This is a genomic window from Pseudomonas palleroniana (genome assembly GCF_003031675.1).
Classification (GTDB): Bacteria; Pseudomonadota; Gammaproteobacteria; order Pseudomonadales; family Pseudomonadaceae; genus Aquipseudomonas; species Aquipseudomonas palleroniana.
In genome coordinates this window covers 1-56,948 of record NZ_PYWX01000087.1, presented here as the reverse complement: position 1 = coordinate 56,948, position 56,948 = coordinate 1, and the positions used below count along the sequence as shown (strand labels likewise).

Sequence of the window (56,948 nt, the reverse complement as noted above, 5' to 3'; positions counted from 1 at the left end):
AGCGCCTGTGGCCGATGCTGCTACTGATTTTCCTCGGCACCGGGCTCGGTACGCAGTGGCTGGGAATGGACGGTGGCCATGGGGCGGTGCGTGCGTTGGGCGCTGCGTTGCTGGTGTATGCGTTGAGCGGGTTGTGCTTGCCCACGTTCAAGGTCAAGCCTGAGACCGAACGCTGGTTGGGCCCGGTGTGTGGGCTGATCACCGGCGTCATCACTTCGGCCACTGGCGTCTTCGTGATCCCGGCGGTGCCGTATCTGCAGGCCATGGGCTTGAATCGCGATCAACTGGTGCAGGCGCTGGGGCTGTCGTTCAGCGTTTCTACACTGGCACTGGCGGCCGGGCTGCTTTGGCGTGGCACGTTGGGCGCTGGGGAAATCAATGCGTCACTGTTGGCCATGGTGCCTGCGTTGCTGGGGATGTGGCTCGGCCAGGTCGTGCGCCAACGCATCAGTGCGGCGGTGTTCAAGCGCGTGTTTTTTGTCGGCATGGCGCTATTGGGCGGTCATTTGCTGGTTGGCGGTTGAAAAGGCTTATTCGTGCGTTCCCGTTAAGGGTATTTTTGCAGGCACCCGAAAAGAGGACAGTCTGTGAAAGCCCGATCCGATGAGCTACAAACCTTCGTCAGCGTGATTGAATGCGGCTCGATTTCCGCTGCGGCGGAGCAGGTCGGTCAGACGCCGTCGGCGGTCAGCCGCACCCTGTCGCGCCTGGAAGCCAAGCTCGAGACGACGCTGATCAATCGCACCACGCGGCGCATGGACCTGACCGAAGAGGGCAAGTACTTCTTTGAGCAGGCCAAGGTGATCCTGGCGCAGATGGATGAGCTGGAAGAACGCCTGTCGTCACGCCAGAAAAAACCTGCCGGGCGCTTGCGCATCAATGCTGCCGTACCGTTCATGCTGCATGGGATATTGCCGTACATCGCCGAATTTCGCAGCCTCTACCCCGATATCCAGCTGGAACTGAACAGCGATGATCTGATCATCGACCTGCTGGAACAGAGCACCGACATTGCCATCCGCATCGGTACGCTGGCCGATTCGACCCTGCATGCGCGCTCCCTGGGCTGGTCGCCGTTGCACATCCTGGCCAGCCCCACCTACCTCAAGCAGTACGGCACACCGAGCACGGTGGCCGAATTGGCGGATCACACCCTGCTGGGGTTCACCCAGACCGAAACCCTCAACCATTGGCCGCTGCGCCACGTGGAAGGCGACCGCTGGCTGATCCGACCCGGCATCGCCGCCTCCAGCGGCGAGACCCTGCGGCATCTGGCGTTGGAAGGGCAGGGCATTTGCTGCCTGTCCAACTTCATGACCTTCGAAGACATCCACGCCGGGCGCCTGGTGCCGGTGCTGGAAACATTCAACAGTGGTTACCGCCAGCCGATCAACGCGGTGTTTTACCGCAACTCGCAACTGGCGCTGCGCATCCAGTGCTTCCTGGACTTTATCCAGGCCAAGCTGGCGCGGTATGCCCGCTGATTCGTGACTTGAGCGCAAGAGTGAATTGGGCGCGGAGGGCTTATTTGACGGGGATGGGGGGCAGATACTGGCTCCCACATTGATCTCGTCAGGAGCACACTCCATGAACGTATTCGTAACCGGTGCAGCCGGTTTTATCGGCGGCTCCATCGCCACCGGCCTGGTCAAGGCCGGCCACACCGTGACCGGTCTGGTACGCAGCGCCGAACAGGCCGCTGAAATGACCGCCCTGGGCATCACCCCAGTGATCGGCACGCTCGAGGATGCCGCGCTGTTGACCACGCAGGCTCAACAAGCCGATGCAGTGATCAACGCCGCCAGCAGCGACCATCGTGGCGCTGTAGAAACGTTGCTCGCCGCGTTGAAAGGTTCGAACAAGCCGTTCCTGCACACCAGCGGTTCGAGCATCGTGGGTGATGCGTCGGGCGGCAAGGCCAGCGATGTGATCTATTTTGAAGACAACCTGCCGGAGCCGACGGTCGACAAGGCCGCGCGGGTGGCCATCGATAATCTGATCCTCGCTGCCGCCCAAGAGGGCGTCAACTCGGCGGTGATCTGCAACACCCTGATCTACGGCCACAGCCTGGGCGTGAAGCGTGACAGCGTGCAATTGCCGCGTTTGCTCAAGCAGGCGCGCAAGAGTGGGGTGGTGCGCCATGTCGGCCCGGGGCAGAACATTTGGTCCAACGTGCATATTGAAGACGTGGTGGCTCTGTACCTGCTGGCCCTGACCCGGAACGTACCGGGCACTTTCTACTTTGTAGAAAGCGGCGAAGCGGCGTTTGCCGACATGACCCGCGCCATGGCCGAAGCCCTGAAGCTGGGTCAACCCCAGGATTGGCCATTGGCCGAAGCTGAAGCCGAGTGGGGCTATGAAATGGCCAACTATGGCCTGGGCTCCAACAGCCGGGTGCGGGGCAAACAGGCCCGTGAGTTGTTGGGATGGGAGCCCAGGCGTCAGTCGGTGATCGAGTGGATTCGCCACGAGATGGTTTGATGTTCGTTTGATACCGTGGCGCTGCCTATCGGGAGCAAGCCCCCTCCCACAGTTGCCTGCATTCCAAAGCTGGAACGCGGTCAATTGTGGGAGGGGGCTTGCTCCCGATAGGCACGACTCGGTCCATAAGGCTATCCCCACCCGCCTCATTTCCGTACCATTCCCCGCCTTATCCCCGCAATGCCCTGGTACCTCATGAAGCTCTCCCGTCTGCGCGCCGATGCCCTGGCCGGCCTCACCACGTCTTTTGCGCTGCTGCCCGAATGCATCGCCTTTGCCCTGGTGGCCCACCTCAACCCGCTGATGGGGCTCTACGGCGCCTTTATCATCTGCACCCTCACCGCGTTGTTCGGCGGCCGGCCGGGTATGGTCTCGGGCGCCGCCGGCTCGATGGCGGTGGTGATCGTCGCACTGGTGGTGCAGCACGGCGTGGAGTACCTGCTGGCGACGGTGTTGCTGGGCGGGCTGATCATGATTGCCTTTGGCGTCCTGCGCCTGGGCAAGCTGGTGCGCATGGTGCCGCACCCGGTGATGCTCGGCTTCGTCAACGGCTTGGCGATCATCATCGCGCTGGCGCAGTTGGAGCACTTCAAGAGCGGTGACACCTGGCTCAGCGGCACACCGTTGTATGTGATGGCGGGCCTGGTACTGGTCACCATGGCCATCGTCTACCTGCTGCCACGCCTGACCCGCGCCGTGCCGCCTGCCTTGGTGGCGATTCTGGGTGTGGGCCTGGCGGTGTACCTGCTTGGCCTGCCGACGCGCACGTTGGGCGACATGGCCCACATTGCCGGCGGCTTGCCGACCTTTGCGCTGCCGCAAATCCCCTGGACCCTGGAAACCCTCGGCATCATCGCACCCTATGCGTTCCTGATGGCCATGGTCGGGCTGCTGGAAACCCTGCTGACCCTGAACCTCACCGACGAAATCACCGAAACCCGTGGCTACCCCGACCGTGAAAGCGTCGCCCTGGGCGCGGCGAATATGGTCTCGGGACTGTTCGGCGGCATGGGCGGTTGCGCGATGATCGGGCAAACCGTGATCAACCTCAGCTCGGGCGGGCGCGGGCGGTTTTCCGGCGTGTTTGCCGGGGTGATGATCCTGTTGTTCATTCTGTTTCTGTCGCCGTTGATCGAGCGGATTCCGCTGGCGGCGCTGGTCGGGGTGATGTTCGTGGTGTCCCAGCAGACCTTCGCCTGGGCGTCGCTGCGGGTGATCAACAAGGTGCCGTTCAACGACGTGCTGGTAATTCTCGCGGTGACGGTGATCACGGTGTTCACTGACCTGGCGACCGCTGTGTTATGCGGCATTGTGATTGCGGCGCTCAACTTCGCCTGGCAACAGGCGCGTGAGCTGTACGCCGATGAGTCGCTGGAGGCCGATGGCAGCAAACTCTACCGCCTGCACGGCACATTGTTTTTCGCCTCGACCACGCCGTTTCTGAACCAGTTCGACCCGGCCAATGACCCGGCCCAGGTGACGCTGGATTGCCGTCACCTGAGCTTTGTCGACTATTCGGCGATTGCCGCGTTGATGACCTTGCGCGAGCGTTACGCCAAGGCGGGCAAGCACCTGCGGGTGCTGCATTTGTCGGAGCGCTGCAAGAAGCTGCTCAAGCGTGCCCGCGTTCAACCGGATTGATCAAGGCCCGACCAGGTCTTCCAATTCCTGGGCGCGGGTCTGGGTCATGTCCACCACGCAGCCCGAGCCATTGACCTGATCGATGCTGCCGCCGGTTGCGCTGCCGGCGAAGGCGCAATTGGCGTCACGGTACTTTATCCACAGGCGCTGCACGTCTTGCAGTTGCTGTTTACGTGGGCCGTCCTGAGCGGCAAGCGCAGTCTTGTAAGCTCTGTTCAGGCGTTCATCCTGCACTTTGGCGGCCTGGGTATTGCAACCGACCATGTCGGCGGTGGTGTTGGCGCTGTCCATGCACTTGTTCAACACGGCGTTATCGGCAGCTGAAGCTGTGCCGCACAGGGCGAGCAGCAGGGCGCCGGCGGCGAGGGATGAGCGAATCATGGTCGGTTTTCCTGGGCGTGAGTGAATGCGCATTCTATGACTTGGGGCGGGCGCCTGAGTTTCCGTTGTTCTCTGATCTTCATGTAAGAACACCCCCCGGATTTTCATGCACAGGTGTTGGGCATATCCCAACGCGACGGCGCTTATCCGTGGGCGAAAATTAATTTCATAAAAATTGAAAATACCACCGAGGAATGATTTATGAGTTTCACAACCTATTCGACGTGACCCTTTCCGAGGAGTACCGCATGGCCGCATCACCGGGCTTCGGGCTATTGGCATACGCTGCCATCGCCATCATTGCTTTGATCGTGCTGATTGCACGTTACCGACTCAACCCGTTTATCGTCATCACCCTGGTGTCCATCGGCCTGGCGCTGATGGCCGGGATGCCGGCGGACACGATCATGGGCTCGTATGAAGCGGGCGTTGGTAAAACCCTGGGGCATATTGCGCTGGTGGTCGCGTTGGGCACCATGCTCGGCAAGATGATGGCCGAGTCCGGTGGCGCCGAGCAGGTGGCGCGTACGTTGATCAACCGCTTCGGCGAGCGTAACGCGCATTGGGCGATGGTGTGTATTGCGTTCCTGGTGGGGTTGCCGCTGTTTTTCGAGGTCGGGTTTGTGTTGCTGGTGCCCATCGCGTTTACCGTGGCGCGGCGGGTGGGCGTGTCGATCCTGATGGTCGGCCTGCCGATGGTGGCCGGCCTGTCGGTGGTGCATGCGCTGGTGCCCCCGCACCCGGCGGCGATGATGGCGGTGCTGGCGTATAACGCGTTGGTGGGGCAGACCGTGCTGTATGCGATCCTGATCGGTATTCCGACGGCGATCATTGCAGGCCCTGTCTACGCCAAATTCATCGTGCCGCGTATTCAGTTGCCGGCGCAAAACCCGCTGGAGCGTCAGTTCATCGAGCGCGAACCGCGTACGCGCTTGCCGAGTTTCACACTGACCATGGGCACCATCCTGTTGCCGGTGGTGCTGATGATGATCGGCGGCTGGGCCAACGTGCTTTCCACGCCGGGCACCGGGTTCAATCAGTTCCTGTTGTTTATCGGCAACTCGGTGATCGCGCTGCTGGTGGCGACCCTTGTCAGCTTCTGGACCTTGGGGATCGCCCAAGGCTTCAACCGCGAATCGATCCTCAAGTTCACCAACGAATGCCTGGCGCCGACCGCGAGCATCACCTTGCTGGTGGGGGCGGGCGGCGGTTTGAATCGGATTCTGGTGGATGCAGGCGTCACCCATGAAATTCTCGGCCTGGCCCATGCTTTCCAGCTGTCGCCGCTGGTGATGGGCTGGCTGTTTGCTGCGTTGATGCGTATTGCCACGGGCTCGGCCACCGTTGCCATGACCACCGCGTCCGGCGTGGTGGCACCGGTTGCCATGGGCCTGGGTTATCCACATCCCGAGTTGCTGGTGCTGGCTACCGGCGCAGGTTCGGTGATCTTTTCCCACGTTAATGACGGCGGCTTCTGGCTGATCAAGGAATACTTCAATATGACGGTCATCCAGACCTTCAAGACCTGGACCGTGCTGGAGACGCTGATTTCGGTGATTGCGTTCGGCCTGACCTACGGCTTGTCTCTGGTCCTATGAGCCTGATTGTGTAACCCGGAGCCACCATGGACATCCTCTACCAGATTCGCGCCCGCCAGGATTCATTCAGTGCCGGTGAAGGCCGTATCGCCAAGCTGATGCTCGATGATGTGGGCTTTGCGGCGTCGGCCAGCCTGGAGGCGTTGTCGTTGCGGGCCGAGGTCAGCACGGCCACGTTATCGCGGTTTGCACGCAGTGTGGGGTGCCGCGACTTGCGTGACCTGCGCCTGCAACTGGCGCAGGCCAGCGGCGTCGGCAGCCGCTTCCTGGACCCGGCGGGGTTGCCGGAGCAATCGGCCTTTCATCGACAGATCCTGGGCGATATCGAGGCCACGCTGCGTCAGCACCTGTCAGGGTTCAGCCAGGCGAGTTTTGCCGATGCGGTCAGTGTGTTGAGCAAGGCGCGGATGATCCATGCCTTCGGTATGGGCGGCCCATCAAGCCTGTGCAGCGATGAGTTGCAGGTGCGTCTGGTGCGCCTGGGTTATTCGATTGCCGCCAGCCATGACCCGGTGATGATGCGCGTCACGGCGGCGACACTGGGGCCGGAACAGGCGCTGATCGTCTGCTCGCTCACGGGGTTGACCCCTGAATTGCTCGACGTGGTCGCACTGGCGCGCAACTACGAGGCACGCATCATCGCGATCACCCTGGCCAACTCGCCGTTGGCGCAGTTGGCGGACGTCGTGCTGGCGCTGCAACCGGCCGAAACCAGTTTTATCTACAAGCCCACCGCAGCGCGCTACGGCATGCTGCTGGCCATAGATCTGCTTGCCACCGAGCTGGCGTTGGCCCAGCCGGACGACAACCAGGAGCGGCTGCGCCGGATCAAGCTGGCCCTGGACGATTATCGCGGCGGCCCCGACAGCCTGCCCCTTGGAGATTGAGATGAAGTACGACACGTTGATACGTCAGGCGCTGATCATTGATGGCAGCAACACGCCGGGCTATCTCGCCGATGTGGGGGTTTTGGCTGGGCGTATCGAGGCGATCGGTGATCTGGCAACGGTCACCGCCGCACATGAAGTCGATGCCCGCGGCCTGGTACTGGCGCCGGGGTTTGTCGATGTGCACACCCACGATGACACGGTGGTGATCCGCCATCCGCAGATGCTGCCCAAGCTCAGTCAGGGCGTGACGACGGTGATTGTCGGCAACTGTGGCATCAGCGCCGCGCCGGTGAGTTTGCGCGGCGATCCGCCGGACCCGATGAATCTGCTGGGCACGCGCGCTGCGTTCACTTACCCGCGCTTTGCCGATTATCGCGCTGCGGTCGAAGGCGCCCAGCCGGCCGTCAACGTGGCTGCATTGATTGGCCATACGGCGCTGCGCAGCAACCACATGGACGATTTGCAGCGTACCGCCACACCGGATGAAATTGCTGCTATGCGTGGGCAGTTGCAGGAGAGCCTTGAGGCGGGTGCCCTGGGCTTATCCACAGGCCTGGCCTACGCCAGCGCGTTCCATGCAAAGACCGATGAGGTGCTGCAACTGAGTGAAGAGCTGACGGCCTTCGGTGCGGTGTACACCACCCATTTGCGCAGCGAATTCGAACCGGTGCTGGAGGCCATGGATGAGGCGTTTCTGATTGGTCGGCACGCCAAGGCGCCGGTGATCATTTCTCACCTCAAATGCGCCGGTGCGGGGAACTGGGGGCGCAGTCCGCAATTGCTGGCGTCGCTGGAGCAGGCGGCGAAAACCCATCCGGTGGGGTGTGATTGTTATCCCTATGCGGCCAGCTCATCGACCCTGGACTTGAAGCAAGTCACCGATGCGTTTCGCATTACCATCACATGGTCGACGCCGCACCCGGAAGTGGGCGGGCGCGATCTGCAGGACATTGCCGCCCAATGGGGGCTTTCGCTGATGGACGCTGCCCGTCGCCTGCAACCGGCTGGCGCGGTGTACTACGGGATGGATGAGGCAGATGTGCGACGCATCCTCGCGCATCCGCTGTCGATGGTGGGGTCCGATGGGTTGCCTGAAGACCCGTTCCCTCATCCGCGTTTGTGGGGCGCGTTTCCCCGTGTGCTGGGGCATTTCAGTCGGGACGTAGGGCTGTTCCCGCTGCACACGGCGGTGCACAAGATGACCGGCCTGTCGGCGGCGCGGTTTGGCCTGACCGAACGTGGTGAGATTCGTGAGGGGTATTGGGCTGACCTGGTGTTGTTCGACCCATTGCGCGTACGGGATGTGGCGGATTTCAAGGAGCCGCAGCGGGCGGCGCAGGGGATTGAGCGGGTGTGGGTCAATGGCGTGTTGAGCTACAGCGAGGGGCAGGCCAATGGTCAGCGCTCGGGGCGTTTCCTGGCGCGTAGCGGGGCGCTGGGCGGTGGGTTTTCGTCTCTGTAGTGGAGTTGCTTCCACGGGGGGCGTTGTCGTGCGTTTTATCGCAGGCAATAAAAAACCGCCTTAGTAGGGCGGTTTTTTTTGCAAACCCAGTGAGTAGCCGGGGTTGCTATCTCAAAGGACGCATTCGACCTGCGTCCCAAGGCTCACGTGTTCCGGTAAGTGCGCTGGAGGTAAGGCCCAACTCACGGAGGGCCGAGTATGTCTAAGTTTGCCTGTGGCGAGGGAGCTTGCTCCCGCTGGGCTGCGTAGCAGCCCCCAAAGCATTCACTGGGCTTTCAAGTCCGAATCGGCATCAACTTGATCAGGGCCGCTTCGCGGCCCAGCGGGAGCAAGCTCCCTCGCCACAGTGATAGCGCTATTTACACCCGGAAATGACTGACCATCTGCTGCAACTGGCTCCCCAATCGCGCCAGTTCCACGCTCGACTTGGCGGTCTCGTTGCTGGCGGTCGCCGTCTGCTCCGACACATCGCGCACATTCACGATGCTGCGGCTGATCTCCTCAGCCACGGCACTTTGCTGTTCGGCGGCCGCCGCGATCTGCTGATTCATCGACTGGATGTTCGACACCGTACGGGTGATGTTTTCCAGGGAGGCGCCGGCCTTGCGGGTCAGCTCGACACTGCTGTCGGTGAGGCTGCGGCTGTTGTTCATCACGTTGGCCACCTGCTGGGTGCCGTTCTGCAAACCGGCGACCAGGCCTTCGATTTCCTCGGTGGATTTCTGCGTGCGCTGGGCAAGGCCGCGTACCTCATCGGCGACCACGGCAAAGCCACGCCCGGCTTCACCGGCACGAGCGGCTTCAATGGCGGCGTTGAGGGCCAACAGGTTGGTCTGCTCGGCCACGGCCTTGATCACGTCCATCACGCTGCCGATCTTGTTGCTCTCTTGTTGCAGATGCGACATGGCGTCGGTGGAGCGCGCCACTTCGTCAGCCAGGCGCTCGATCTGGGCGATAGCTTCGGCGACCACCTTGTCACCCTCGCGGGCTTGGCCGTCAGCGTCGGAGGCCGCCAGGGAGGCTTGCTCTGCGTTACGCGCGACTTCCTGCACCGTCGCGGTCATTTCGTGCATGGCGGTGGCGACCTGATCGGTCTCGACCTTTTGGCTGTTGACGCCCGCGCTGGTCTGTTCGGTAACGGCCGACAACTCTTCGGCGGCACTGGCGATTTGCGTCACACCGTCACGGATGCCGCTGATCAATTCACGCAAGGTGGTGCCCATGCGCTGGATACCTTGTTGCAGCACGCCCAGTTCATCGCGGCGGGTGACCTGGATGTTGTGGCTCAGATCGCCGGAGGCGATGCGCTCGACCACCGCCAGGGTGTCTTGCAGTGGGCGTGTGATCTGGCGGGTGATCACCCAGGCAGCGATGATGCCAACCAGCAACGCCAGCAGGGTGCTGATCAGTTGCAGGCTGCGCGCCTGGGTACTTTCGGCATCGCGACGAGTGAGCTGGATGTCATACAGCTTGTCACTGAGCGTGACGATGTCGGCACCCTGGGTGGTCATTTCGGCGCGGGCAGCGACGATATTCGCGTTAGCGGCCTTGTAGTTCTGCAGGGCGCTGCGGTAGGCGCCGAGCGCGGTTTCCAGCGCGCTCAGTGCGCTTTGCTGGCTGGCGCCGAAGACGCTGTTGAGGTCTTTCAGGCCGGTAATGGCTTTTTCAATCTGTGCGGCGGCGCGGGCTTCGGTGTCCGGGTTGGTATCGCCGGTGTAGCCGCGCACTTCAAAGCGTGCCAGTTGGAACTGCATCTTGGCTTCGGCCACGGCCTGGAACTGCGCCAGGTGCTCCGAACTGTCAGGCATTTGCTTCACGGTGGCTTCCAACGCGTTGATCTGGGCGTTGGCGATATCGGCCTTGTCGCCCATCACCTGGCGTGAGGCGTTGCCGTTACGGTAGGCCTCTCGCATTTTGTTCAGGGATTGTTGATAGGCAGTGATGACACCTTTCTGCTCGTTGAGCAGCTTGAGGTTTTCCGGGCTCTTGAAACTGTCCAGCAGCTTCTGTTGCTGGGCGGCGAACGTATCCAGGTTGGCTTGTACGTTCTGGGCCACGGTTTCGTCGCCGTTGGCGAGCATGTACTGCAGGCGCGCAATGCGCAGTTTGGTCAGCGAGGCGTTGAGCTGGGTAATGTCGCTCATCCAGTTGCTGCGGTCGATCAGGCCGCCCAGGCTGGTCCAGCCGGTCAATGCCAGGATCGAGGTGAGGACAAGCACCAGGCCGAAGCCCAGGCCCAGTTTGAGGTTGACGCTGATGTTACCGAACCAGCTGTTCATTGAAAGCTCCGCAAAGTGTGATCTGAATGCTGGGCGGTGTTGTTGTTTGAGCCAGCTGAGGTATGTAGGCCATATCGGCAGCACGGCCAGAATCTGAAATGTCTTTTGTCCGGTAGATCGAAAGGGGGCCCCCGGCCGACGTGCGGGCAGGAGCCCCCGAGGCATCACGGTGCCGGTGTCAGATGGATCTCGTACTTGAGCGCTTCGATCAGCTGGCTTTGATAGACAAAACGCTTGTCGCGAATCCCCTCCCACCGGTTGATGAAGAATTGGCCCATGTCATCGATCTGAATCGGCGTGACCACGATGTCGCCACTGTTGGAATGGTGCACCAGGTTCGTCTCGTAGGCCGATGGCCGCTCGATGATGAAGTGTCCCTTGAGGCGCAACCGCTCGCGGCTTGGCGGCGCGGGTGGACGCATGGCGCGCCTGCCGGCGACACCGACCTGCAGTGTGAAGTCGCTGCGCAAGGCCAATGAGCTGGTCTCATCCACGACCCAGCCGCCCTGTTGCAGGATGCGTGCAGTGCCGGCGGCGGCATCGCGCACATGCAGGCTGACGGCATCCTGCAACTGGGCAATACCGGGCACCAACAGGTTCATATCGGTGTGCCCGCTGCCCATGAACGCCACCCACTTATGGGGCCCGAACGCCGCCTGGTCGGCCTTGATCACTTCGTTGGCGAAATAATTGAACAGCGTGTTGCGCGGGCTGCTGCCCCTGGCCCCTTTGGTGTGGTAGCTGGCAGTGCAATCCAGGGCGCGCACGCGCAGCCCGTATTTGTTGGCGGCCTTGATCACGTTGGTATAAGTGTTCGGCCCGGTGTACATGAGCATATGGCCCTGGTCCTGGGCATTCAGGTAGGCCTGCAAGCCGCTGGGCATTTTCAGCGTGTCATGCAGGATATCCAGTTCGTGCTGGTGCAGGTCGGTCAGCAGGTGTTCGACATAGAGCGTTTTTACCCCCTGTTTCTTCAACAGCTTCATGTGCTTGATCAGGAACTCCTTACTCGACTGCGCCGAGTGCGCTTCTCCGATGACAAGCCCGAGTTTTTGTTGAAAGAGGCGCTTGATCAGGTCCTCTTCGTTCGTGAGGTTGGCCAGGTAAGCCAGGGCACTGCGTCGTGGCGCTGTGTACCCGGCAAAAAAGGCTTCGGCGCGTTCGATCAAGCGTTCGCGAATACGCACGAACTCAGCGAACGTGGCCTGGCGAGGGTCGCCCTGATGCAAGGCGTAGCGTGTATCCAGGCCACGATGAGACGCTGCCAATTGCCCGGCCTGCTTCTTCATGGCGTGGGGCATGTCGAACTCGTTGAAGTGCGTGGTGCCGGCCCTGGCCGCAGGCGCCTGCGCCACTGCCGGTTGGGCGCGCACGTGCAGGTTCGTCGACAGCGACAACGTGAGATGCCCCCTGGACTGCGCCGCAGGCAAGGTGTCGACCCAGACGCCCACGGGCTGGTCAGGTGCCACGTCTTGAACGCGCAGCGCCAAGGTGTTTTGCAGATCGGCCAGGCCGGTGGTCATCGCGTGGCTTCCCATGCGGTCCTGCTCGACCAGGGCGATCCAGCCTTCCCCGGGGCGATTTTTCACGTTGCGCGCAATTGCCTGGTGCGAATAGAAATTTCGCAGCCGGCTCGAGCGTGGGATAAGCCGCTCGCCGTCGCCCAGGGCCAGTACGTGCTCCATGTGGTAGGAGCTCGACGCATCCAGCCCATCGATGATCACGTTGTGTTTGTGCGCTTCAAGCACCAGCTTGCGGAAACTGAAAGGCGCATCGGCAGCGAACCCCAAGGCGTGATCGACCCTGGCCAGATGCTCAGTGATGCGTTCAAGTGCCACCGCGACATTGCCTTCGACTTCGCGGTTGAGGATCTTCAGTTTGCTGCGAAACCCGTCAACCGGCAGGTTTTCGATGTACAGCCGCTTGAGCCCTTGCTCGGCCAGGGACTGCATGTTTTCGATCAACAATTGTTTGCTGGCGATGGACGCATTATGGGCGCCGATGAGCAGCTGTTTACCCGGCGAGAACAAAAGCTTGAGCAGTTCGGCGTGCGCGGTTTCTGCGGCCACTGGGGGGACTTGCGGCTTGATGGGGTGTACGCGGGGACGCAGGAAGAAAGCCTCGGCATCCTTCGTCAATTGCTCGATCTGGCCGACGTAGGCATTGCGTAGCGGCTGCAACTGGTCGTAGACGTAGCGCTGGGTAGCGCCGATGACGTCGGGATCCCAATTGGTGACCAGCCGGGCTTTGAAGCCTTCATCGAGTACGGCTCGGAAATATTTACCTTCGCTGGGCGAAATCTCGTATTTCGCCAGCGTGTCGTCGACCTCTTCGGGTAGCAGCTCATATTTCTTGCGCCCGCCACCGGTCACGCCGGAACGCACCCAGCGACCCTCGGTATCCTGGTTGACCAAGCGTGCGGTCGAGCGCATCTGGCCGGAGGCCGGGTCCTGGCGATAGAGCAGGTGGCGGCCCAGGGCATCCGGGGAGGGCTTGATCCAGTAGGGTTGGCCATCGAACAGCAGCGGTTGCATGTCTGGCGGGCTGGTGGGTTCGAGTTGTTTGAGCAGTGCGCTGTCAGCCGCCTGTTTGCCGGTTTTGAGTGTCGGACGCAGTGCGTTGAACGGCCCGCGAAAGGCAGGTCTCAAGTCAAACAGCAGCGCACCGCCCAGGTTGGCCAGGTACCCGATGTAATGCAGCAATGCACCGTCGCGGTCACCCTGGTGCCACGCGTTGAGCGCGAGCAGCGCATCCTTGAAGGCGAGCAACCCGCCGAGGGTCAGGCTGAGAATCGGAAAGGGAATGGTCGCGATGGCGGTGACCCATTCGACGCAGGTCCAGACAATGCCCATGATCATCTGCGTACGGTTCACCGTGGTGGCGTGGACGTCGTCGATCCGGCGTTGCAATACCATGTTGTAGAACTCGTGACGCAGGTCGGTCAAGGGCGTGACGCGCTCGATGCTGTCGTAATGGGGGCGGCTGGGGCTGGTGCGGTTGATGTCGTCGGGCAGGCCCTTCTTGGCGGTTTCGAGTACATCCCGGATACGTGCCTGGGACTGCTGCGCGGTGCGGCTACAGAAATATTCCACCGCACCATCGAGGGTCTTGAGCAGGTAGTTGAACAGTTTCGCTTCACGAAAACTGATGCCATCCGGGGCATTCGGGGTGTACAGCAGCACCGGGTTATCCGCGTGGCTGAACAGGTAAACGCCCATGACCCAACTGCCGTCGATAAACAGGCGATGTATTTTGTAGGCGGTGCGCTGGGTCACTGCGCTCTGGCCCAGGCTGCTGATCGCCTGGGTCAACCAGCTCAGGTCGACACTGGCGATATGCCCTTCGAGACGTGATTGCAGAGCGGCATTTTGCATTTGCAACTGGGTGATCTTCAGCGTGGCATTGCGCCTTTCGGTATAGCCCGGGTTGTTGGCGGCCTGCAATTGCGTGTGTACCAGGTCGGTGTAACGTTTGCCGATCCATACGCCTCTTACCGCGGCTGCGACCTTCTGCGGGGTCAGCGCGCTCAGGTCGACACCGGGCGGGCCACGAAACGTCGCAGAGCTGGAAAAGTCTTCGTTGATAAACCCCACGTTGTCCGCGTACCCGTCGCGATACAGTTCGGTGTAGGACACAGGTTTCGGCCCTTGGCCCAACAACGGTTTGGGGGTGTAGGCAAAAACCAGGTCCGGGTCGACCTTGTTGTGCATCCGGCCCAACAGCTTGTTGAGGCTGAGGGTGGCCTGCTCATGCACATACGCGGCAAAGGTCGGGAAGTTGGCCTCCGCATCCGGCCGGGCGTTGTAGGTGCGTAAGGCGCCTTCGGCATCTTCGGCGAGGCTTGTCAGGCGGATGCGCTCAGTTTGAGAGGCGGAACGCAGCCAGAGCGGGCTGCTGTATTCATAGTCGTCGATCAATTGCGCCATCAGGTGCTCAACCATGGCGTCCAGGCAGGCATTGTGGGTGCAGGGCTTACCCAGGGTGACTTCCTCGTGCTCCATGGCATCCGGTCGAAAACCCAGCTTGCTGGCGACAATGCGCATGGTCGGCCGAAAGCGCTGTGGCACTTGCTCCAGCAGGTAGTCGACCATGGTTTTTCCGTTATGCCGGGTCGTGTCCGCCGCCCAGGCGAGAATGTGCGTCTGGCATTCGCGCAGGCTGTTGAAGCCGATAAACATTTGCCCCCTTGGTGAGTCGGGAGTGCACAGCAGTAAGCGTTTGGGTTGCCCGTTGGCGTCGTTCTCGCGCAGCAGCCACAGGTCCTTGAGCTGCGCGCCATGCAGCAGCACGGTCTGCGCACGCAGCGCCGAGCCGGGCGTGCTGCGCAATTGTTCAAACAATTGATAGTCGGCCGCGCTCAAGTGGCCTTGCAGGTTGGCGGTATAGGCCAACAGTGCCAGGCGTCGATCGAGCATGGCTTTGGTCGCCTGGCGGATTTCGGGCGTAGCCACGGCTTTTTTCTGCTGAGCGGCAAACTCCAGGCGCGGGTCCAGCGGTTGCAACAGGTCGAGCAGGCTTTGTGGCGTGAGGTGCGCGTGGCGACCTTGCAACGGTGCGCCGGCGTAGCTCAGGGTGGTGTGCTTGAGAAAGGCTGAGCCGGGCAGACGGTCGTCGCTGTGCAAACCCGCGAGGGCGACATCCACCAGGCTGCGCTGTTGCACGTAGGCGCCCACATCCTCCACTTCGCGGCGGGTGGTGACGAGCAGTTGCTGCGGGTCGAGGTCATGGATCTCCAACTGGTCGGCCAATTGTTCGAGCAACTGGTAATGGGCCAGGGCACCAGGGGTTATCCAGGAGCCGAACAGTTCGAGAAATATCTGCCGGGCCTGGTTGTACTGGACGATGCAGTCCGCCAGGTTGGCTTGCTTCGCGTCATCGGCGCTGCGGTACCAGTCGGGCAAGCTTTTATGCAACGCCCACTCCAGCAGGCGCTGGCGCCGCATTGCCAGGCGCTGGGACAGGTCGGGCAGGGCCGCACTGATAGCGGCGTCCAGCTCTTCGATCAACTGCGCACTGTCAGTGCGCGGGTTATTGACCAGGCTCAGCGCAAGGTCGATGTCCAGGCGACGTTTGTCGAGCAGCGCCTGGTAGCTGTGTTCGAACACCAGCAGGTCGTCGATCGGCCGCAGCTCCAGCGGCCAGATGTCGGCGACGCCCAAGTGTTGATAACGCACCGGCAAGTGCCGGAGGATTTCTCCGCGCTCGGCTATGTTCGCTTTCAGGCTCTGGTCGAGTTCGAGCAGGGTATCGAACCCATACAGGCCCGCCGATGGCGTAAAGAGCAGTACCGGGCCGAGCGCGGCATCGCTGGTCAGGCTATCGACCACCGGGCTCGGCTGGCGCGTCAATACAAATGCGCCGGCGAATTCGACGCTTTGCTCCTGATAGGTGAACGTCAATGCATAGATGCCTGGTCGCAACGACGGCACGCGTGAGCAATCCTCAAGCATGCGCAGGTCGACCGGGTTCAGCAGATGGTCCTTGATATTGAGGCTGGCCTCCCGTTCCAGTGCCGTGCTGCCGGCGGCGTAGCGCATGAAGGTCTGACGGCCTTGACCGGTGACGGAGCTGGTGTCATCAAGGTCTTGCAACTGTTCGTTCAGTTTGGCCCGCAGGCGGGTCAACAACGCCTTGCCGCCGGTTTGGCTGAGGTCGACTTGGGCCAGGTCCTGATAGAGCGCACGCGCCTGGTCGAGGAAAGTGTGGTTGGCTTGCTTGAGCGTGGCGTTCAATTTTTCCAGGTCAGTCAGCTCCTGGGGCGGTGGGGCAGGCTTGCTGGCTTGGCTGCGCAGGCTCGGATCAATCTCAAGCAACTGCGCATGCAGTTGCTCAAGTTGGGATGCAGAGGGTGTGCTCATGGCACCGTCTCCAATGTGATGGAAGGAGCCTCAGCATGAGATGCCGGCTTGGAACGACGGCGGTAGATAGGTACGTGCGCAGGGCTCATCACAGACGACGCATGTGTGCTAGTCTGCTGGCCCTTTTAGTTCTGGGCGGCGCGGGAAACGGCGTTTTCCTGTGTGGCCCTACAGCGGAGCCTCTTCATGTCCGAAGTTAATCTGTCCACCGACGAAACCCGCGTCAGCTACGGTATCGGCCGTCAGTTGGGCGACCAACTGCGCGACAACCCACCACCGGGCGTGAGCCTGGACGCGATCCTGGCCGGCCTGACCGACGCCTTCGGTGGTAAGCCAAGCCGTGTTGACCAAGAGCAAATGGCTGCAAGCTTCAAAGTCATCCGCGAGATCATGCAAGCCGAAGCCGCTGCCAAAGCTGAAGCCGCTGCTGGCGCCGGCCTGGCATTCCTGGCGGAAAACGCCAAGCGTGATGGCATCACCACCCTCGCTTCCGGTCTGCAATTTGAAGTGCTGACTGCCGGTACCGGCGCCAAGCCAACCCGTGAAGATCAAGTACGTACCCACTACCACGGCACCCTGATCGACGGCACTGTGTTCGACAGTTCCTACGAGCGCGGTCAGCCTGCAGAATTCCCGGTAGGTGGCGTGATCGCCGGCTGGACCGAAGCCCTGCAACTGATGAATGCCGGCAGCAAATGGCGTCTGTACGTGCCGAGCGAACTGGCTTACGGCGCTCAAGGCGTTGGCAGCATTCCACCGCACAGCGTTCTGGTATTCGACGTCGAGCTGCTCGACGTTCTGTAAGACCTGCTGATTATCTGTGGGAACGAGCGTGCTCGCTCCCACAGTGTTTTGCGGGTGTGTTCATGGATGGAACTTGCCATTGAGCTCCGTCGCCGGGCGCAACGCTCGGGCATAGCAGAATAGAAACAGGTTTCTCACCACCTCTTTCAGCACACCGGGTTCACTTGAACTCAAGCCATTGACGTCCAGGTCACCCTGATCCTGCAGTTCGTTCAACGCTTCTTCTTCCAGTACTGCGCAAACCTCACCGGTTTCCCGATGCAGAATCCGCAGGTAGGGGTGTGGGCGGTCCAGCCAGGCATCGATCAAATAAGTCATGGTTCATTCTCCTTGATGGGTTTCAATGAGAATAATTCTTATTCGTCGAATAGCAAGTGTCTATTGGCGGTTTTCTGGGTTTTCTGGATGGACCGTTGCGTTCGGTCAAAGGAGATGGCGAAACGCCACCCCGCGGCGGGCGCGGGATGGGCCCAGCAGATTCAGACCTTGCGGACGAATTCGGACTTGAGTTTCATCGGGCCGATGCCGTCGATCTTGCAGTCGATATCGTGGTCGCCGTCGCACAGGCGGATGTTCTTGACCTTGGTGCCGACCTTGACCACCAGGGACGTGCCTTTGACCTTGAGGTCCTTGATCACGGTGATGGTGTCGCCGTCTTGCAGGACGTTGCCCACAGAGTCTTTCTTCACGGTTTCGTCGCTGGCCGCTTCGGCTTCGCCGTTGACGGACCACTCATGGGCGCATTCCGGGCAGATCAGCTGGGCGCCGTCTTCGTAGGTGTATTCGGAATTGCATTTTGGGCAGGGTGGCAACGTGCTCACTAAAGTTCCTTGAAAGTCAGGAGGGCTAAAAGTCGCACATTATATAGGGAATTGGGCCAGGGGCGGGAATTGGTAATAGGCTTGAATGTGGGAGGGGGGCTCCCACATGCAGGTATTTCAGTGTGTACGCGCGACCGCGAACTCACTCAGTTCGACCAGGGCGTCCCGGTATTCGCTGGCCGGCAGGGCTTCCAGGCACGCGATGGCACGGGCCGCGAAGTCGCGCGCCAGTTGCGCGGTGTAATCCAGGGAGCCGGAGGCTTCAACGGCTGCACGGATGGCTTCCAGGTCTTCGATCCCGCCTTTCTGGATCGCCTTGCGTACCAGCGCAGCCTGTTCCGGGGTGCCTTCACGCATGGTGTAGATCAGCGGCAGGGTCGGTTTGCCTTCGGCCAGGTCGTCGCCGACGTTCTTGCCCAGGGTTTCTGCGTCGCCACGGTAGTCGAGCAGGTCATCCACCAGTTGGAACGCCACGCCCAGGTGGTCGCCAAAGGTGCGCAGGGCTTCAGCCTGTGCGGCGGTCGCGCCACACAGGGCGGCTGCGCTATGGGTCGAAGCTTCGAAGAGCATCGCGGTTTTGCCGCGAATGACTTCCATGTAGGTTTCTTCGGTGGTGCTGGCGTCGCGGACCTTCGACAGCTGCAATACTTCGCCTTCGGCGATGATGCGCGTGGCTTGTGAAAGAATTTTCATCACGGGCATCGAACCCAGTTCGACCATCATTTCGAACGAGCGTGAGTAAAGGAAATCGCCCACCAGGACGCTGGGAGCGTTGCCCCACATGGCATTGGCGGTCTCGCGACCCCGACGCATGCCGGACATGTCGACCACGTCGTCATGCAGCAGGGTGGCGGTGTGCAGGAATTCGATAGTTGCTGCCAGCAGGCGCAGGTCATCGCCTTGGCGGCCCAGGGCCTTGCCGCACAGCAACACTAATAAAGGACGCAGGCGTTTACCGCCCGCCGACGTAATGTAGTCGCCAATTTTGGAGACCAGCGGCACTTTAGACGTCAGCTGCTGCTTGATGATGCCGTCGACGGCGCTAAAATCGTCCGCGACCGCGCGGTAGAAAGCTTGGGGTTGCATCAGCGACAGTCGCTCCAGAAGGGTTGCGCGGCATGCTAGGACCCTGACCCCGCAGTGTCAAGGCGCGATGGACGGCCACTTGCAAGGCCTCTATAGCTTGCGTACAATCGCGCACCCTGAACTTCCTGGGCAGCACCTGCCTTACGCAATTGCATTCGGGACGTCCATCCCATGCAGCCATGCCAGCCAATACCTCTTCTTATAAAGAGCTGGGTGAGCAGGATTATCGGAGAAATACCATGTCGTACGCAGTAATTGTTACTGGTGGCAAGCAATACAAGGTCGCCCCAGGTGAATACCTGAAGATCGAAAAATTGGAAATCGCTACCGGCGAATCCGTTACTTTTGATCGCGTTCTGTTGGTCGCCAATGGCGATGACGTGAACATCGGCGCTCCAGTTGTTGCTGGCGCTACCGTTGTGGCTGAAGTGATCTCCCAAGGTCGTCACGATAAAGTCCGCATCATCAAGTTCCGTCGTCGTAAGCACCACATGAAGCGTATGGGCCACCGCCAGTGGTACACCGAGATCAAAATCACCGGTATTCAGGCTTAATTTCAGCCTAATTCCTCACTAGGAGAATTGACTCATGGCACACAAAAAAGCTGGTGGTAGTACCCGTAACGGTCGCGACTCAGAAGCCAAACGCCTTGGCGTGAAGATGTATGGCGGCCAGAAAATCATTCCGGGCAACATCATCGTGCGTCAGCGCGGCACCCAATTCCACGCCGGTTACGGTGTAGGCATGGGTAAAGATCACACCCTCTTCGCGAAAATCGAAGGCGTGATCAAGTTTGAAGTAAAAGGCGCTTTCAACCGCCGTTACGTGAGCGTTGTCGCAGCTTAATCGCGAGATCGCTGGAAAAGCCCTGTCTTGCGACGGGGCTTTTTCGTTTGTGGAGTGAGTCTCTTGCAAAGCTGTTTGTAATGGGCGAGAGCAGCAGGAATTGCGGTCGTTGCTTGAGGTCGCTGCGCTCATTTTTGCAAGAGTCTTATGTCTTGGTTTCTTAAGCTCGTCCAAGAGGCGAGAGGCGTTTTGTTATGAAGTTCGTTGATGAAGTTTCCATCCGAGTAAAAGCAGGCGACGGCGGTAACGGTTGCATGAGTTTCCGTCGCGAAAAATTCATCGAAAACGGTGGCCCCAACGGCGGTGATGGCGGTGACGGCGGTTCCATCTACATGATGGCCGACGAAAACCTCAACACCCTGGTCGACTACCGTTACACCCGGCACTTCGACGCCGAGCGTGGCTCCAACGGCGGCAGCACCGACTGCACCGGTAAAAAAGGCGAGGACCTGGTACTGCGCGTACCGGTCGGCACCACGATCATCGACTCCGCGACCCAGGAAGTGATTGGCGACCTGACCAAGGCCGGCCAGAAGCTGATGGTTGTGCAGGGCGGCTGGCACGGTCTGGGTAACACCCGATTCAAGTCCAGTACCAACCGTGCGCCGCGCCAGACCACACCGGGCAAGCCGGGCGAGCAGCGTGACCTGAAGCTGGAAATGAAAGTACTTGCCGACGTGGGCCTGCTGGGCCTGCCGAACGCCGGTAAAAGTACCTTCATCCGCTCGGTCTCGGCGGCCAAGCCGAAAGTCGCCGACTACCCGTTCACCACCCTGGTGCCGAACCTGGGCGTGGTCAGCGTCGACCGTTGGAAAAGCTTCGTGATCGCCGACATTCCCGGCCTGATCGAAGGTGCTTCCGATGGCGCGGGCCTGGGCATCCGCTTCCTCAAGCACTTGTCGCGTACCCGTTTGCTGCTGCATCTGGTCGACATGGCCCCGCTGGATGACACCAGCGCGCCGGACGCCGCTGAAGTGATCGTCAACGAGTTGACCAAGTTCAGCCCGTCCCTGGCTGAGCGTGATCGCTGGCTGGTACTGAACAAGTGCGATCAGATCCTCGAAGAAGAACACGAGGCCCGCGTCAAGGAAATCGTCGACCGCCTGGAGTGGGAAGGCCCGGTCTATGTGATCTCGGCCATCGCCAAAGAAGGCACCGAGCGCCTGACCCGCGACATCATGCGCTACCTGGAAGACCGCGCCGACCGCCTGGCGGCCGACCCGGTGTACAAGGCCGAACTGGCCGAGCTCGACCAGCGCATCGAAGACGAAGCCCGTGCTCAGCTGCAGGCCCTGGATGACCAGCGTGCCCTGCGCCGCAGCGGCGTGAAGTCGGTCCATGACATCGGCGACGATGATTGGGACGAAGAAGACGTGGATGATGAAGATGGCCCGGAAATCATTTACGTGCGCGACTGATTCGTTGCGATAAACTTGAACGCCGCTCCTTATAGAGCGGCGTTTTGGTATCCGGGTATAACGTTATGGGCGGCGCTGGGTCGCGCGGCCCTCACTTTAAGGTTGAAGATGATGCGGAGCAAAGTGACAGGTGCGCAGCGCTGGGTCGTGAAGATCGGCAGTGCGTTGCTGACGGCGGATGGCAAGGGGCTCGATCGCGCAGCCATGAGCGTCTGGGTCGAGCAAATGGTGGCCTTGCATGAGGCCGGTGTCGAGTTGGTGCTGGTGTCGTCCGGGGCGGTTGCCGCCGGGATGAGCCGCCTCGGCTGGACCGCGCGACCCAGCGCGATGCACGAACTGCAAGCCGCCGCCGCCATTGGCCAGATGGGCCTGGTGCAAGCCTGGGAATCCAGCTTCGCCGAGCACGGCCGCCACACCGCGCAGGTCCTGCTGACCCACGACGACCTGTCCGACCGCAAGCGCTATCTCAACGCCCGCAGTACCCTGCGTGCGCTGGTGGAGCTCAAGGTCATCCCGGTGATCAATGAAAACGACACGGTGGTCACCGACGAAATCCGCTTCGGCGACAACGACACCCTGGCCGCCCTGGTAGCCAACCTGGTGGAAGCCGACCTGCTGGTGATCCTCACCGACCGCGACGGCATGTTCGACGCCGACCCGCGCAATAACCCCGACGCGCAATTGATCTACGAAGCCCGTGCCGATGATCCGGCCCTGGACGCCGTGGCCGGCAGCGTCGGTGGCGCCCTGGGCCGTGGTGGCATGCAGACCAAGCTGCGTGCCGCACGCCTGGCTGCGCGTTCCGGTGCGCACACCATTATCGTCGGCGGGCGCCTGGAGCGTGTGCTGGACCGCCTCAAGGCCGGTGAACGCATCGGTACGCTGCTGTCGCCGGAGCGCGGCATGCTGGCTGCGCGCAAACAGTGGCTGGCCGGCCATCTGCAAACCCGTGGCACCCTGGTGCTGGACGATGGCGCTGTGTCGGCCTTGTCTCAAGGCAACAAGAGCCTGCTGCCGGTGGGCGTCAAGCTGGTGCAAGGCAGTTTCCGCCGTGGCGAGATGGTCGTGTGCGTTGCGCCGGACGGCCGTGAGATCGCCCGCGGCCTGGCCAACTACAGCGCGCTGGAAGCGCAGAAAATCATTGGGCAATCGTCTGACGCGATTGTCGGACTATTGGGTTACATGGCCGAACCGGAACTGGTTCACCGCGATAACCTGATCCTGGTTTAACCAAAGGAATACACGATGCGCGTAATGAAAGGATTGCTCGGCCTGCTGTTGGCCATGCCGCTGCTGGCGAGCGCAGAAGAAATCGGCCAGGTATCGACGGTGTTCAAGTTCGTCGGCCCCAACGACCGCATTGTGGTCGAGGCGTTTGACGACCCCAAGGTTGATGGCGTGACCTGCTACCTGTCCCGCGCCAAGACCGGCGGTGTGAAAGGTGGCCTGGGCCTGGCCGAAGACCGCGCCGAAGCCTCGATTGCCTGCCGCCAGGTCGGGCCGATTCGCTTCAAGGGCGAACTCAAGGACGGCGACGAAGTGTTCAAGGAGCGCACCTCCCTGGTGTTCAAGACCATGCAAGTGGTGCGCTTCCTCGATAAGAAGCGCAATACCCTGGTTTACCTGGTCTACAGCGACCGTTTGATCGAAGGCAGCCCGCAGAATGCGGTGACCGCGATTCCGATTTTGCCCTGGCCTACCGCTCAGTAACTCGCAGGCGAGTTTTGCAATCGGCGTCTATGATTGCAGGCTTGCGGGTTGTAATCTCGCAGAGCCGCAATGCGAAGAACATGGGATATCTGGAGTTCGTCATGAGCGCTTTCCACGACCTGAAACTCAAAGCTTTAGACGGACATGAGCTGCCGCTGGCGCCTTTCAAGGGGCAAGTGGTACTGGTGGTCAACGTGGCCTCCAAATGTGGCCTGACCCCGCAATACGCGGCGTTGGAAAACCTCTATCAGCAGTACAAGGACCAGGGTTTTACCGTGCTTGGCCTGCCTTGCAACCAGTTTGCAGGCCAGGAACCGGGCACCGAGGAAGAAATCCAGGCGTTCTGCAGCCTCAACTACGGCGTGACGTTTCCATTGGGCAGCAAGCTTGATGTGAATGGCCATGATCGCCATCAGCTCTACCGCTTGTTGGCGGGCGAGGGCGCAGAGTTTCCTGGGGATATCACCTGGAACTTCGAAAAATTCCTGCTGGGCAAGGATGGGCGAGTGCTTGCACGCTTTTCGCCGCGCACCGCGCCGGACGATCCAACGATCGTCCATGCCATCGAAAAAGCCCTGAGCTGAACATCTCCCTTACTTGTGGCCAGGGAGCAAACTCCCTAGCCACAGGTTAGCGGCCTTCGCTTTTAGCCCTTAATCACCCAGATCAATAGTGCTATGAAGCACCCTGATCTCACCATATTATCGGCATCATAAATCCAGTCTCACGTGGAGCGCTCCCATGCCTGTCCAAGCCTTGTTCAAACCGTTCCAGCTCGGTGCACTGACGCTGTCGACCCGCGTAGTGATGGCGCCGATGACCCGCTCGTTCTCCCCAGGTGGCGTGCCCAATTCCAAGGTCATCGAGTACTACCGCCGCCGCGCTGCCGCCGGCGTGGGGCTGATCATTACCGAAGGCACCGTGGTGGGGCATCAAGCGTCCAACGGCTACCCGAATGTTCCGCATTTCTACGGTGATGCCGCACTGGCCGGTTGGAAAAAAGTGGTCGACGCCGTACACGCAGAAGGGGGCAAGATTGTCCCGCAGCTGTGGCATGTGGGCAGTGTGCGCCGCATCGGCACCGAACCGGACGCCAGCGTGCCGGCATATGGTCCGATGGAAAAACTCAAGGATGGCGCCGTCGTTGTCCATGGCATGACCACCCAAGACATCAAAGACGTGATCAATGCCTTCGCCCAAGCCGCCAAGGATGCCCAACGCATCGGCATGGACGGTGTGGAGATCCACGGTGCCCACGGCTATCTGGTGGACCAGTTCTTCTGGGAAGGCAGCAACCAGCGCACCGACGAATATGGCGGCAGCCTGGCCAACCGTTCGCGCTTTGCCATTGAGTTGATCCAGGCGACCCGCGCCGCTGTCGGCCCTGATTTCCCGATCATTTTCCGTTTCTCCCAATGGAAGCAGCAGGACTACACCGCGCGCCTGGTGCACACCCCGCAGGCGCTGGGAGAATTCCTCAAGCCGTTGGCCGACGCCGGTGTGGATATTTTCCACTGCTCTACCCGTCGCTTCTGGGAGCCGGAGTTTGAAGGCTCCGACCTCAACCTGGCCGGCTGGACCCGCCAACTCACCGGCAAGCCAACCATCACGGTCGGGAGCGTCGGCCTGGATGGCGAGTTCCTGCAGTTCATGGTCAACACCGATAAAGTTGCACAGCCGGCGAGCCTGGAAAAACTGCTGGAGCGCCTGAACAACGAGGAGTTTGACCTGGTAGCCGTAGGGCGCGCACTGCTGGTGGACCCGGATTGGGCGGTGAAGGTGCGCGAAGGACGCGAGAGTGACATCCTGCCGTTCAGTCGTGAGGCATTGACGACCCTGGTTTGAATGGCAGGTAAATATGCGGTTTTCAACGGGAGGCAGGGGGTGGAAGACCCTGCCTCCCGTTTTGTTTCAGCTATTCACTGCGTTGTCCTGTCACAGGTCGCGGTATGGGTTGTTACCCCGGCGGGTATGTTGCGGCTGGTTCCAGCCGTCATCCGCGCGGGGGTAGTGCGGACGGTGACTGTCGTAATCCGGTCGGGTAGGTAGCGGGCGGTTCCAGCCATAATCAGGTCGGGTGTATTGCGGTCGGTGATTATCGTAGTCCGGGCGGGTTGGGTAAGGACGGTGATTGTCGTGGTCCGGGCGGGCTGGGTAAGGACGATGATTGTCATAGTCCGGGCGGGTTGCGTACGGACGGTGGTGATTGTCGTATTCCGGGCGGGTAGGACGCGGACGGTAACTGTCGTAATCCGGGTGGGTAGGCAGTGGCTGATTCCAGCCGTAATCCGTACGTTCAGGCCGTGGTTGGCCCCAATTGGGCGGGGTTTCCTTTCCATACATCGCCATTTCATATCCGCCGCCGGAGCGCCTCAATTCGGGAGCCTGTGCAGTGTTCTGGGTCTGCGCGTTGTGGTGCAGCAATTGCGGAGCCATTGGCCCATTGATCAGTGTCGACATAACGCTCTCTATCAATTTTTCGTGAGAAATACCTGCCTGATTCGGGGTGGTCCAACAGGAAAACACCTTCGATAGCAGGTGTCATGTGGGTGGTGACTGGCAGCGTGACGTTCCCGAAATATGCCGTTGTAGCTCGGTGATTCGGGGGGTACGCAGAGACGATTGTGAAGATTGGGACCGGTTTTAGGGGGCGTGCCGGGAGGCGTGGTGAACCGACTTACGGCACTCGCAGATCGTTCAGTGCAGGTGTGGCGGGTTTGGATGGGGTAAAACCCTGCGCGCACACACCACGTAACTGGTTCTCGAATTGCTCGATAATGGCTGGCCAGCCTTGGCGACTGGCATGCTGACGCGCATTCAGGCGCACCCTGCGCAAGGTCTCGCGCTCTTCAAGCAACCAGTTGGCCGCATCGCAGAAGGCTTCTTCATCCCCCGGCATCGCAGTCACACCGTTGTAGCCGTGGCGGATGTGCTGGGTCGCCGCCGCCTGATCGTATGCCACTACCCCCAACCCTGAGGCCATGGCCTCCAGCACGACGTTGCCGAAGGTTTCGGTCAGGCTGGGGAACAGGAACACGTCGCCCGACGCGTAATGCCGGGCCAATTCTTCACCGCGCAAAGTGCCGCAGAAAATCGCTTCGGGCAGTGCTTTTTCCATCGCTGCGCGCTGTGGGCCATCGCCGACGATGACCAGTTTCATCTGATGCAGTGGATACCTGTCTTGCAGGGTTTCGAAGCAACGTTTGAGCAGCCCCAGGTTTTTTTCCTGGGCCAGGCGGCCTACATGCAACACGGCGATCTGTTCACTGTTCAACGCCCAGTTTTCACGCAGTGCGTTATCGCGTTTGGCCGGGTGGAACAATTGGCTGTCGACCCCGCGCGCCAGCATTCCCAGGCGTTCGAAATTGCGGCGTTCCAACTCCAGGCGTTGGCTGGCGCTCGGCACCAGGGTCAAGGTCGAGCGGTTATGAAACCAGCGCAGATAATGGGTGACCATACGGCTCAGCACGCTCAAGCCATATTGGTTCGAATACTGCTGGAAATTGGTGTGGAAACCGCTGACCACACTGATACCCAGGCGACGTGCCGCACGCAGGGCCGATAGCCCCAACGGCCCTTCCGTGGCGATATACAGCACATCGGGGCGTTGGCGCGTCCAGCGCCGCAGCAATTTGTGCATCGACGACTGGCCCCACTGCAGGCCCGGGTAACCCGGCAGCGGCCAGCCGCGGCACAGCAGCAGTTGGTCGTCGTTGGGGCGGCTCTGGTCGGCGCCCTGGCGAGGACGTACCAGCTCGACTTGATGGCCGCGCGCACGCAACCCCTCGCACAGGCGGCCAAGGGTATTGGCCACCCCGTTGATTTCCGGCGGGAAGGTTTCGGTAATTAAGGTGATGTGAAGCGAGGCTGTCGTCATGACCCACAGTGTCTCTGCGGGCCATGTCGTCATTGTGTCATTGGGATGATGGATTTATGACTTGGCCATGTTTTGCCGCGTCATCGCCTCGGCGCCTTGCTCGCGTACCCAGAACAACGTGGCCCCGGCCACGGCCGCCGGCATCATCAGCAGGTTGACCACCGGCACGAGCAGTACCAGATAGACGATGCCGCCGAAGCTCATGCTCTGCCAGCGCTTCTGGCGCAGCCAGGCGAGCATTTCGTTCCAGCCCAGCTTGTGGTTGTCGGCCGGGTAGTCGATGTATTGGATCGCCATCATCCACACACCGAACAGCAGCCACAACGGCGCCGCGATCAGGTTGACCACCGGGATGAACGACAGGATAAACAAGCCGATGGCGCGTGGCAGGAAGTAGCCCAGTTTGCGCATCTCACGAGCCAGGGTACGCGGCACCATCGCGGCCAGCTCACCCCAACTGAACGGCGGGAAGTCATCGGTGCCACGCACCACCACTTCAACTTTTTCTGCGAGAAAACCGTTGAACGGTGCCGCGATGATATTGGCGAGCATGGTGAAGGTAAAAAACACCATCAACACCACCAGCACCACGAAAAGCGGCCACAAGATGTAGCTGAGGAAGCTCAACCAACTGGGCAGCGTCGGCATCAGGCTATCGACCCACAGGCTGAACTGATGGCCGGCGAAATAGATCAAGCCGACGAACAGCACCAGGTTGATTGCCAGCGGCAGCAGCACAAACAGGCGCAGGCCGGGGCTCAACACCAGTTTGAGGCCCTCGCGCAGGTATTGCGGGCCGGAAAGAGCAGGGGCGGGCATGGAGAACTCCGAGCAATGGGACAAACGCGCCGACCTTACCGGCTTTGCCGGTTGGGCGAAAGCGGCGACATCAGCAGTAACAAACGTCTCGATCAACCGAGTCGACTGCATAGAGACCACCTATGAGCTGGATTGTTATTCCGTATTTCCTTAATCTTGCCCCCCTCGATACGCTGCACCCATTATTTTTCAGGGCCTGCGAGTTCAAGCCTTCCCCAAGTGCTTCGCGGTCCTTTTTTATTCCAGCCGCCTTGTTGTCCGGGCGGTCGACAGGAGTGAGTCATGTCTGATACCCGTCATTCGCGAGTGATTATTCTCGGTTCCGGCCCTGCCGGTTACAGCGCTGCCGTCTACGCTGCCCGGGCCAACCTCAAGCCGCTGCTGATCACCGGCATGCAGGCGGGCGGTCAGTTGACCACCACCACTGAAGTCGACAACTGGCCGGGCGATGTCCACGGCCTGACCGGCCCGGCGCTGATGGAGCGGATGAAAGAACACGCCGAGCGTTTTGAAACCGAGATCGTGTTCGATCACATCAACCAGGTCGATTTTTCCAAGAAGCCTTACAGCCTGACCGGCGACAGCGGTGTTTACACCTGTGACGCCTTGATCATCGCCACTGGCGCCAGCGCCCGTTACCTGGGCCTGCCGTCCGAAGAGGCGTTCATGGGCAAAGGCGTTTCCGCCTGCGCGACCTGCGACGGTTTCTTTTATCGCAATAAACCGGTCGCCGTTGTCGGCGGCGGTAACACGGCCGTTGAAGAGGCGCTGTACCTGGCCAACATCGCCAGCACCGTGACCCTGATTCACCGCCGCGAAACCTTCCGCGCCGAGAAAATCCTGATCGACAAGCTGCATGCCCGTGTCGCTGAAGGCAAGATCATCCTCAAGCTCAACGCCACCCTGGACGAAGTCCTGGGCGACAACATGGGCGTGACCGGTGCGCGCTTGAAGAACAACGACGGCAGCTTCGACGAGCTGAAAGTCGACGGCGTGTTCATTGCCATCGGTCACACGCCGAACACTTCGTTGTTCGAAGGCGTGCTCGAAGCCAAAGATGGCTACCTGGTGGTGCAAGGCGGCCGTGAAGGCAATGCGACTGCGACCAACATTGAAGGTATCTTCGCTGCCGGTGACGTGGCCGACCACGTGTACCGCCAGGCCATCACCTCGGCCGGTGCCGGTTGCATGGCGGCACTGGATGCCGAGCGCTACCTCGACGGCTTGAAGGACGCTTCGTTCTAACCAACGCCGCAAAACCAATGTAGGAGGGGGCTTGCTCCCGATGGCCTGCGCAGCAGGCCCAGCTTTTTCAAACCCAAAGCTGGGGCCGCTTCGCGGCACATCGGGAGCAAGCCCCCTCCCACATTTTGCTTTATGCCTGGCTCAGGCGCGGCGAGTCAGTGGCTGCGCGCTGAACTTCACACCGGCCAAGCCATTGGCGATCAACGCACGGATGTTGCCATGGTCGCTGCCCTCAGGCGTCGCCACCACCGAGCGGTAATGCTCACCAAATGCCAGCAGAGCTTCCTGATCGCTCAAGCCTTCCAGCAGGGCCAAACCCAGCGTCTTGCAAGACCCTTCGTTCTGCCCGGCCGCGTTTTCCACGTTGCCGTTGGTGAACGCTTGCGGCTGGTAGTCATAACCGGCAGCGACAAACGCCAAGGTATCGGCAAAAGCATGTTCGCCGCCGTTCAGGCTGGCACGCAGGGTATTCAAATCAGTCATGGGGTTTTCCTTTGGCGAACGCCGCTTGTTGGTCGGCGTTGGCTTCTTTCTGGTATTGGGCTTTCCACTCGGCATACGGCATGCCGTACACCACTTCACGGGCGTCATCGAGGCTCAGTTCGATCCGGCGCTCGTCAGCCTCGGCCTTGTACCACTTGGAGAGGCAATTACGGCAGAAGCCGGCGAGGTTCATCAGGTCGATGTTCTGCACGTCCTTGCGGCTGTCCAGATGGGCCACCAACCGGCGGAAGGCGGCGGCTTCGAGTTCGAGACGTTGTTGATCGTTCATAGGGTTCACGCAGATTCAGGGGAGGTTAACGGCTGGCCGCCAGGGTAATCGACACCGATTCGGCAAAACGCAGCGCATGCGGCTTGTCCACTTCGACTTCGGCGTACAGCACCGATTCGTTACTCATCACCAGGTCCAGCAGTTCCTGAGTGAGGCGCTCCAGCAAGGCGAAGCGATTGCCTTCGACGTGGGCGATGATGGCCTTGGTGATGGTGCGGTAGTTCAACGCGTGGTCGATGTCGTTGTCACGCACGGCTTCCTGGGCGGCATACAGGATCGTCAGGTTGATCAGCACATCCTGCTTGTTGAGGATTTCGTCCTCGTTGATACCGATAAATGTGCGCAGGCACAGGTCCTTGACCCGGATGCGCGCCATGCCTGGTTGAAGTTGTGGCATTGCTATTTGCTCCGTCCAATCAGTTGCAGGAACTCCATGCGCGTGGTGTTCGACTCGCGGAACGCGCCGAGCATCACCGAAGTGTTCATGGTTGAGTTCTGTTTCTCCACACCGCGCATCATCATGCACATGTGCTTGGCTTCGATCACCACCGCCACGCCGGCGGCCTGGGTGACCTGCTGGATCGCGTCGGCAATTTGCCGCGTGAGGTTTTCCTGGATCTGCAGGCGCCGCGCATACATGTCGACAATGCGCGCCAGCTTCGACAGGCCGAGCACCTTGCCGGTTGGAATATAGGCCACATGGGCCTTGCCGATAAAGGGCAGCAGGTGGTGCTCGCAGAGTGAATACAGCTCGATGTCCTTGAGGATCACCATCTCGTCGTTATCGGACGCGAACAGTGCGCCATTGACGATCTCGTCCAGGTTCTGCTCGTAGCCGTGACACAGGTATTGCATGGCCTTGGCGGCGCGCTTGGGCGTGTCGAGCAAGCCTTCGCGCTGCGGGTCTTCGCCCAGGCCCTTGAGGATCTCGCGGTAATGGTGGGGCAGGGATAAGGTCATACGACATCCTCAAAAACGGCTTACTTGATATGCCGCCCACCGTTGACGGTCAGGGTGGTTCCGGTGACATAGGGGTTGTCCAGCAGGTAACGCAGGCTCTGGTAGATCACCTGCGGCCCAGGTTCGATGCCCAGAGCGGACTTGGCCAACACCTTGGCGCGGTAGGCGGCGTCGTCGTCCTCGTTGAACATTACCATTGCCGGGGCGATGCCGTTGACCTTGATCAGCGGCGCGAACTGCGCGGCAAACGACAGCGTCAGGCTGTCGAGCCCGGCCTTGGTGGCGCAGTAGGCAATGTGCTGGCGACTGCCCTTGCGCACCACATCATCACTGATATGCACGATATCGGCAGGCGTCGAGCGCTGCAGCAACGCTGAACAATGCAGGTTGATCAGGTAGGGCGCAAGCATGTGCACGCTGAACATGTCCTGCAAGGCGCGGCTTTCATCGCCCGGCGTCTCCGCGATCCATGCCGAGGCGTTGTGGACGATCGCACGCAGGCTGTCGGTGTGAGTCTTCAACTGCGCGATAAACGCAAGAATCCCGGCTTCGCTGGAAAAATCGGCAAACAGGCCGATCGCGCCACGCTCGCGCAACGTCTGGATGCCTTCGCGCTCGCTGCGGTAGCTGAACATCACCGGGTAACCGTCATCCAGCAGGCGCTCGGCGCAGTGCAGGCCGACGCGCTGGCTGGCACCGGTGATCAGGATCGGGGCGTTGGTTGCAGTCATGGGGGGACTCAAATCGCTGGCAGGTTGAAATGATACCAGCGACCGGCCCCCCTGTACTCACGCGGCGGCTTCAGTGGCCTTGCGCGGTGGCGTGGGATGTAGCCAGTTTGCCAGCAGGTGGGTCGACAACGGGATAAAGCAGTAAACCATCAATGGCGTGAGTGCGGCCGTGCTGACCAGCACGCGGCTGAACAGATCCAGCTCGCTGAGCAATGGCCCAAGGCCGAAATTGAACAGCAGTGACACCGGGAAGAACGCCAGCCAGATAGCCACCGCCTGTTTCCAGCGGGGAGGGCGTGCGCCCGCGGCGCCGAACCAGCCGTCAATACCTCTGACGCGATGCTCGGACGGGTCGGCAAACAGCTCGCTGCCACGGCTCAGCCAGGCACTGCGCGAAGCGGAGAACTCCCAGGCATGCAGGGTTTTTTCGTCGGCGAAGCGGAAGATGATCTGAAATTCGTCATCGTTGGGTGGCGGGGCCAGTACGCCGGAGCCCAGGTAACCCGGGAAGTCGGTGGCCAGTTGCTCGCCTTCGCGCAGCCAGGCCATCAATTCTTCGTAGCGTCCTTTGGCCACGCGACGCGCGACCATCAAGGTAACGGGGGAGGTAGACATTGTGTATCTCCAGATAACGGGTGCGCAGCACCGGGTAGGTCGCGCACGAACGAAGCTGCGGGGGTAGTGCAGCCACGTGGAAAAAACAGGCAAGGATTATTCCTGTTTTGCAAAAATGCGCCAGTGACATTGGTCTGAAGGGCATACACCTTGAAAAAGACAGTTCTAAAGGCGTTAAATGAACGCCCAGTTACCGTTGGTTTTTGTTCAAAATGCCCGTGAATACTGCTCCGATAGATAGCACTTCGCTTCTAGATCCGACCGATTCAGATCAGCTGTTTCCGATTCGTGAAGTCTCGAGATTGACAGGCATCAATCCAGTCACGCTGCGCGCCTGGGAGCGCCGTTATGGCCTGATTCAGCCCACGCGCACCGAAAGTGGGCATCGGCTCTACTCCAAGAGCGATATTGAAACCGTTCATCGCATTCTCGATTGGGTTGAACGCGGTGTGGCAGTGAGCAAGGTGGGCAAGATCCTTGCGCGTGACGAGCAGCAGGCAAAAGTCGTACGTTCCGAGCAGGGCACGGTCGAAAACGCAGAATGGTCGCAATGGCAGGCACGCCTGATGCAGGCCGTCAGTGTTTTCGACGATCGCGTGCTGGAGCAGTTGTATGGCCAGATCCTGGGCACCTACCCCCTCAGTGTGGCGTTCCAGAACATCCTGATGCCGCTTTGGGGCGAGCTGCTGCATCATCAGAACCAGTTCGGTCAGGCCAGCGAATGGCTGTTCTACGATGCCTTCCTGCGCGTGCAGGCCCTGCAGCGCCTGCAGGTGGCCTGCGCCTCTTCGGCGCCGCGGGTGGTGATGGCCGCGATTCCCGGCGAGTGTCGTAAATTGGAGTTGCTGGTCGCGGCATTACTGATCAGTCGTGATGACCTGGCCATCAAGGTGCTCGCGATGGGCCAGCCTTTTAATGAGTTGACACTGATCTGTGAGAAGACCCATCCGCGCGCGCTCGTTGTCTTCTCCAACCATTCACACCGACATGACCTGCACAAGCGTCTGAACCGGTTGGCGTTGACGCTCGATTGCCCGCTGTTTCTGGCCGGGGCGGCTTCGGAACTGGCCGAAGACGACCTCGCAGGCTCCTCCATCGGCTGTCTGGGCAACGAAGGGCGCTTGATGCAGCGCCGCTTGCAGCAGTTTCTCAACGGGCAGTTGGATACCTGAAGTCAGGCATGCACGTGGGGGTGGACCAGGCGATGCTGATGCAGGATGAACTGGCGCAAGCGCTCGATTTCATCCGCGTTACTCTGGTTCAAGCGATAAGCGAACAAGCCCCGGGCGGTTTCCCGCTCCAGCGCGCCACGCAAGGCAATGCGTTCGTAACCTGACGGGCTGAACCACAGGGAAAAGGTTTTCGGCGGCTTGGCCCGGCCCCGAAACTCCACCAGCACACCCTTGAATGACACCTCATGCACCCAGAGCGCTCCCGGGTTGCCGCGTACGTTTTCCAGCGGCACCGGTGCTTCAAGGGCCAGGCGCCAGGGGCGGACCATCGGCCCATCTTCGAAAATGCTCGGCACGCCCAGGCGCAGATGCACCGCATGAAACTCGTCTTCAACCAATTGCAGGGGAAAGGTGAGCTGCTGGTTGTCGAACTGCGCCTGGATGGTGACATGGTCATGGGCGGCCAGCCGCGTGAGCAAATCGCGGATCTGTGCACCGCCATTGACGGTCAGGCTCGACCCGGCATCCCGCAAGTTGAGTTGCGGGTTATGTTGCATATCTTGGATGAAATCCAGTTCGTCCTGCGTCAAGAGAGCGTCGCGGTGCATTGATGTAGCTCAAGGGTGAGGCATTAAAAAGCCATTATCGCTCTAAAGACTGCATTTTTTACAGTTTGTTAAATCCACTCGTCGCCTTGAGCGCCGCCAGCTCGCGTTTAAGCTCGGCCACTTCGGCCTCCAGCTGTGTCACGCGCTGCTGGGCTTTGACTTGGGTGGTGACGTCTTTTTGCACACCGACGAAGTAGGTCTGCTTATCCGCTTCGTTGTACACCGTGGAAAGCGACAACTCGTTCCAGAAGTGGGTGCCGTCCTTGCGGTAGTTGCGCAGGATTTCGCGGCAGGCACCGCCGCTGTCGAGGGCTTCGCGAATGGCCATCAGGGCGGGTTGGTCGCGGTCACCCGACTGCAGGAAACGGCAGTCCTGATACAGGATGTCGTCCAGCGCGTAGCCGGTCAGGCGTTCGAACGCCGGGTTGACGTAGATCAGCGGCTTGTCCTTGCCTTCGCGTTCGGCGACGACGATACCGTCGTTGGAAGCGTTGACCACCATTTGCATCAGCTTGGCGTTAATCATCGAGCGGTCCGTGGCGTGTTCTGGAGTTTGGAGTTTATGGCAAGTCTTGAATGTTGCACGTGGCGCGCTGAAAAATTTGCGCCTACTGCTAATATCCCACGCTTTCGCTCAATGACAGGATCAGATTGATGAAAGTCGCCATCCTTTCCGGCTCGGTGTACGGCACGGCTGAAGAAGTCGCCCGCCACGCCGTCGGCATCCTCAACGCGGCCGGTTTTGAAGCCTGGCACAACCCTCGCGCCACCCTGGCCGATGTGCAGGCGTTTGCCCCCCAGGCGTTTCTGGCGGTGACCTCTACCACCGGCATGGGGGAATTGCCCGACAACCTGCAACCCCTGTATTCGAGCATCCGTGACCAACTGCCGGCGGCCTGGCGTGGCCTGCCCGGTGCCGTGATCGGCCTGGGCGACGCCAGTTATGGCGACACCTTCTGCGGCGGTGGCGAGCAAATGCGCGAGCTGTTCGGCGAACTGGGCGTACGTGAGGTACTGCCGATGCTGCGTCTGGACGCCAGCGAAAGCGTGACCCCGGAAGCCGACGCCGAACCGTGGTTGGCCGAGTTGATCATCGCACTGCGCGGCTGATCGCAAGCGCGCAACAATACCAGCGTCCGCCGCGCCTTTATTGGCGGCGGTTCTCTGACACGACTTGTACTATTCTCATGGCTGACTCGTTCAGTCATCAAGCTGGCTGGCAAGGCGACTCCGCACGCCACGACGCCTGACTAGACTGGCCCCTCACTCAAAAAATAATAAGAAATGCACCAAGGAGGTCGTTGCCGTGAGCCTAGCCCCTGTTCAAGCGCCACAGAATGTCAAAGATCAGGTCAGCGCTGCCGAATGGCAGACCCGTGTCGACCTTGCGGCTTGCTATCGCCTGGTGGCGTTGCATGGCTGGGATGATCTGATCTTCACGCATATTTCGGCCAAGGTGCCGGGCACCGATGATTTCCTGATCAACCCCTACGGGCTGATGTTCCACGAAATCACGGCGTCGAGCCTGGTCAAAGTCGACCAGGCCGGCAACAAGCGGATGGACAGCCCCTACGAGATCAACCCCGCGGGCTACACCATCCACAGTGCCATTCATGAGGTGCGCCACGACGTGGTGTGCGTATTGCACACCCACACTGCGGCCGGTGTTGCCGTCGCTGCGCAGAAGCAGGGCGTGTTGCCCATCAGCCAGCAATCGTTGTTCGTGCTGTCGAGCCTGGCGTATCACGCCTATGAAGGTGTGGCGCTGAACCACGAGGAAAAGGCCTGCCTGCAGGCCGACCTGGGCGAGAACAATTTCCTGATGCTGCACAACCACGGTCTGCTCACCTGCGGCAGCAGCATTGCCGACACCTTCCTGATGATGTTCACCTTCCAGCGCGCCTGCGATATCCAGGTCCTGGCGCAAAACGGCGGCGCCGAATTGATTGCCATCGAGCCGCAGATCCTTGCCGGGGCCAAGGCGATGGTGGCAGCTGTCACAAAGAGCGCACAAGGTATGGGCGGTGCACTGGCCTGGCCGGCCTTGTTGCGTAAATTGGACCTGCAGGACCCTGGGTATAAAAGCTGATGCCTCTTGCCGAAATCCCCCTCAGAGCCTGGCGCAAACGTAGCCAGGAGTTCGTCTTTCGTGGCTACTCGATTCGTTATTGGGTGGCCGGGCAGGGCGAACCGCTCTTGATGATCCATGGCTTCCCCACCGGTAGCTGGGACTGGCATTACCTGTGGCAGCCCCTGGCGCAGCGCAACCTGGTGATCGCCTGCGACATGCTGGGCTTTGGCGATTCGGCCAAACCCCTGGACCACGACTATTGCCTGTTGGAGCAGGCGGATCTGCAACAGGCATTGCTCGAACACTTGGGAATAGAGCAGCCCGTGCATGTGTTGGCGCATGACTATGGCGACAGCGTCGCCCAGGAATTGCTCGCCCGCCACTACGAAGGTCGGTTTCAGATGGCCAGTTGCGTGTTCCTCAATGGCGGGCTGTTCCCGGAAACCCACCGCCCGGCCCTGGTGCAGAAATTGTTGCTCAGCCCCCTTGGCTGGATGATCGGCCGTGCCTTTGGACGCAATGCGATGGCCAACAGCTTCAACCAGATTTTCGGCCCACACACACGGCCCAGTGAAAGCGTGCTGGATGATTTCTGGAGCCTGCTCAACTGCAACGACGGCCCACGTATCCTGCACAAGCTGATCGCCTACATCCCGCAGCGCCGCCGCCTGCGTGAGCGCTGGGTGGGCGCGATGCAATGTGGCGAGGTGCCCCTGCGCGTGATCGATGGTGAGGTCGATCCCATCTCCGGCGCCCACATGGTGGCGCGTTATGAGCAGTTGGTGCCCCACGCCGATACGGTGTTGCTGGCCAACATCGGCCACTATCCGCAGATCGAAGCCCCCGTACAGGTGCTCAAACACTATTTGGCGTTTCGCGAGCGTATTGGCCCGTCTGAGTCGCGTGCGGCCTATTCCTGAGCGGCGCAATCATCCCGCTGCCTTATCGCGCACCATTCAGCCCCGGCCGACTTTATTGTGACCAGAGGCTGGGTGCCTGACACTCAGTCCATTGCCCATTGTCGCCAGCGGAGTTCGGTATGAGTGAATCAGTGCAGTTCCAGGATAAGGTCGTGATCGTCACCGGTGCCGGCGGTGGGTTGGGCCGGGCCCATGCGCTGCTGTTCGCCGCACATGGGGCCAGAGTATTGGTCAACGACCTGGGCGGCTCGGCCCAGGGCGAAGGCGCCAATGCCTCGGCGGCCGATCGGGTGGTGGCTGAAATCCGTGCGGCAGGGGGTATTGCCGAAGCCAACCATGACTCCGTCACCGACGGTGACAAGATCGTACAGAACGCCCTCGACGTTTTCGGCCGCATCGACGTGGTGGTGAACAACGCCGGCATCCTGCGCGACAAGACCTTCCATAAAATGGACGACAGCGATTGGGACCTGGTGTATCGGGTGCATGTCGAAGGTGCCTATAAAGTCACCCGCGCCGCCTGGCCGCATCTGCGTGAACAAGGTTACGGGCGGGTGATTTTCACCGCCTCCACTTCAGGTATCTACGGCAACTTCGGCCAGTCCAACTACGGCATGGCCAAGTTGGGCTTGTACGGCTTGACCCGCACCCTGGCGCTGGAAGGGCGCAAGAACAATATCCTGGTCAATGCCATTGCCCCCACCGGCGGCACGCGCATGACCGAAGGGCTGATCCCGCCGCAGGTGTTCGAGCGCCTCAAGCCGGAGCTGGTCAGCCCGCTGGTGGTCTACTTGGGCAGCGAGGCCTGCCAGGAAACGGCCGGGTTGTTCGAAGTGGGGGGCGGTTGGATCGGCAAAACCCGCTGGGAGCGCAGCCTCGGGGTGGGCTTTGACCCCGACGCCGGCTTCTCACCCGAGGATGTCGCGGCGCACTGGGCGCAGATCTGCGACTTTGAAGGCGCCGCGCACCCCAAGGACAATATCGAAGCCTTGAAAGAGATGATGGCCAACTTGCAGAAGTTCAGCCTCTGATCATTGTTCGAAAAATATACAATCCAACGGGGCGCTGAGGGCGCCCCGTTTTATTGGGGGCATAAAAAAGGCCGCTGCAAAAGCAGCGGCCGAAGTAAGACGTTGGATCAAGGAGCGATAAATCAACGTCGGTGAACACCTGTAACAGATTGAATATATTAGCCAATCCGTTGAAATCAGACTTTTCTCCCGAAGGTGGGAGCGGGCGGTTTGCCCTGAAAGCCCGCTTAGAATAATCCGTTGTAACGAAATGAGTAATAGCGGATCGGGACAAGGACTGTTACCGGATTGGCAACAGTTGCCGGTGTGCCATCCATCCCTCTGATAACGGGTCATCTACCCGATCCATGGCCCCGCCCGCAGCCCGGCCAGAGCGGCTGTTCATCCTTTCGAGCGACAACGCGAATACCTCCTTGGTGCGCTTATCCCTCCTGGCGAGCGGCAGTAGGGTGGAGCCTTCTGTCACTCACCGGGGAAGACGCATGACAAAAACAACAATGCGCGCCATCTTCACGCCACAGGCGCTCGCCGCAGCGGTTGCACTGGGCTGCTGTGCCCAGGCCCAGGCGGTTTCGTTCAATATTGGCGAGGTCGAAGGGCAATTCGATTCTTCGCTGTCGGTCGGCGCCAGCTGGGGCATGCGCGATGCCGACAAGAAGCTGGTCGGCGTTTCCAACGGTGGGACGGGGCAGGCGTCCACCGGGGATGACGGGCGGCTGAACTTCAAAAAGGGTGAAACCTTCTCCAAGATTTTCAAGGGCATTCACGACCTGGAGCTCAAGTACGGCGACAGCGGCGTGTTCGTGCGCGGCAAGTACTGGTACGACTTCGAACTGCAAGACGAAGACCGCGAATTCAAGCCGATCAGCAATAACCACCGTGACGAGGGCGCGCGCTCTTCCGGCTATGAGTTGCTCGATGCCTTCGTGTATCACAACTACTCCATCGGCGACCTGCCGGGCGCTGTGCGCGTCGGTAAACAGGTGGTGAGCTGGGGCGAGAGTACGTTTATCGGTAACTCGATCAACAGCATCAACCCCATCGACGTCTCGGCCTTTCGCCGTCCGGGCGCTGAAATCAAGGAGGGGCTGATCCCGGTCAACATGCTGTTCGCTTCCCAGAGCCTGACCAATCAGCTCTCGGTGGAAGGCTTCTACCAGTTGAACTGGGAAAACACCGTGGTGGATAACTGCGGCACCTTCTTCGGCAACGACGTGGTTGCCCATGGCTGCAACAACAACTACACCGTCGGCAGCCCGGCGATCGCGCCGTTGCAGCCAGTGGCGGCGGCGTTCGGCCAGGGCTTCCAGGTCACCCGCGAAGGCGTGGTGGTGCAGCGTGCCAAAGACCGCGAAGCCCGCGATGGCGGCCAGTTCGGCGCGGCGTTGCGCTGGCTGGGGAATGACACCGAATACGGCCTGTACTTCATGAACTACCACAGCCGTACGCCCACCGTGGGAACGATTACCGCCAACACCAACCTGGCGACCATCGGGCGTATCGCCAACGCTGCCAACGCCATTGCCCCCGGCTCCGGCGCGGGGCTGGCCCAAAGCACTATGCTCGGTCGCGGCCAGTATTACCTCGACTACCCGGAAGACATCCGCCTGTACGGCGCCAGCTTCTCCACCACCTTGCCGACCGGCACGGCCTGGACCGGAGAGATCAGCTACCGCCCCAACGCACCGGTGCAACTCAACACCACCGATTTGACCCTGGCGCTGGTCAACCCGATTGCCGGTAATACCGCTTCGCCGATCCGCAGCTCGTTCGGCTCTGACAACTCAGGCTATCGCCGCAAGGAAATCACCCAGATCCAAAGCACCATGACCCAGTTCTTCGACCAGGTGCTGGGCGCCGAACGCCTGACCCTGGTGGGTGAGGCGGCGTTCGTGCACGTCGGCGGCCTGGAAGCCAAAACCAAGCTGCGCTATGGCCGCGACTCGGTGTTCGGTGCCTACGGGTTCCAGGGCGATACCGACGGTTTCGTCACCGCCAACTCCTGGGGTTACCGCGCCCGGGCGATCCTGGACTACAACAACGTGTTCGCCGGGGTGAACCTCAAGCCCAACCTGTCGTGGTCCCATGACGTCAGTGGCTACGGCCCCAACGGCATTTTCAACGAAGGCGCCAAGGCGATCAGCGTCGGCGTGGATGCGGACTACCGCAACACCTATACCGCCAGCCTCAGCTACACCGACTTCTTTGGTGGCGACTACAACACCCTGACCGACCGCGACTTTATCGCCCTCAGCTTCGGCGTGAACTTCTGATCTGGTTTTAAGGAAGGACAAGAACCTATGCGTAAGCTATTTGCAGTGATGGCGCTGAGTGTATTGGCCGCCAACGTGATGGCGGCGGTGTCGCCTGAAGAAGCCGCCAAGCTGGGCACGACCCTGACCCCGGTCGGCGCCGAGAAAGCCGGCAACGCCGATGGCTCGATCCCGGCCTGGACCGGCGGCATTCCGAAAAATGCCGGAGCGGTGGACAGCAAGGGCTTCCTGGCCGACCCGTTCGCCAGTGAAAAACCGCTGTTCGTGATCACCGCAGCGACGGTGGACAAGTACAAGGACAAACTCTCCGATGGCCAGGTGGCGATGTTCAAGCGCTACCCCGAAACCTACAAGATCCCGGTGTACCCCAGCCACCGTACGGTCAACCTGCCACCGGACATCTACGAGTCGATCAAGCGCAGCGCGCTGAACGTGCACGCCATCAACGACGGCAACGGCCTGGAGAACTTCACCGGCAACCGTTACTACGCGTTCCCGATCCCCAAGAACGGCGTGGAAGTGCTGTGGAACCACATCACCCGTTACCACGGCGGTAACCTCAAGCGCATCATCACCCAGGCCACCCCGCAGACCAACGGCAGCTACACGCCGATCCGTTTCGAGGAAGAGGTGGCGGTGCCCCAAGCGATTCCGGATATCGATCAGGCCAAAGCGGCCAACGTGCTGAGCTTCTTCAAGCAGTCGGTGACCGCGCCGGCGCGCCTGGCGGGCAACGTGCTGCTGGTGCACGAAACCCTCGACCAGGTGAAGGAACCGCGCCTGGCCTGGATCTACAACGCCGGCCAGCGCCGCGTGCGGCGTGCACCGCAGGTGTCCTATGACGGCCCGGGCACGGCCTCCGACGGCCTGCGTACCACCGACAACTTCGACATGTTCTCCGGCGCTCCGGATCGTTATGACTGGAAGCTGATTGGCAAAAAAGAGATGTACATCCCCTACAACAGCTACAAGCTTGATTCGCCGACCCTCAAGTACGACGACATCATCAAGGCCGGGCACATCAACCAGGACCTCACCCGCTACGAACTGCACCGCGTGTGGGAAGTGGTCGGCACCGTCAAGCCGAGTGAGCGGCACATCTACGCCAAGCGCCACATGTACATCGACGAAGACAGCTGGCAAGTCGCGCTGGTGGACCACTACGACGGCCGTGGCCAGCTGTGGCGTGTGGCCGAAGGCCATGCACAGTTCTACTATGACCACCAGGTGCCGGCCTACACCGTGGAAACCCTGTACGACATCATCGCCGGGCGCTACATCGCCTTGGGCATGAAGAACGAGGAGAAGAGCAGCTTCGTGTTCGGTTTTGCGGCCAAGGCTGCGGATTACACCCCGGCGGCGTTGAGGTCCGAGGGCGTTCGATAATGCCTGTTTGAAACGCAATAAAAATGTGGGAGGGGGGCAAACCCTAATGCCAGTCAGTTAAAGGGTGGGATGTAGAACACGTCATCCGTAGTGAGCGGGCTTGCCCCGCGCTGGGTGGCGCAGCCGCCCCAAACCCAGGCACCTCGGTTCTTCTGAAATACCGCGGCGTCTTTGTTGGGGCGGCTTTGCCACCCAGCGCGGGACAAGCCCGCTCACTACAGAGTTTGGCCGCGGCAGGTTCTCTTAATTGACTAGCATTAGGGCAAGCCCCGTCCCACATTTGGTTTTGTGCATGGCTGACAATCAGTGTGCTGAATACTTCTTCAATAACCCCTCACCACAGGACTAGGGTAGGCCCCAGATCGCATAACAATAAAAAAGCAGGATGCAGCAATGACTGCCATGACACGCTGCCTGGACCGTCCTGGATTCATGCCCCGGCTGTCCGCCCATCATCTGTTGCGACCACGCCTGGCCGAGCCGTTGCTGGCCGCGTCGGCCCGGGTGAAGCTGCTGTGCGCGCCCGGTGGCAGCGGCAAAAGTGCGCTGCTGGCCGAGTGTGCCTTGCAGGCGCCGGCAGGCTGCCAGGTCTATTGGCTGCCCCTCAATGGCGCCGCGCTCACACCCTTGGAGTTCTGCCGGCGGTTGGCGCAGAACCTGGGTCTGTCTTTTATCGACGAAGCTACCTTGTTGCTCGACCTTGGCCGCTGGCAGCCGCCGGGTTGGGTGTTCCTCGATGATTTTTGCCGTGTGCCCGCGCCCGAACTGGACGCCTTGCTTGACCGCCTGCTCAGCGCCGCCAGCCCGGCACTCACCTGGTGGCTGGGCGTACGGCGGCGCCCAGCGTGCAACTGGCCACGCCTGCTGCTCGACGATGAGCTGTGGGAGTGCCACGAGCTGCTGTTCAGCCCAGCGGAAATCCAGCGATTGCTCGGCGACGGGTCGACCCTCGAGCGTGTGATGCAGTTCAGTGGCGGCTGGTGCGCCGGGGTGCGCATTGCCTTGCTTGGCGACGGTCATCCCGACAAGACCTTGCTCGACTACCTGCAACATGAGCTATTCAGCACCCTGCCTGCTGAATTGGCCGAAGCCTGGCGCGTGCTGGCCCACATGCCACGCTTTAATCCGGGGTTATGTGAGCACCTGTTCGGCTTCGGTGACGGTGACCACTACCTGCGCGAGTTGCAGGCCCTCGGTGCGTTCATCCAGCCCTGGGAAGACACCCCGGACTGGCTGCAGGTATTCCCGCCTCTGGCGCGACTGCTGCGTGAGACGCCCTGGCCGGCCAAGCGCTCCTGGCATCGACGCGCCTGCCAGTGGTTCAGCGCAGAAAGCGACTGGCAAGCCGCCTTTGAACAGGCGCTGCTGGCCGAAGAGTACGAAGTGGCGGTCAGCCTGTTGCAGCATTTCAGTTTCGAGGATTTGTTCCGCGGGGAAAACGCCGTGCTGTTGTTGCGCCTGCATGAGCAGCACGGGGATGAATTGATGTTGGGCTCGGCGCAACGGGTCGGGCTGATGACGGCTGCCTTGCTGTTTGCAGGGCGCTTTGAACAAGCAGGCCTGTGTATCGACCAGCTCGCACGGTTTACGCCGCAGCCGACGGCGGCGCAGCAGTGCCATTTGCTGGCCCGTTGGCAGGCCCAATGGGGCTGGCTGTTGCATCTGGGCGGCGATGCCGAGCACTCCCGCGAGCATTTTCTGGAAGCGCTGCAAGCCTTGCCCGACAGCGCTTGGACCTCACGTTTGATGTGCCTGTCGGGCCTGACCCAGCAAGCCTTGCTGCGCGGTGAACTGGACGTGGCTCAAGCCTTGAATCGTGAAGCTCTGTGCCTGGCCCGTGCCCATGGCTCGCTGATCCTGGAGGCCCTGCTTGAGCTGGATCATGCTCAATTGCTGGAGCAGCGCGGTGCACCCTATCGGGCCCAGAGCTTGCTGGAGACGGTACAGGCCATGCTGGTTCGCCAGCGGCTCAAGGCCGGGCCACTGGCCGGGCGTATCGCCCTGCGACGTGGGCACCTGGCGTTGCGCCAAGGGCAAGACGCGCTGGCGACCGAGTGTTTCACCGAAGGGTTGAACCTGTGCCTGCACAGCCACGACAAGCGCGTGCTGTATGGATTTCTCGGTTTGGCGTTGCTGGCGGCCAACCATGGCGATTACGCCCAGGCCTTTATCCAGTTGCGTGACGCCGAACGGCTGATGCAGCAACGCCATGTGCCGGACACGGTCTACCGCGCCGTGCTGTTGTTGGTCAGCGGGCATTTCTGGTTGCAGCAGGGGCGTGCCGAACTGACGGTAGAGGCGGTGCGTCGGGTATTGCGTCACTTTCGTGGCCCCCAGGCTCGCCAGGCGCCGCCGGCCACCCTGGAACTGGTGCCGCGCCTGGAGTACCTGCTGGTGCTGGCCGAGGTCAAGCTGGGTTGCGCCGATCAACCTATCGCACGCCTCAATGCCCTGCTCGAGACCACTCGCCAGCGCGGCATGCTGTGCCTGGAAACCGAATTGCACCTGGTGCTGGGTGAAGTGGCCTGGCAGTTGGGCGACCCGGCGCTGGCCCGCCATGCGCTGCAAACCGGGCAGGCGCTGGCGCAACGTTGCCAGGTGCAGCAGGCGCTGCGCGAGCTGCGTTTGCGCTCGCCTGGGCTGTTGAGCGAATTGGGCCTGGAGACGCCAGTGTCACCAGCGGGCGCGGCGGACAATCCCCTGAGTCAGCGTGAGCTGGAAGTGTTGCAGTTGATCGCCCTGGGCAACTCCAACCTGGAAATCGCCGACCGACTGTTTATTTCCCTGCACACCGTCAAAACCCATGCCCGGCGTATCCATAGCAAACTGGGCGTGGAGCGACGAACCCAGGCGGTGGCCAAGGCCAAGACCTTGGGCTTGATGGCCTAGCTGCGCAAGGCCTGGCGGTATTCACCGGGCGTGGCGCCCAGGGCCTGGCGAAAACGATGGGTGAAGTGGCTGGCGCTGGAGAAGCCGCACATCCAGGCGATCTCACCCAAGGGCAATCCGCCGCCGCGCAGAAGGGCTTGCGCACGCGCCAGGCGTCGCGCCAAGAGATACTGATGGGGCGGCAGGCCGAAACTCTGGCGGAACATCCGCGCAAAATGGTATTCCGACAGCGCACACAGCCCGGCCAGCTGGCCCAGGCTGATCGGGTCTTGCAGATGCTGGTCGATGTACTCGATCAACAGCCGGCGCTGATGGGCCGCCAGCCCGCCTTTCAACCGCAGCCCGTCGCGTGCGCCAACCTGGCTGAGCAGGGTGTGGCTGAGCATTTCATGGGCCAGGCTGCTGGTCAGCAGGCGTTCGCCGGGCTCATGCCAGTTCAGGGCGATCAAGCGGTGAAAGCGGCGGGCCTGGGCGGCATCTTCCAGGAAGGTGCTTTCGCGCAGTTGCAGCGCGCGTGGCTCACGGTCAAGCAGTGTGACGCAGCCCAGGGCAAATTGCTCCGCGCTGAAATACACATGGGCCAGGCGAATTTCGCCGTTGATCACCCAGGCCGACTGATGCTCGGCGGGCAGGATGCACAGCTTGTCCGGCCCGCCCTTGGTGCCCGGCTGGTCACGCCGGAACGTGCCGGTGCCGCCGCCGATGTAGCAAGACAGGGTGTGATGGTCGGGCGCCTGGTAATCCTGGGCATCGTGGTGGTTGCTCCACAAGGCCGCGGACAAACCGTCACCGAGCTCGGCGCAGGCTTCCAGGCGTGCGTTGGGCGAGCGGTTAAGGGACTGAAAGACCTGCAGCGATTCCAGGGTTGGCATGGCGTATTCTCCGGCGCCTTGCATCCTACTCCGGGCGGTCGGCGCTGTGATCCCACCGCCCGACAAAAGCGCAAGAATGTGCAAGCGCAGTTGCCAGGGCGGCGGCGACACTGTGGCTCAATCGACGGAGCCCGCTATGAACCTTTTCCTGTATTTACTCACGGTGCTGATCTGGGGCACTACCTGGATTGCCCTCAAATGGCAGTTGGGCGTAGTGGCGATTCCGGTGTCGATCGTCTATCGCTTCGGCCTGGCGGCGTTGGTGTTGTTCGCGTTGTTGCTGCTCAGCCGCAAGCTGCAGGTGATGAACCGGCGCGGGCACCTGATTTGCCTGGCCCAGGGGGTGTGCCTGTTCTGCGTCAACTTCATGTGTTTTCTCACCGCCAGCCAGTGGATTCCCAGCGGGTTGGTGGCGGTGGTGTTTTCCACGGCCACGCTGTGGAACGCCTTGAATGCCCGGGTGTTCTTCGGCCAACGGGTCGCGCGTAACGTATTGATGGGCGGCGCGCTGGGGTTACTGGGCCTGGGCCTGCTGTTCTGGCCGGAGCTGGTCGGGCATACCGCCAGCCCGCAGACCTTGCTCGGCCTGGGCCTGGCGTTGCTCGGCACGATGTGCTTTTCGGCGGGCAATATGTTGTCGAGCCTGCAGCAAAAGGCCGGGCTCAAGCCGTTGACCACCAATGCCTGGGGCATGGCGTATGGCTCGGCGATGCTGGCGACCTACTGTGCCGTGCGCGGTATCCCGTTCGATATGGATTGGAGTGCACGTTACATCGGCGCGCTGGGGTACCTGGTGATCCCAGGTTCGGTGATCGGCTTTACCGCCTACCTCACGCTGGTCGGCCGCATGGGGCCGGAGCGCGCAGCTTATTGCACGGTGCTGTTCCCGGTGGTGGCGCTGAACGTGTCGGCGTTTGCCGAGGGCTATCAATGGACCGCGCCGGCGCTGATGGGGTTGGTGCTGGTGATGTTGGGCAATGTGCTGGTATTCAGAAAGCCCAAGCCGACATTGACTCCAGCGCGCGCCACTGCTTGAAGTAGTGAGCGGGCTTGCCCCGCGCTGGGGGGCGCAGCCGCCCCAAACCCAGGCACCTCGGTCTCCTGAAATACCGCGGCGTCTTTGTTGGGGCGGCTTCGCCCCCCAGCGCGGGGCGAGCCCGCTCACTACGGTTTGAGGCCCAGGCGTTTGGCCAGGCGGCCCAGGTTGGCGCGGTCCAGGCCCAGTTCGCGGGCGGCGCCGGCCCAGTTGTGCTGGTGGCGCTCCAGGCAGGCGCTGATCAGCTGGCGCTGATAATGCTCGGTGGCCTGGCGCAGGTCGCCAGTCACCGTGGGGGCCGGTGCGGGTGGCGTTTCGACCTCAGGCGACGTGCTGATGTCGGGCAAGTCCAGGTCCTGGGCACTCAGGCTCAGGATCTTCGGGCGTTCGCGGCAGTTGCCCAGGGCCTTCAGGGCGCTGCGTCCGATCAAATGCTCCAGCTCGCGTACATTGCCCGGCCAGTTGTAGGCCAATAGCGCTGCCTGCGCGTCGCTGCTCAGGCGCAGGCTGCCCAAGCCCATGCGCGAGCGGTTCTGCTCCAGGAAGAACCCCGCCAACAGCAGCACATCGCGGCCACGCTCGCGCAACGCCGGCACTTGTAGCGGGTACACGCTCAGGCGGTGGTAAAAGTCGGCGCGGTAACGGCCATTGCGGACTTCTTCGGCCAGGTCGCGGTTGGTGGCGGCGATGAGGCGCACATCCACCTGGTGCTCTTTGTCCGAGCCCAGGCGCTGCAACTGGCCGCTTTGCAGTACGCGCAGCAGTTTGGCTTGTACGCTCAGCGACAATTCGCCCACTTCGTCCAGAAACAAGGTGCCGCCATTGGCCAGCTCGAACTTGCCCCGGCGCTCGTTCAACGCGCCGGTGAAGGCACCGCGCACATGGCCGAACAGTTCGCTCTCCACCAGCGTCTCCGGCAGCGCCGCGCAGTTGAGGCTTATCAGTGGTTTTTCGGCGCGGTGCGAAGCGGCGTGGAGGGCTTGCGCGACCAATTCCTTGCCCACCCCGGTTTCGCCGGTGATCAGCACGGTCAGGTCGCTGCTGCCCACCAGCTTGATTTCCTCCTCCAGGCGCTTGTGGGCCTTGCTCTGGCCGATCATTTCCTTGTGCTGCTGGCCGCTGGCCTGACGATAAATCTCGGCGCGCTGGTGCTCATCTTCGGCACGCAGGGCCAGGTGTTCGATACGTGCGGCGACGTTGACGGTGGCGGCCGCGAGGCTGGCGAAGGCTTGCAGGGCATCCAGTTCGACGCGCTCGAAGCGCTCGGTATCCAGGGCGTCGAGGGTCAGCAGGCCCCAGGGGTGATCGTCGACAAACAGCGGGCATCCCATGCAGTCGTGCACTTGCAGATGCCCATGCACGCCATCGACCAGGCCGTCGTAAGGGTCGGGCAGTTCGCTGTCGCTGTCGAAGCGGGTCGGGCCGGGGCTGCTCAACAGCACGGCAAAGCGCGGGTGTTCGCTGACCTTGAAACGCCGCCCGAGGGTATCGGGGCTCAAGCCGTCGACCGCCAAGGGCACCAGCCATTCGCCGTCCAGGCGCAGCAACGCGGCGGCATCGCACGGCAGCAGGGCGCGCATGGCTTGTAGCAAGCGGCGGTAGCGCTCGCCCTCAGGCAGCTCGCGGGACAAGTCGGCGACCAGAGGCAGCAGGGTCGTGAGCAACGATTGCGCAGTCATAATGACTCCTTGTAGTCCTTATGACTATAAGTTGTGGTAGGTCATACTGACTACAAAATATTTAAATAATTGAAAAATAACCAATAAAAAGTTGGCACGAATGCTGAGTAGGTAAGGGCAATCAGTAAGAAGACCCAGGAGTCAGCCATGCTTAGTGTCCAAGACCGTGCCATCGTCAAATCCACTGTGCCCCTGCTGGAAAGCGGCGGCGAAGCCCTGATCACGCATTTCTATCGCATGATGCTCAGCGAATACCCGCAGGTTCGCCCATTGTTCAACCAAGCCCACCAAGCCAGCGGCGACCAGCCTCGGGCCCTGGCCAATGGCGTGTTGATGTACGCGCGGCATATCGACCAGTTGGACCAACTGGGCGACCTGGTGGCGAAGATCATCAACAAGCATGTGGCCTTGCAGATTCTGCCGGAACACTACCCGATCGTCGGTGGCTGCTTGCTGCGCGCCATCGCCGAGGTGCTGGGCAGCGAGATCGCCACCCCTGAAGTGCTCAGTGCCTGGGGTGCGGCTTATGGCCAGTTGGCGGACATCCTGATCGGCGCCGAAGCCGCCATCTACGACGAGAAAGCCCAGGCCCCGGGCGGCTGGCGCGGTGCGCGGCCGTTTATCCTGGTCAAACGGGTGGAGGAGAGCGATGAGATCAGCTCCTTCTATTTCGCCCCGGCGGATAACGGCCCGATCCTGGCGGCCGCACCTGGGCAATACATCGGCATGAAGCTGTTGCTCGACGGCGAGGAAGTGCGCCGCAACTACTCCCTTTCGGCCCTGACCGATAAGGGCCTGTACCGCATCAGCGTCAAGCGTGAAGCCAATGGGCGGGTCTCCAATTACCTGCATGACCAGATGCACGTCGGCGCGACTATCGAGCTGTTCCCGCCGGCGGGTGAGTTCACCCTGGCGGCCAGCGACAAGCCGCTGGTGCTGATCAGCGGCGGGGTGGGTATCACACCGACCTTGCCGATGCTCGAAGCGGCCCTGGCGACAGCGCGGCCGGTGCATTTCATTCACTGTGCGCGTAACGGCGGGGTGCATGCGTTTCGCGACTGGGTGGATGGCCTGGCTGCCCAACATCCCCAGCTCAAGCGCTTTTACTGCTATGCCGAGGATGACGGCGTGAGCGCGGCGGCGGACAAAGTCGGCATGCTGACCCGCGAGCAACTGGCGGCGTGGTTGCCTGAGCAGCGTGATGTGGATGCCTACTTCCTGGGGCCTAAAGGTTTCATGGCGGCGATCAAGCGCCACCTCAAGGCATTGGGTGTGCCGGAGAAGCAAAGCCGCTATGAATTCTTCGGCCCGGCGGCGGCGCTGGAATAATTTCGCGGGAACAACGCTGTTCAATGTGTGGGAGGGGGCAAGCTCCTCCCACATTTGGATCTCTATTTGCCCAGATTAATCTGCTGTTAACCCTTGTCTGTTTAAACCACTCCCTGTGTGTAAACTTGCGGCCATTGGCACAACGACAAAGGGAAACGGGGATGAGTGACGAATTGCGTTTAGGCAGGGAGCGACGCTTTCTGGTGTTGCTGGGCATCATCTGCCTGGCGCTGATCGGCGGGGCGCTGTACATGCAAGTGGTGCTGGGCGAGGCGCCGTGCCCGCTGTGCATCCTGCAACGCTATGCCTTGCTGTTGATCGCGGTGTTCGCGTTCATCGGTGCAGCCATGCGTACCAAGGGCGCGCTCACGTTCTTCGAAGGGTTGGTCGTACTCAGTGCGCTGGGTGGCGTCGCCGCCGCGGGGCATCATGTGTACACCCAGTTGTTCCCCGAGGTCAGCTGCGGTGTGGATGTATTGCAGCCGATTGTCGATGAACTGCCGCTGGCCAAGGTGTTCCCGCTGGGTTTCCAGGTCGATGGCTTTTGCAGCACGCCGTACCCGCCGATACTCGGCCTGTCCCTGGCGCAATGGGCACTGGTGGCGTTCGTGCTGACGGTGATCCTGGTACCTCTGGGCATTTACCGTAACCGTCAACGCAACCACTGAGTCGCTGACGAAAACGCCCCGGTCCTTCTTGAAGGAAGGCCGGGGCGTTTTGCTTTGTAGGGATTTTGTGAAACTGCCGTGACAAGGAGCAATTTCAGGTGCGCGCAGTGTGCGACATGTTGTCACACGGAGGCTGTCGCAGGACGTTTCCGAGCCGTGCCACAGGCCATTAAATTTGCGCCAAACACGCAAATTGTGCTGTCAATTCGTGGCGTGTAAGACCGCGCAAAGCGTGCAGTGTTCCAGTGCCGGAGCAGTCTGCGAATGCCTTGTTTTATGGGCACTTGCTCGCGTTTAGCATGCCCTTACAGGCTGTAAGGGATGTGGCCCTTTGCCCAATAACACGGCAATTTTTGTGGTTTTTGTTGAGAATCGAACGCGATAAGATCGCGAACCGTTGCAAGAATGGTGAAGGATTATTGCTGTAATCGATAAAAATTATTTCTTTATAAGACATGGTTTATACATCGCTAGCTAACTACAATCGCCCGCACTGAATGTCCGGTGCTGTTCAATATTTGAGCATTGGAGCGGTCGAGGAGCAGATGGAAGGCTCTGTGCGACCCCAGGTTCCGGCAGCCTTTCAACTATCCGCACCAAATGGAATTGGTCTGTAACAAGGCCTTTAACCACGAAATCGAATAAGAACTCACTGCAGGTCCGTGAAACGTACATATATGACGTGATGGGCAGGCTCTTATTCAATCGAAGAGAAATGCCAACCCTTGGCAGGGTGAAGTGTTGGCGATCAAAACCCAACTGCATTGCGCAAGCTGCTTTAGAGGTCGTGAGATGAGTAAAAACAGGTACCCCCGATTACTAGGCTTTTTGCCGCTGCTTGGCATGTTGTTAATGCTGGGAGGCTGCAAGTGGACCTTGCTCGACCCAAAAGGACAGGTCGGTCTGGATGAACGAAACCTGATCATCACCGCCACCCTGCTGATGCTGCTGGTCGTGGTTCCTGTGATCATCATGACCTTCGCCTTCGCCTGGAAATACCGCGCGTCGAACACCAGCGCCACCTACGCGCCGAAGTGGTCGCACTCCACCAAGATCGAAATCGCGGTGTGGCTGGTCCCGATCCTCATCATCATTGCCCTGGGTTATGTGACCTACAAGTCCACCCACGCACTGGACCCATACCGTCCGCTGGAATCCGACGCCAAGCCGATCAACATCGAAGTGGTCGCGCTGGACTGGAAGTGGCTGTTCATCTACCCGGACCTGGGTATCGCCACCGTCAACAAGATCGTATTCCCGGAGCACACCCCGGTTAACTTCAAGATCACCTCCGACGCCGTGATGAACTCATTCTTCATCCCAGCCCTGGGCGGTCAGATCTACGCGATGGCAGGCATGCAGACCAAGCTGCACCTGATCGCCAACCAGAAAGCTGAAATGGAAGGCATCTCCGCCAACTACAGCGGTGCTGGCTTCACCGGCATGAAATTCAAAGCGATCTCGACGAGCCAGGAAGATTTCAACGCCTGGGTAGCCGAAGTCAAGGCCGCACCTAAACAGCTTGATCAAGCTGAATACGACGCCCTGGCCAAACCAAGCCAGAACAACCCAGTCGCTCTGTACTCCGCGTATGAGCCGAACCTGTTTCAGAAAATCGTCGACAAGTACGAAGGTATGAAGCCAGGCAAGCCGGTCAAGCACGAGAAGAAAGAAGTGGCCGTGGTTGAAGGTGCTGACACGGGCTCGCATTCAACTGCTGGGGCAGAGGAGTAAACGATGTTTGGTAAATTAAGTTGGGATGCGGTCCCGTTCCACGAGCCGATCGTGATGGTGACCATCGCCATGATCGCGCTGGGTGGTCTGGCACTGGTTGCAGGTATCACGTACTTCAAGAAGTGGTCCTACCTGTGGACCGAATGGCTGACTTCGGTCGACCACAAGAAAATCGGCGTCATGTACGTCATCGTTGCCATGGTCATGCTGCTGCGTGGTTTTGCCGACGCCATCATGATGCGTACCCAGTTGGCCATGGCCACCGAGGGTTCGCCTGGCTACCTGCCACCTGAACACTATGACCAGATCTTCACCGCTCACGGTGTGATCATGATCATCTTCATGGCGATGCCATTCTTCACCGGCTTGATGAACCTTGCCTTGCCGCTGCAGATCGGTGCGCGTGACGTTGCCTACCCGTTCCTGAACTCCCTGAGCTTCTGGCTGCTGGTTTCCGGCGTGGTGCTGATCAACGTTTCCCTGGGCGTCGGCGAATTCGCCAAGACCGGTTGGGTTGCGTATCCGCCACTGTCGGGCATTCAGTACAGTCCGGGCGTGGGTGTGGACTACTACATCTGGGCGCTACAGCTATCAGGGCTCGGGACGACGCTGACGGGGGTCAACTTCCTGGCCACCGTCCTGAAAATGCGCGCCCCTGGCATGAAACTGATGGACATGCCGATCTTCACCTGGACCTGCACCTGGGCAAACGTCCTGATCGTGGCTTCGTTCCCGATCCTGGCCGCTACCATGGCGCTGCTGTCGCTTGACCGTTACCTGGATTTCCACATTTTCACCAACGAACTTGGTGGCAATCCAATGATGTACGTGAACCTGTTCTGGGCATGGGGTCACCCTGAGGTGTACATCCTGATCCTGCCGGCGTTCGGTATCTTCTCCGAAGTGATCTCGACCTTTACCGGCAAGCGCCTGTTCGGTCACCACTCGATGGTCTACGCTTCCGGCGCGATCTCGATCCTGGGCTTCATGGTTTGGCTGCACCACTTCTTCACCATGGGTTCGGGTGCCAGCGTCAACGCCTTCTTCGGCCTGGCAACGATGCTGATTTCCATCCCGACGGGGGTGAAGCTGTTCAACTGGCTGTTCACCATCTATCACGGTCGTCTGCGCATGACCAGCCAGGTTCTGTGGACCCTGGGCTTCATGGTGACCTTCGCCATCGGCGGCATGACCGGCGTACTGCTGGCCATTCCGGGTGCTGACTTCGTACTGCACAACAGCCTGTTCGTGATCGCTCACTTCCACAACGTGATCATCGGTGGTGCGGTATTCGGCTACATCGCTGGTTTCGCCTTCTACTTCCCGAAAGCGTTCGGCTTCAAGCTGCACGAAGGCTGGGGCAAGGCTGCGTTCTGGTTCTGGATCTCGGGCTTCTTCGTTGCATTCATGCCGCTCTATGCTCTGGGCTTCATGGGCATGACCCGTCGTCTGAACGCCACTACCAACCCTGAGTGGGTGCCGTACCTGTACGTCGCCATGTTCGGTGCGTTGATGATCGCAGTGGGTATCGCCTGCCAGCTGATCCAGCTGTACGTCAGCGTGCGTGATCGCAAGCAGAACATGTGCGAATCCGGTGACCCATGGAACGGCCACACCCTGGAATGGTCGACCTCGTCGCCACCTCCGTTCTACAACTTCGCCGTGATCCCTACTGCGAACACCATTGATGCGTTCACCGAAGCCAAGGAAAACGGTACTGCGTACCAGAAGCCTAAGCACTACGAACCGATCCACATGCCAAGCAACACCGCCACTGGCGTGGTGATGGGCGGCCTGTTGACCGTATTCGGTTTCGCGATGATCTGGCACATCTGGTGGCTGGCAATCGTGAGCCTGGTCGGCACTATCGGTTACTTCATCATTCACGCTGCCCGTGATGATCAAGGCTACATGGTGCCGGTCGAGACGATCGAGCGCATCGAAGCCGAGCAGCACGCTCGCCTGGTAGCCGAGAAGAAGATTCCGGCCAACCGTGTAGAAACCTCGTTGGAACAGGCTTAAACCATGTCGAACTTAGTGACCAATGCTGGACACGCCCATGTCGATGACCATGGGCACGATGACCATCACCACGACTCGGGGCCGATGACCGTTTTCGGTTTCTGGCTCTACCTGATGACCGACTGCATCTTGTTTGCGTCGATCTTCGCGGTGTACGCGGTACTGGTAAACAACACTGCCGGTGGCCCGTCGGGCCACGACATCTTCGAACTGCCTTACGTGCTCGGCGAAACCGCCTTGCTGTTGTTCAGTTCGATCACCTACGGCTTCGCCATGTTGGCCTTCTACAAGGGCAACAAGAAAGGCGTACTGAGCTGGTTGGCACTGACCTTCCTGTTCGGCCTGGGCTTCATCGGCATGGAGATCAACGAGTTCCATCTGCTGATCTCCGAAGGCTACGGCCCGCACCGTTCCGGCTTCCTGTCCGCGTTCTTTACGCTGGTAGGTACCCACGGTCTGCACGTGTCGGCAGGTCTGCTGTGGATGGCGGTGATGATGTATCAGGTCAATAAGCACGGCCTGACCAACACCAACAAGACTCGCCTGAGCTGCCTGAGCCTGTTCTGGCACTTCCTGGACGTGGTCTGGATCTGCGTATTCACCGTTGTCTACCTGATGGGGACTCTGTAATGGCTAATGCACACTCCCATGACAGCCACGATGCAAGCCACGGCAGCGTCAAGTCTTACGCTATCGGCTTCATCCTGTCGGTCATCCTGACCCTGATCCCGTTCGGCCTGGTGATGTACCCAACCTTGCCGAAGTCGATCACCTTGATGATCGTCCTGGCGTTCGCGGTGATTCAGGTTCTGGTTCACCTGGTGTACTTCCTGCACCTGGACCGCTCTGCGGCCCAGCGTGAGAACGTGATTGCATTCGTGTTCGCAGGCCTGGTGATCGTTCTGTTGGTTGGTCTGTCGCTGTGGATCATGTTCAGCATCCACACCTACATGATGGCGAAGTGAGGTAAGACCCGATGTCGCTTAAGCACTTTATCCAAATCACCAAACCGGGGATCATTTTCGGTAACGTGCTTTCTGTGGCGGGCGGTTTCTTCCTGGCCTCCAAGGGACATGTCGATCTGGCCATCTTCCTGGCTGCAATGATCGGCACGTCCCTGGTGGTAGCTTCCGGTTGTGTCTTCAACAACTGCATCGACCGTGACATCGATATCAAGATGGAACGCACCAAGAACCGCGTGCTGGTGCAGGGGCTTATTTCCCTGAAACTGGCACTGGTCTACGCGACCGTCCTGGGTGTTGCCGGTGTGGCCCTGTTGTACAAGGTGGCCAACCCGTTGGCGGCGCTGTTTGCCGTGATCGGCTTTGTCATCTACGTCGGCCTCTACAGCCTGTACCTCAAGCGCAAGTCGGTTCACGGCACGCTGGTGGGCAGTCTGTCGGGGGCGATGCCGCCGGTGATTGGTTATGTGGCTGTGACCAATAGCTTCGACATGGCCGCGCTGACGCTACTGGTGATGTTCAGCCTGTGGCAGATGCCGCATTCCTACGCCATCGCGATTTTCCGCTTCAATGACTACCTGGCTGCCTCGATTCCGGTTCTGCCGGTCAAGCGTGGCATCCAGGTGGCCAAGAAACACATCCTGCTCTACATCCTGGCCTTCCTCCTGGCGACCTTGATGTTGACCTTCAGTGGCTACGCCGGCATGAGCTACCTCGCCGTTGCGGCCGCGATGGGCATGTACTGGTTGTACATGGCCTGGACCGGTTACAAGGCGGTGGATGACACCGTCTGGGCGCGCAAGCTGTTCGTGTTCTCGATCTTCACCATCACCGCGCTGAGCGTGATGATGTCCCTGGATTTCCAAGTACCGAAAGAGCTGTTGCTGACCTACGCACACTGAGTCTTGGAGCAATGAAAAACCCCGCCTTCGAAAGAAGCGCGGGGTTTTTTATATTTTGGCTTGCCTGCGAAAAACCTGAGGGCGTCGTGCCAAACCGGACTCGCTGCGTTATCGTTATCGTTTTTCGCGAGCAAGCTCGCTCCTACACCCACATTCTACAAATGCAGGAAGCGCAGAGATGAGTAAAAAAGCCGTTGTGGTCTTCAGTGGCGGGCAGGATTCGACGACCTGTCTGATCCAGGCCTTGACGCGGTATGACGAAGTGCACTGCATTACCTTCGATTATGGCCAGCGCCATGTGGCGGAAATTGAAGTCGCCCAGCAGCTTGCGAAGCAGTTGGGCGCCACCGTTCACAAAGTGATGGATGTGTCTTTGCTCGGCGAACTGGCCATCAGCAGCCTGACCCGCGACAACATCCCAGTGCCGACCGTGAACAGCTCGGGCGAAAGCCTGCCAAGCACGTTTGTGCCGGGGCGCAATATTCTGTTCCTGACCCTGGCGTCGATCTACGCCTACCAGGTGAAGGCTGAAACCGTGATTACCGGCGTCTGCGAAACCGACTTCTCGGGTTACCCCGATTGCCGCGATGAGTTCGTCAAGGCGCTGAACAAGGCGCTGGAACTGGGCATGGAATACAAGCTGCACCTGGACACCCCGTTGATGTGGCTGAACAAGGCCGAGACCTGGGCACTGGCCGACTATCACAACCAGTTGGAGCTGGTGCGCCACCAGACCCTGACCTGCTACAACGGCATCATCGGTACGGGGTGCGGTAACTGCGACGCGTGCAACCTGCGTGCACGGGGCTTGAATGACTACCTGCAGAACAAGGCTGAAGTCATGCAGAGCCTGAAGCAGAAGTTGCAGCTGAACTAAGCGGATACCCGTTAGGGTCCCCTGTGACAACGTCGCGCCTTGACCGACTTGTAGTGAGCGGGCTTGCCCCGCGCTGGGTGGCGCAGCCGCCCCAACAAGAACGCCACGGTGCCTCAGAAAGACCGAGGTGCCTGGATTTGGGGCGGCTGCGCCACCCAGCGCGGGTGTAGAACCGTAGACATCGTTTACATCTGAAACCGGGGACATCGTTTACACATTTGAA

General features: G+C 60.6%; 51 protein-coding genes and 2 pseudogenes (1 of these 53 running past the window's edge). 33 read left to right on the top strand and 20 right to left on the bottom strand.

Features of this window, described 5'->3' with window-relative positions:
- From C9383_RS26770 to C9383_RS26755, 4 genes are all read left to right on the top strand, one after another.
- Positions 1-524 carry the 3' portion of a sulfite exporter TauE/SafE family protein gene (locus tag C9383_RS26770; RefSeq protein ID WP_090368559.1) on the top strand. It extends 241 nt beyond the left edge of the window, so only the last 524 of its 765 coding nucleotides appear in the window; its start codon lies beyond the left edge, outside the window; its stop codon occupies positions 522-524.
- 63 nt (positions 525-587) lie between these two features.
- Positions 588-1,484 carry a LysR family transcriptional regulator gene (locus tag C9383_RS26765; RefSeq protein WP_060754404.1) on the top strand — a complete coding sequence of 299 codons (897 nt, stop codon included), beginning with the start codon at positions 588-590 and terminating at the stop codon, positions 1,482-1,484.
- A gap of 103 nt (positions 1,485-1,587) precedes the next feature.
- Positions 1,588-2,481 carry an NAD-dependent epimerase/dehydratase family protein gene (locus C9383_RS26760; protein WP_090368562.1) on the top strand — a complete coding sequence of 298 codons (894 nt, stop codon included), beginning with the start codon at positions 1,588-1,590 and terminating at the stop codon, positions 2,479-2,481.
- Between the two features lie 195 nt (positions 2,482-2,676).
- Positions 2,677-4,122 (top strand): SulP family inorganic anion transporter, encoded by a 1,446-nt coding sequence (locus tag C9383_RS26755; protein ID WP_090368565.1) that lies wholly within the window; start codon positions 2,677-2,679, stop codon positions 4,120-4,122.
- Here C9383_RS26755 and C9383_RS26750 read toward each other — a convergent pair whose 3' ends face one another.
- Positions 4,123-4,503, bottom strand: coding sequence for a lysozyme inhibitor LprI family protein (locus C9383_RS26750; protein ID WP_090368568.1), 381 nt, complete (start codon positions 4,501-4,503; stop codon positions 4,123-4,125).
- 194 nt (positions 4,504-4,697) lie between these two features.
- On the opposite strand from C9383_RS26750, the gene C9383_RS26745 reads away from it, so the two are divergent.
- The 3 genes from C9383_RS26745 to C9383_RS26735 are packed head-to-tail and all read left to right on the top strand — an operon-like array spanning position 4,698 to position 8,453.
- Positions 4,698-6,101, top strand: a complete 1,404-nt coding sequence (locus C9383_RS26745) for a GntT/GntP/DsdX family permease (RefSeq protein ID WP_090368571.1) — start codon at positions 4,698-4,700, stop codon at positions 6,099-6,101.
- Positions 6,102-6,127: 26 nt separating this feature from the next.
- The gene (locus C9383_RS26740) at positions 6,128-6,988 is read left to right on the top strand and encodes a MurR/RpiR family transcriptional regulator (RefSeq protein WP_060754399.1); all 861 of its coding nucleotides are present in this window, start codon (positions 6,128-6,130) and stop codon (positions 6,986-6,988) included.
- A 1-nt stretch (position 6,989) separates the two neighbouring features.
- Positions 6,990-8,453 carry an N-acyl-D-amino-acid deacylase family protein gene (locus C9383_RS26735; protein ID WP_090368574.1) on the top strand — a complete coding sequence of 488 codons (1,464 nt, stop codon included), beginning with the start codon at positions 6,990-6,992 and terminating at the stop codon, positions 8,451-8,453.
- A gap of 359 nt (positions 8,454-8,812) precedes the next feature.
- Here C9383_RS26735 and C9383_RS28785 read toward each other — a convergent pair.
- From C9383_RS28785 to C9383_RS26725, 3 genes and pseudogenes are all read right to left on the bottom strand, one after another.
- A pseudogene (locus C9383_RS28785) lies at positions 8,813-9,406 on the bottom strand (methyl-accepting chemotaxis protein); the annotation flags it as partial.
- A gap of 309 nt (positions 9,407-9,715) precedes the next feature.
- Positions 9,716-10,732: pseudogene (locus tag C9383_RS28780) on the bottom strand (methyl-accepting chemotaxis protein); the annotation flags it as partial.
- Positions 10,733-10,896: 164 nt separating this feature from the next.
- Entirely contained in the window at positions 10,897-16,590 is a 5,694-nt protein-coding gene (locus tag C9383_RS26725) for a membrane-targeted effector domain-containing toxin (protein ID WP_090368580.1), read from the bottom strand.
- 186 nt (positions 16,591-16,776) lie between these two features.
- Here C9383_RS26725 and bamJ point away from each other — a divergent pair, with 186 nt between their 5' ends.
- A complete protein-coding gene (bamJ, locus tag C9383_RS26720) occupies positions 16,777-17,394 on the top strand; it encodes a BamJ family beta-barrel-assembly machinery protein (protein ID WP_060754395.1) in 618 nt (205 codons plus the stop codon).
- A 60-nt stretch (positions 17,395-17,454) separates the two neighbouring features.
- Here the strand turns inward: bamJ and C9383_RS26715 are convergent, their stop codons facing one another.
- The 3 genes from C9383_RS26715 to C9383_RS26705 all read right to left on the bottom strand — a co-directional run bounded on the left by C9383_RS26715 (position 17,455) and on the right by C9383_RS26705 (position 19,301).
- Complete coding sequence (locus C9383_RS26715) at positions 17,455-17,712, bottom strand: PA4570 family protein (RefSeq protein WP_003194088.1); 258 nt, start codon at positions 17,710-17,712, stop codon at positions 17,455-17,457.
- 161 nt (positions 17,713-17,873) lie between these two features.
- The gene (locus tag C9383_RS26710; RefSeq protein ID WP_060754394.1) at positions 17,874-18,215 is read right to left on the bottom strand and encodes a zinc ribbon domain-containing protein YjdM; all 342 of its coding nucleotides are present in this window, start codon (positions 18,213-18,215) and stop codon (positions 17,874-17,876) included.
- 117 nt (positions 18,216-18,332) lie between these two features.
- Complete coding sequence (locus tag C9383_RS26705; protein ID WP_060754393.1) at positions 18,333-19,301, bottom strand: polyprenyl synthetase family protein; 969 nt, start codon at positions 19,299-19,301, stop codon at positions 18,333-18,335.
- Positions 19,302-19,540: 239 nt separating this feature from the next.
- On the opposite strand from C9383_RS26705, the gene rplU reads away from it, so the two are divergent.
- The 7 genes from rplU (at position 19,541) to C9383_RS26670 (ending at position 25,120) form a co-directional block, all read left to right on the top strand.
- A complete protein-coding gene (rplU, locus tag C9383_RS26700; protein ID WP_003176051.1) occupies positions 19,541-19,855 on the top strand; it encodes a 50S ribosomal protein L21 in 315 nt (104 codons plus the stop codon).
- Positions 19,856-19,889: 34 nt separating this feature from the next.
- Entirely contained in the window at positions 19,890-20,147 is a 258-nt protein-coding gene (gene rpmA, locus C9383_RS26695; RefSeq protein WP_003176049.1) for a 50S ribosomal protein L27, read from the top strand.
- Positions 20,148-20,341: 194 nt separating this feature from the next.
- Positions 20,342-21,565, top strand: a complete 1,224-nt coding sequence (cgtA, locus tag C9383_RS26690; RefSeq protein WP_060754392.1) for an Obg family GTPase CgtA — start codon at positions 20,342-20,344, stop codon at positions 21,563-21,565.
- Positions 21,566-21,676: 111 nt separating this feature from the next.
- Positions 21,677-22,795, top strand: coding sequence for a glutamate 5-kinase (gene proB / locus C9383_RS26685; RefSeq protein ID WP_060754391.1), 1,119 nt, complete (start codon positions 21,677-21,679; stop codon positions 22,793-22,795).
- 15 nt (positions 22,796-22,810) lie between these two features.
- On the top strand, positions 22,811-23,275 hold the full coding sequence (locus tag C9383_RS26680) for a CreA family protein (protein ID WP_015885841.1): 465 nt from the start codon (positions 22,811-22,813) through the stop codon (positions 23,273-23,275).
- A 101-nt stretch (positions 23,276-23,376) separates the two neighbouring features.
- A complete protein-coding gene (locus tag C9383_RS26675) occupies positions 23,377-23,859 on the top strand; it encodes a glutathione peroxidase (protein WP_060754390.1) in 483 nt (160 codons plus the stop codon).
- Between the two features lie 157 nt (positions 23,860-24,016).
- Positions 24,017-25,120, top strand: a complete 1,104-nt coding sequence (locus C9383_RS26670; protein ID WP_090368583.1) for an NADH:flavin oxidoreductase — start codon at positions 24,017-24,019, stop codon at positions 25,118-25,120.
- A gap of 90 nt (positions 25,121-25,210) precedes the next feature.
- On the opposite strand, the gene C9383_RS26665 is transcribed toward C9383_RS26670, so the two are convergent.
- From C9383_RS26665 to cysZ, 3 genes are all read right to left on the bottom strand, one after another.
- A complete protein-coding gene (locus C9383_RS26665) occupies positions 25,211-25,735 on the bottom strand; it encodes a chromosomal replication initiator protein DnaA (protein ID WP_143038190.1) in 525 nt (174 codons plus the stop codon).
- Positions 25,736-25,952: 217 nt separating this feature from the next.
- Positions 25,953-27,152, bottom strand: a complete 1,200-nt coding sequence (locus C9383_RS26660; RefSeq protein ID WP_090368590.1) for a glycosyltransferase family 4 protein — start codon at positions 27,150-27,152, stop codon at positions 25,953-25,955.
- A 54-nt stretch (positions 27,153-27,206) separates the two neighbouring features.
- Positions 27,207-27,971 carry a sulfate transporter CysZ gene (cysZ, locus tag C9383_RS26655; RefSeq protein WP_060754386.1) on the bottom strand — a complete coding sequence of 255 codons (765 nt, stop codon included), beginning with the start codon at positions 27,969-27,971 and terminating at the stop codon, positions 27,207-27,209.
- 282 nt (positions 27,972-28,253) lie between these two features.
- Here cysZ and trxB point away from each other — a divergent pair, with 282 nt between their 5' ends.
- Positions 28,254-29,216: a thioredoxin-disulfide reductase gene (trxB, locus tag C9383_RS26645; protein WP_034115064.1), complete on the top strand. Its 963-nt coding sequence runs from the start codon at positions 28,254-28,256 to the stop codon at positions 29,214-29,216.
- A 141-nt stretch (positions 29,217-29,357) separates the two neighbouring features.
- Here the strand turns inward: trxB and C9383_RS26640 are convergent, their stop codons facing one another.
- The 6 genes from C9383_RS26640 to C9383_RS26615 are packed head-to-tail and all read right to left on the bottom strand — an operon-like array spanning position 29,358 to position 32,294.
- Positions 29,358-29,699 carry a HopJ type III effector protein gene (locus C9383_RS26640; protein ID WP_090368593.1) on the bottom strand — a complete coding sequence of 114 codons (342 nt, stop codon included), beginning with the start codon at positions 29,697-29,699 and terminating at the stop codon, positions 29,358-29,360.
- On the bottom strand, positions 29,692-29,988 hold the full coding sequence (locus C9383_RS26635; protein ID WP_090368596.1) for a DUF1244 domain-containing protein: 297 nt from the start codon (positions 29,986-29,988) through the stop codon (positions 29,692-29,694). The genes C9383_RS26640 and C9383_RS26635 overlap by 8 nt, the downstream gene beginning before the upstream one ends.
- Before the next feature lie 25 nt (positions 29,989-30,013).
- Positions 30,014-30,385 (bottom strand): dihydroneopterin triphosphate 2'-epimerase, encoded by a 372-nt coding sequence (gene folX / locus C9383_RS26630; protein WP_003194073.1) that lies wholly within the window; start codon positions 30,383-30,385, stop codon positions 30,014-30,016.
- 2 nt (positions 30,386-30,387) lie between these two features.
- Positions 30,388-30,948, bottom strand: a complete 561-nt coding sequence (gene folE / locus C9383_RS26625; protein WP_090368599.1) for a GTP cyclohydrolase I FolE — start codon at positions 30,946-30,948, stop codon at positions 30,388-30,390.
- Between the two features lie 20 nt (positions 30,949-30,968).
- Positions 30,969-31,679, bottom strand: coding sequence for a dihydromonapterin reductase (gene folM, locus C9383_RS26620; RefSeq protein WP_090368602.1), 711 nt, complete (start codon positions 31,677-31,679; stop codon positions 30,969-30,971).
- A 57-nt stretch (positions 31,680-31,736) separates the two neighbouring features.
- Positions 31,737-32,294: an antibiotic biosynthesis monooxygenase gene (locus tag C9383_RS26615; RefSeq protein WP_090368605.1), complete on the bottom strand. Its 558-nt coding sequence runs from the start codon at positions 32,292-32,294 to the stop codon at positions 31,737-31,739.
- A gap of 212 nt (positions 32,295-32,506) precedes the next feature.
- Here C9383_RS26615 and C9383_RS26610 point away from each other — a divergent pair, with 212 nt between their 5' ends.
- Positions 32,507-33,466, top strand: coding sequence for a MerR family transcriptional regulator (locus C9383_RS26610; protein WP_090368608.1), 960 nt, complete (start codon positions 32,507-32,509; stop codon positions 33,464-33,466).
- A gap of 2 nt (positions 33,467-33,468) precedes the next feature.
- Here the strand turns inward: C9383_RS26610 and C9383_RS26605 are convergent, their stop codons facing one another.
- Positions 33,469-34,074, bottom strand: coding sequence for a hypothetical protein (locus C9383_RS26605; RefSeq protein WP_060754380.1), 606 nt, complete (start codon positions 34,072-34,074; stop codon positions 33,469-33,471).
- Between the two features lie 58 nt (positions 34,075-34,132).
- Complete coding sequence (locus C9383_RS26600) at positions 34,133-34,600, bottom strand: PAS domain-containing protein (protein ID WP_060754379.1); 468 nt, start codon at positions 34,598-34,600, stop codon at positions 34,133-34,135.
- Positions 34,601-34,728: 128 nt separating this feature from the next.
- On the opposite strand from C9383_RS26600, the gene C9383_RS26595 reads away from it, so the two are divergent.
- The 7 genes from C9383_RS26595 (at position 34,729) to C9383_RS26565 (ending at position 44,644) form a co-directional block, all read left to right on the top strand.
- Positions 34,729-35,184, top strand: coding sequence for a flavodoxin (locus C9383_RS26595; RefSeq protein WP_060754378.1), 456 nt, complete (start codon positions 34,729-34,731; stop codon positions 35,182-35,184).
- Positions 35,185-35,380: 196 nt separating this feature from the next.
- Positions 35,381-36,163 (top strand): class II aldolase/adducin family protein, encoded by a 783-nt coding sequence (locus C9383_RS26590; protein ID WP_090368610.1) that lies wholly within the window; start codon positions 35,381-35,383, stop codon positions 36,161-36,163.
- Complete coding sequence (locus tag C9383_RS26585) at positions 36,163-37,065, top strand: alpha/beta fold hydrolase (protein WP_090368612.1); 903 nt, start codon at positions 36,163-36,165, stop codon at positions 37,063-37,065. The genes C9383_RS26590 and C9383_RS26585 overlap by 1 nt, the downstream gene beginning before the upstream one ends.
- A 119-nt stretch (positions 37,066-37,184) precedes the next feature.
- Entirely contained in the window at positions 37,185-38,096 is a 912-nt protein-coding gene (locus C9383_RS26580; RefSeq protein WP_090368613.1) for an SDR family oxidoreductase, read from the top strand.
- A 482-nt stretch (positions 38,097-38,578) separates the two neighbouring features.
- Positions 38,579-40,369 (top strand): DUF1302 domain-containing protein, encoded by a 1,791-nt coding sequence (locus C9383_RS26575; protein ID WP_090368615.1) that lies wholly within the window; start codon positions 38,579-38,581, stop codon positions 40,367-40,369.
- A 27-nt stretch (positions 40,370-40,396) separates the two neighbouring features.
- Positions 40,397-41,755, top strand: a complete 1,359-nt coding sequence (locus C9383_RS26570; RefSeq protein ID WP_090368617.1) for a DUF1329 domain-containing protein — start codon at positions 40,397-40,399, stop codon at positions 41,753-41,755.
- A gap of 393 nt (positions 41,756-42,148) precedes the next feature.
- The gene (locus C9383_RS26565; RefSeq protein ID WP_090368619.1) at positions 42,149-44,644 is read left to right on the top strand and encodes a LuxR C-terminal-related transcriptional regulator; all 2,496 of its coding nucleotides are present in this window, start codon (positions 42,149-42,151) and stop codon (positions 44,642-44,644) included.
- Here C9383_RS26565 and C9383_RS26560 read toward each other — a convergent pair.
- Positions 44,641-45,516, bottom strand: coding sequence for a helix-turn-helix domain-containing protein (locus tag C9383_RS26560; RefSeq protein WP_090372309.1), 876 nt, complete (start codon positions 45,514-45,516; stop codon positions 44,641-44,643). The two genes, C9383_RS26565 and C9383_RS26560, sit on opposite strands and share 4 nt — an antisense overlap.
- 136 nt (positions 45,517-45,652) lie before the next feature.
- On the opposite strand from C9383_RS26560, the gene C9383_RS26555 reads away from it, so the two are divergent.
- Positions 45,653-46,552 (top strand): DMT family transporter, encoded by a 900-nt coding sequence (locus C9383_RS26555; RefSeq protein WP_090368620.1) that lies wholly within the window; start codon positions 45,653-45,655, stop codon positions 46,550-46,552.
- Between the two features lie 128 nt (positions 46,553-46,680).
- Here the strand turns inward: C9383_RS26555 and norR are convergent, their stop codons facing one another.
- Positions 46,681-48,231, bottom strand: a complete 1,551-nt coding sequence (norR, locus tag C9383_RS26550; protein WP_090368623.1) for a nitric oxide reductase transcriptional regulator NorR — start codon at positions 48,229-48,231, stop codon at positions 46,681-46,683.
- A gap of 147 nt (positions 48,232-48,378) precedes the next feature.
- Between norR and hmpA the strand changes: the two genes are divergently transcribed.
- From hmpA to queC, 8 genes are all read left to right on the top strand, one after another.
- Positions 48,379-49,560, top strand: a complete 1,182-nt coding sequence (gene hmpA, locus C9383_RS26545) for an NO-inducible flavohemoprotein (protein ID WP_090368625.1) — start codon at positions 48,379-48,381, stop codon at positions 49,558-49,560.
- 161 nt (positions 49,561-49,721) lie between these two features.
- Positions 49,722-50,228, top strand: a complete 507-nt coding sequence (locus tag C9383_RS26540) for a disulfide bond formation protein B (RefSeq protein ID WP_060754368.1) — start codon at positions 49,722-49,724, stop codon at positions 50,226-50,228.
- A 792-nt stretch (positions 50,229-51,020) separates the two neighbouring features.
- Entirely contained in the window at positions 51,021-51,962 is a 942-nt protein-coding gene (gene cyoA / locus C9383_RS26530) for a ubiquinol oxidase subunit II (RefSeq protein WP_090368627.1), read from the top strand.
- 3 nt (positions 51,963-51,965) lie between these two features.
- A complete protein-coding gene (cyoB, locus tag C9383_RS26525; RefSeq protein ID WP_090368629.1) occupies positions 51,966-53,984 on the top strand; it encodes a cytochrome o ubiquinol oxidase subunit I in 2,019 nt (672 codons plus the stop codon).
- A 3-nt stretch (positions 53,985-53,987) separates the two neighbouring features.
- On the top strand, positions 53,988-54,614 hold the full coding sequence (locus C9383_RS26520) for a cytochrome o ubiquinol oxidase subunit III (RefSeq protein ID WP_060754365.1): 627 nt from the start codon (positions 53,988-53,990) through the stop codon (positions 54,612-54,614).
- Entirely contained in the window at positions 54,614-54,949 is a 336-nt protein-coding gene (gene cyoD, locus C9383_RS26515) for a cytochrome o ubiquinol oxidase subunit IV (protein ID WP_060754364.1), read from the top strand. Before C9383_RS26520 ends, cyoD begins: the two co-directional genes overlap by 1 nt.
- Before the next feature lie 11 nt (positions 54,950-54,960).
- Positions 54,961-55,848, top strand: coding sequence for a heme o synthase (gene cyoE / locus C9383_RS26510; protein ID WP_060754363.1), 888 nt, complete (start codon positions 54,961-54,963; stop codon positions 55,846-55,848).
- Positions 55,849-56,026: 178 nt separating this feature from the next.
- The gene (gene queC / locus C9383_RS26505; protein ID WP_090368631.1) at positions 56,027-56,725 is read left to right on the top strand and encodes a 7-cyano-7-deazaguanine synthase QueC; all 699 of its coding nucleotides are present in this window, start codon (positions 56,027-56,029) and stop codon (positions 56,723-56,725) included.
- The last annotated feature ends 223 nt before the right edge of the window (positions 56,726-56,948 follow it).

Coding starts and splice junctions, on each gene's coding strand:
- folX (WP_003194073.1), bottom strand. CDS start 30,385: ATGCCACAACTTCAACCAGGCATGGCGCGCATCCGGGTCAAGGACCTG.
- proB (WP_060754391.1), top strand. CDS start 21,677: ATGCGGAGCAAAGTGACAGGTGCGCAGCGCTGGGTCGTGAAGATCGGC.
- C9383_RS26745 (WP_090368571.1), top strand. CDS start 4,698: ATGATTTATGAGTTTCACAACCTATTCGACGTGACCCTTTCCGAGGAG.
- norR (WP_090368623.1), bottom strand. CDS start 48,231: ATGACTGCGCAATCGTTGCTCACGACCCTGCTGCCTCTGGTCGCCGAC.
- C9383_RS26680 (WP_015885841.1), top strand. CDS start 22,811: ATGCGCGTAATGAAAGGATTGCTCGGCCTGCTGTTGGCCATGCCGCTG.
- C9383_RS26585 (WP_090368612.1), top strand. CDS start 36,163: ATGCCTCTTGCCGAAATCCCCCTCAGAGCCTGGCGCAAACGTAGCCAG.
- cgtA (WP_060754392.1), top strand. CDS start 20,342: ATGAAGTTCGTTGATGAAGTTTCCATCCGAGTAAAAGCAGGCGACGGC.
- C9383_RS26580 (WP_090368613.1), top strand. CDS start 37,185: ATGAGTGAATCAGTGCAGTTCCAGGATAAGGTCGTGATCGTCACCGGT.
- C9383_RS26760 (WP_090368562.1), top strand. CDS start 1,588: ATGAACGTATTCGTAACCGGTGCAGCCGGTTTTATCGGCGGCTCCATC.
- C9383_RS26595 (WP_060754378.1), top strand. CDS start 34,729: ATGAAAGTCGCCATCCTTTCCGGCTCGGTGTACGGCACGGCTGAAGAA.
- folM (WP_090368602.1), bottom strand. CDS start 31,679: ATGACTGCAACCAACGCCCCGATCCTGATCACCGGTGCCAGCCAGCGC.
- C9383_RS26570 (WP_090368617.1), top strand. CDS start 40,397: ATGCGTAAGCTATTTGCAGTGATGGCGCTGAGTGTATTGGCCGCCAAC.
- cyoB (WP_090368629.1), top strand. CDS start 51,966: ATGTTTGGTAAATTAAGTTGGGATGCGGTCCCGTTCCACGAGCCGATC.
- bamJ (WP_060754395.1), top strand. CDS start 16,777: ATGTCCGAAGTTAATCTGTCCACCGACGAAACCCGCGTCAGCTACGGT.
- C9383_RS26600 (WP_060754379.1), bottom strand. CDS start 34,600: ATGATTAACGCCAAGCTGATGCAAATGGTGGTCAACGCTTCCAACGAC.
- C9383_RS26715 (WP_003194088.1), bottom strand. CDS start 17,712: ATGACTTATTTGATCGATGCCTGGCTGGACCGCCCACACCCCTACCTG.
- cyoD (WP_060754364.1), top strand. CDS start 54,614: ATGGCTAATGCACACTCCCATGACAGCCACGATGCAAGCCACGGCAGC.
- C9383_RS26675 (WP_060754390.1), top strand. CDS start 23,377: ATGAGCGCTTTCCACGACCTGAAACTCAAAGCTTTAGACGGACATGAG.
- C9383_RS26740 (WP_060754399.1), top strand. CDS start 6,128: ATGGACATCCTCTACCAGATTCGCGCCCGCCAGGATTCATTCAGTGCC.
- hmpA (WP_090368625.1), top strand. CDS start 48,379: ATGCTTAGTGTCCAAGACCGTGCCATCGTCAAATCCACTGTGCCCCTG.
- C9383_RS26725 (WP_090368580.1), bottom strand. CDS start 16,590: ATGAGCACACCCTCTGCATCCCAACTTGAGCAACTGCATGCGCAGTTG.
- C9383_RS26560 (WP_090372309.1), bottom strand. CDS start 45,516: ATGCCAACCCTGGAATCGCTGCAGGTCTTTCAGTCCCTTAACCGCTCG.
- C9383_RS26520 (WP_060754365.1), top strand. CDS start 53,988: ATGTCGAACTTAGTGACCAATGCTGGACACGCCCATGTCGATGACCAT.
- C9383_RS26755 (WP_090368565.1), top strand. CDS start 2,677: ATGAAGCTCTCCCGTCTGCGCGCCGATGCCCTGGCCGGCCTCACCACG.
- C9383_RS26540 (WP_060754368.1), top strand. CDS start 49,722: ATGAGTGACGAATTGCGTTTAGGCAGGGAGCGACGCTTTCTGGTGTTG.
- C9383_RS26750 (WP_090368568.1), bottom strand. CDS start 4,503: ATGATTCGCTCATCCCTCGCCGCCGGCGCCCTGCTGCTCGCCCTGTGC.
- trxB (WP_034115064.1), top strand. CDS start 28,254: ATGTCTGATACCCGTCATTCGCGAGTGATTATTCTCGGTTCCGGCCCT.
- folE (WP_090368599.1), bottom strand. CDS start 30,948: ATGACCTTATCCCTGCCCCACCATTACCGCGAGATCCTCAAGGGCCTG.
- C9383_RS26615 (WP_090368605.1), bottom strand. CDS start 32,294: ATGTCTACCTCCCCCGTTACCTTGATGGTCGCGCGTCGCGTGGCCAAA.
- cyoE (WP_060754363.1), top strand. CDS start 54,961: ATGTCGCTTAAGCACTTTATCCAAATCACCAAACCGGGGATCATTTTC.
- C9383_RS26660 (WP_090368590.1), bottom strand. CDS start 27,152: ATGACGACAGCCTCGCTTCACATCACCTTAATTACCGAAACCTTCCCG.
- C9383_RS26665 (WP_143038190.1), bottom strand. CDS start 25,735: ATGTCGACACTGATCAATGGGCCAATGGCTCCGCAATTGCTGCACCAC.
- C9383_RS26670 (WP_090368583.1), top strand. CDS start 24,017: ATGCCTGTCCAAGCCTTGTTCAAACCGTTCCAGCTCGGTGCACTGACG.
- C9383_RS26635 (WP_090368596.1), bottom strand. CDS start 29,988: ATGAACGATCAACAACGTCTCGAACTCGAAGCCGCCGCCTTCCGCCGG.
- C9383_RS26605 (WP_060754380.1), bottom strand. CDS start 34,074: ATGCACCGCGACGCTCTCTTGACGCAGGACGAACTGGATTTCATCCAA.
- queC (WP_090368631.1), top strand. CDS start 56,027: ATGAGTAAAAAAGCCGTTGTGGTCTTCAGTGGCGGGCAGGATTCGACG.
- C9383_RS26640 (WP_090368593.1), bottom strand. CDS start 29,699: ATGACTGATTTGAATACCCTGCGTGCCAGCCTGAACGGCGGCGAACAT.
- rpmA (WP_003176049.1), top strand. CDS start 19,890: ATGGCACACAAAAAAGCTGGTGGTAGTACCCGTAACGGTCGCGACTCA.
- C9383_RS26610 (WP_090368608.1), top strand. CDS start 32,507: ATGCCCGTGAATACTGCTCCGATAGATAGCACTTCGCTTCTAGATCCG.
- cyoA (WP_090368627.1), top strand. CDS start 51,021: ATGAGTAAAAACAGGTACCCCCGATTACTAGGCTTTTTGCCGCTGCTT.
- C9383_RS26565 (WP_090368619.1), top strand. CDS start 42,149: ATGACTGCCATGACACGCTGCCTGGACCGTCCTGGATTCATGCCCCGG.
- C9383_RS26705 (WP_060754393.1), bottom strand. CDS start 19,301: ATGCAACCCCAAGCTTTCTACCGCGCGGTCGCGGACGATTTTAGCGCC.
- C9383_RS26555 (WP_090368620.1), top strand. CDS start 45,653: ATGAACCTTTTCCTGTATTTACTCACGGTGCTGATCTGGGGCACTACC.
- rplU (WP_003176051.1), top strand. CDS start 19,541: ATGTCGTACGCAGTAATTGTTACTGGTGGCAAGCAATACAAGGTCGCC.
- C9383_RS26575 (WP_090368615.1), top strand. CDS start 38,579: ATGACAAAAACAACAATGCGCGCCATCTTCACGCCACAGGCGCTCGCC.
- C9383_RS26735 (WP_090368574.1), top strand. CDS start 6,990: ATGAAGTACGACACGTTGATACGTCAGGCGCTGATCATTGATGGCAGC.
- cysZ (WP_060754386.1), bottom strand. CDS start 27,971: ATGCCCGCCCCTGCTCTTTCCGGCCCGCAATACCTGCGCGAGGGCCTC.